The sequence below is a fragment of the Micromonospora sp. RTBAU3-60 genome (genome assembly GCF_054963695.1).
In genome coordinates, this window is the sequence record NZ_JBUEGB010000053.1 from 1 (window position 1) to 45,962 (window position 45,962).

A 45,962-nucleotide genomic window follows, 5' to 3' on the forward strand; every position below is an offset into this window, starting at 1 on the left:
CCGCGTCTCCTTCTTTCTGAGGGCCGCCCCAGCAGGGTCGGCCCTCGACTGCGTTAGCGTCCAAGGCGACGCAATCAGGAAGCTCTTGGCTGCGCTTTCCTGGCCACCGGGCCGGCAGCCGCCGGCCGCCGGCGTGCCGGGACCCGGATCAGCGGCTCTGAATGCCCTCACGCAACTGACGGAACAGCACGGCGGAATCCGCCGCGGAACGGCCCGCGAACATCGCCATCACCACGCTGCCATGGTCGGCCCAGCCGCAGACCGCGAAATCGCCGCCCTCGCCGCCGGTCGTACCGCACTTCATCACGCCGCCCAGACGGCCCGCGTCCACCTCGTGCAGGCCGCTCACCTTGCCGGTCTCGTCGGCCATCAGCCCGAAGAGGGTGTCCAGGTCCCGCCCCGGCTGCCAGAGCAACGTGGTGCCACCGAACACGAGCACCGCCCGCTTCGCGTCGGCCGGGTCGCTGTAGACGGTGCCGAAGCTCCGGTCCAGGTCGATGTCGGCGGCGAGGCCGTTGCGGAGGTAGTCCGCGGTGGTGCGGGCGCCCTCGCTGTCGTCCCGGGTCAGCCCGGCGACCTTCACCGGCGTGGTCAACGTGGTGTCCTTCTGGTCCAGCACCCGCCAGCCGCCCACGCCGAGCGCCCCCAGACCGGCCAGCCCGACGACCAGCGCCGCGCCCAGCGCGACACGGCGCCGGCGCGAGACGGGGCGCCGTTCGGGCTCCAGCGCCGGGTCCCGGCGGCTCAGCTGGATCGGCTCGTCGGTCAGGTCGACCGGCTCGGGCCCGTCGTCGACCGGACGCTCGGTGAGATGTGCGTCGGACATGTCCGCCACCGTACGCGAACAAGAGGTGGCGCACGTCGGGTCTCCAGAAGCGCTCCGTAGACTTTCAGGGTGACCGAGAGACTGGATGCCCGACGCCCCGACGCCCCGACCCTTGCCGGCCAGTACCAGCCCGGTGAGGTAGAGCAGCGACGGTACGAGCAGTGGGTAGCCGCCGGCCACTTCCGGGCGTCGGCGGAGAGCGACAAGCCCCCCTTCACGATCGTGATCCCGCCGCCGAACGTCACCGGCTCGCTGCACATGGGCCACGCGTTCGAGCACACGCTGATGGACGCCCTCACCCGGCGCAAGAAGATGCAGGGCTTCGAGGCGCTCTGGCTGCCCGGCATGGACCACGCCGGCATCGCCACCCAGAACCTGGTCGAGCGGCAGCTCGCCGGCGAGGGCCTGTCCCGCCATGACCTGGGCCGGGAGAAGTTTGTCGAGCGGGTCTGGCAGTGGAAGGCGGAGTCCGGCGGCGCCATCCTGGGCCAGATGCGGCGGCTCGGCGACGCGGTCGACTGGGACCGCGAGCGCTTCACCATGGACGAGGGCCTGTCCCGGGCCGTGCAGACCATGTTCAAGAAGCTCTTCGACGCCGGCCTGATCTACCGGGCGAACCGGATCATCAACTGGTGCCCCCGCTGCCTCACCGCGCTGTCCGACATCGAGGTGGAGCACACCGACGACGAGGGCGAGCTGATCTCGATCCGTTACAGCGACGAGGTCGTGGTGGCCACCACCCGGGCGGAGACCATGCTCGGCGACACGGCGGTCGCGGTGCACCCGGAGGACGAGCGGTACCGGCACCTGATCGGCACCGAGGTGGCGCTGCCGCTCACCGACCGGCGGATCCCGATCGTCGCCGACGAGCACGTCGACCCCAGTTTCGGCACCGGCATGGTCAAGGTGACCCCGGCGCACGACCCCAACGACTTCGAGATCGGCCAGCGGCACGACCTGCCCTCGCTGACGATCATGGATGAGCGGGGCATCATCACGGCGCCCGGCCCGTTCCAGGGGCTCGACCGGTACGAGGCCCGCCCGGCGATCGTCGCCGCGCTGCGCGAGCAGGGCCTGATCGTGGCCGAGAAGCGGCCGTACGTGCACGCGGTGGGGCACTGCTCGCGGTGCAAGACCACGGTCGAGCCGCGACTGTCGCTGCAGTGGTTCGTCAACACCGCCCCGCTGGCCAAGGCCGCCGGCGACGCGGTGCGCGACGGCCGGGTGCGGATCGAGCCGGCGGAGCTGGCCAAGCGCTACTTCGCCTGGGTCGACAACATGCACGACTGGTGCATCTCCCGGCAGCTCTGGTGGGGCCACCGGATCCCCGTCTGGTACGGCCCGGACGGCGAGATCGTCTGTGTCGGCCCCGATGAGGCGCCGCCGACCGGCGAGGGCTGGCGGCAGGACGAGGACGTCCTGGACACCTGGTTCTCCAGCGGCCTGTGGCCGTTCTCCACGCTCGGCTGGCCGGAGCAGACCCCGGACCTGGCGAAGTTCTACCCGACCAGCGTGCTGGTCACCGGGTACGACATCCTCTTCTTCTGGGTCGCCCGGATGATGATGTTCGGCCTGTACGCGATGGACGGCGTGCCGCCGTTCGACGTCGTCGCGCTGCACGGCATGGTCCGGGATGAGCACGGCAAGAAGATGTCCAAGTCGTTCGGCAACGTGGTCGACCCGCTTGACTGGATCGACCGGTTCGGTGCCGACGCCACCCGGTTCACCCTGGCCCGGGGTGCCAATCCCGGTCAGGACGTGCCGGTCAGCGAGGAGTGGTGCCAGGGCTCGCGGAACTTCTGCAACAAGCTCTGGAACGCCACCCGGTTCGCCCTGTTGAACGGCGCGAACACCGAGGGGCCGCTGCCCCCGGCGAGCGAGCTGTCGACCGTCGACCGGTGGATCCTGTCCCGCCTGGCGCACGTGACCGCCGAGGTGGACGAGCAGTTCGAGGCGTACGAGTTCGCCAAGGTCTGCGACCTGCTGTACCACTTCGCCTGGGACGACGTCTGCGACTGGTACGTGGAACTCAGCAAGCCGGTGCTCGCGGAGGGCGGGCCGGCGGCCGACGCCACCCGCCGGGTGCTCGGGCATGTGCTGGACCAACTGCTGCGCCTGCTGCACCCGGTGATCCCGTTCGTCACCGACGAGCTGTGGAGCGCGCTGACCGGCGGGGAGACGGTGCTCACCGCGGCCTGGCCGGCGGCCGACCGTACCGGAGTCGACGACGCTGCGGAGAGCGAGGTCGGCACCCTGCAGCGGGTGGTGACCGAGATCCGGCGGTTCCGCTCCGACCAAGGGCTGCGGCCGACGCAGCGGGTGGCGGCCCGGCTCGACGGCCTCGGGCCGGCGGGCCTCGCCGCGCACGAGCCGCTGATCCGCTCGCTGGTCCGGCTGGACGCCCCCGGCGACGACTTCCAGGCCAGCGCCACCCTCGCCATGCCGGGCGAGGTCAGCGTCGCGCTGGACACCCGGGGCTCGATCGACGTGGCCGCCGAGCGGGCGCGGCTCACCAAGGACCGGGCGGCCGCCGAGAAGGAGGCCGCGCAGGCGCGGGGGAAGCTGGACAACCCGGCGTTCGTCGGCAAGGCGCCCGAGCCCGTGGTCGCCAAGATCCGTGAGCGGCTCGCGGTGGCCGAGGCGGATCTGGTCCGGATCGACGCCGCGCTGGAGGCGCTGCCCTCGTGACCGACCGTACGGAATTCGCCGCGGTGGAGGCCGCGCTCAACGAGCGCGGCTTCACCCGCATGCACTTCGAGCTGGAGAAGATCGAGTCCCTGCTCGACCTGCTCGGCAGCCCGCAGCGTGCGTACCCGTCGATCCACCTGACCGGGACGAACGGCAAGACCTCCACGGCCCGGATGATCGACTCGCTGCTGCGGGCGTTCGGCCTGCACACCGGCCGCTACACCAGCCCGCACCTGGAGACCGTCCGGGAGCGGATCAGCCTGGACGGGGAGCCGGTCAGCGAGGAGCGCTTCGTCGCCACGTACCGGGAGGTGGCGCCGCTGGCCGAGCTGGTCGACCAGCGCTTCGACGAGTCGCTGACCTACTTCGATATGACCACGGCGCTGGCGTTCGCCACGTTCGCCGACGCGCCGGTCGACGTCGCGGTGGTGGAGGTGGGGCTCGGCGGCGCCGAGGACGCGACCAACGTGATCCAGGCCGGGGTGGCGGTGCTCACCCCGATCGGGCTGGACCACACCGAGTGGCTCGGCGACACCATCGAGGACATCGCGCTGCACAAGGCGGGCATCATCCACAAGGGCGCCACGGTGGTCGCGGCGGCGCAGGAGGAGGAGGCCGCCCGGCCGATCCTAGAGCGCTGCGCCGAGGTCGGCGCCACCATCGCCCGCGAGGGCTCCGAGTTCGGGGTGCTGCGCCGGGCGGTGGCGGTCGGCGGTCAGGTGCTCACCATCCAGGGCCTCGGCGGGGTGTACGAGGAGATCTTCATCCCGCTGCACGGCGCGCACCAGGCGCAGAACGCGGCCGTCGCGCTCGCCGCGGTCGAGGCGTTCCTCGGGGCGGGAGCGAAGCGGCAGCTCGACATCGAGGCCGTCCGGGAGGGCTTCGCCGCGGCCAGCTCGCCGGGGCGGCTGGAGAAGGTGCGTACCGCCCCGACGATCCTGCTCGACGGCGCGCACAATCCGCACGGGATGGCCGCCACGGTCACCGCGTTGCAGGAGGAGTTCGCGTTCAGCAAGCTGGTCGGCGTGCTCGCCGTGCTCGGCGACAAGGACGCGGCCAGCCTGCTGGAGCTGCTCGAACCGGTGCTCGACTCGATCGTCGTCGCCCGCAACAGCTCGCCCCGGGCGATGCCGGCCGACGAGCTGGCCGCGCTGGCCCGGGAGGTCTTCGGGCCGGACCGGGTGCAGGTCGCCGAGGAGATGCCGGACGCCATCGAGGCAGCCGTCGCCGAGGCCGAATCCGACGTGCCGGGCGAGCTGGCCGGGGTCGGCGTGCTGATCACGGGATCGGTGGTGACTGTGGCCGACGCCCGCCGGCTGCTCAAGCGATGAGCGGGCCGGTGGAGGAGCGCCCCAGCGCCGAAGGCCCGCCGGCCGGTGGCCCGGACGACGGCGCGCCGGTCGGCGGCCCAGGGGACGGCGCGCCGGTCGGCCCGGGGGAGCGGCGATCCGGGTTGCGGAACCCGGACAAGGCCGTCCGCGGGCTCGGCGCCGGGACGCTGGCCCTGGAGGCGCTGGTGCTGCTGCTGGCCATCCAGCCGATCCGGGTGGTCGGCGGGCACCTCAGCGGCGCCGCCGTCGGGGCGATCGTGGCGCTGGCGGTGGCCTGCGTGGTGCTGGCCGGGCAGATGAAGCGGTCGTGGGCCTGGCACGCCGGGACGGTGCTCCAGGGCTTGTTGATGCTGTCCGGGCTGCTGCACTGGTCACTGCTCGTGCTGGGGGTCATCTTCGCCCTGGTCTGGGCGTACGCGCTGCACGTCCGGCGGGTCATCCTCGGCTGAGCCGTACCAGGGGTGCGGAGGGGCCTTCGCGCGTTGGCCGGAGGCCCGCCCCTTTCAGGCGTCGGCGAGGGTGCGCCATTGGGTGAGGGCGACGCCGTGCCCGTCCGGGTCGCGGAAGGCCGCGGCCCACACCTCCAGCTTGGTGCCCCGGTTGACCACCCGCGGGGCGTACGTGAAGCGGACGCCGGATCCGCGCAGCCGCTCGTACGCGGCCTGGATGTCGTCGACCTCCAGGTTGACGTGGACCAGCCGGCGGCTGACCGGCGCGGCCCCGGTCACCTGGCGCAGCACCAGTCGGTTCGCCCCGGAGGAGAGGACGGCGTTGCCGGTGCCCCGGTCCAGCTCGTCGAAGCCGAGCCGCTGGTAGAAGTCGAGCGACCGGTCCAGGTCGGTGACGAGCAGCGTGATCCCGACCCCGCTGATCGGCGTGGCCAGCTCGGCGGGCTCGTCGCCGGTCGGCCCGAAGATGGCCTCGTCCAGCTCCTCCGGGGTCGGCGGCGCGTCCGCGGCCGGCTCGTCCAGCGGCACGTCGATCGGGTCGACCGGCACCGTGTCGAACCGCTCCTCGGCGGGCGGGCGCGGGGCCGGGGTGGCCCGGCGGGGGAGCGAGCCGCCGGTCGTCGCCTCGACGAACTGGCCCTCCAGCACCACCGGGCCGCCCGGGCGCTGGTGCACCACCACCGGCTCGCGCTGCTCCGGCGGCCCGGTGACGTCGTCGAGGAGCGGGTCCGATGCGGGCGGGAGATCGTCGCGGAAGTCGTCCTCCGGGCGGTCCACCCACGGCGGGGCCTCCTGCGCGATCAGCACCTCCTCGACCGGATCGGGGCCGGCGTACTCGGGCGGCAGGTCGGCGACCGCGGCGGCCGTCTCGGCGTGGGTGGGCACCTCGTCCCACAGCACGCGCACGTGCCGCTGGTCGTCGAGGGCGACCCGGACCGGCAGGGCCTGGCCCAGGGACGGCCACTTGGCGACCGGGACCCGCGGCTCGATGATCTTCTTGGACCGGGGCGGCAGCCCGGGCGCGTCGATCACCAGCTGGAGTTCGCAGCGGCCGAACGAGTACTGGGTCGGCGGCTCGGAGGCGCTGTGCACGTGGCCGAGGCCGACCACCCAGGTGCGCCCGCCGCCGCGTACGGTGGCGAGGGCGATCGCCAGCACGAGCAGGGCGACGCCGAGCGCCACGATGGCCCAGCTCGTCATGCCCAGCCCGAACAGCACGATGAAGGTCGCCACGGTGCCCAGCACCGCGCCGATCAGCTTGCGCACCGGCGCGATGGGTCGGTTCCCGCCATTCGCCACAGTGGACCTCCCGGGGTCTAGGGCCAGGCTAGGCCGTGTCGGCGACCGGGGGAAAGAGCGGCCGCCGCGTCGGCGCCGGGACCGGGTCGCTACGCTGACCGTACCCAGCCCGACCCGCTTCCGCGCACAGGAGGAACCCAGCGTGTCCAGCAGCAGCCCGGACGAGCGCACGCTCGTACTGATCAAGCCCGACGCGGTGCGCCGCGGTCTGGTGGGCGAGATCCTCGGCCGTTTCGAGCGCAAGGGCCTGCGGATCGACGCGCTGATCTCCCGGACGATGGACGGCGACTTCGCCGACCAGCACTACGCCGAGCACGTCGACAAGCCGTTCTACCCGCCGTTGAAGGCGTTCATGATCGGTGGCCCGCTGGTGGCCCTGGTGCTCTCCGGCGACCAGGTGATCGAGGTGGTGCGCGGGATGATCGGCAGCACGGACGGTCGCAAGGCCGCCGCCGGCACCATCCGCGGCGACTTCTCCCTCTCCAACCGGGAGAACCTGGTGCACGCCTCCGACTCGGTCGACAGTGCCAAGCGGGAGATCGCCCTCTGGTTCCCCGAGCTGGGCTGACGTCCTCGCCGACGGCCCCGTCCCGCACCGGGACCGGGGCCGTCGGGCGTGTTCAGCCGGGCACGCGGGCCAGCTTGTCGGGGTTGCCGACCAGGTAGACGCCGGTGATCCGGCCGTCGGCGGCGGCCACCGCGAGGGTGTAGCGGACCCCGGTCGGCCAGCGCAGCAGCAGCGCCGGCGCGCCGTTCAGCTCGACCCGTGACGCCGTGACGCCGGGGCGGCGGCGGCCGTAGACGCCGGCGAAGAAGCGGGCGATCCGGTCCGCGCCGCAGACCGGGTTGCGCGCCGCGCGGACCCGGCCACCCCCGTCGGACCAGGCGGTGGCGTCGGCGGCGACCAGGTCGGTCAGCCGGGCCAGGTCGCCGTCGCGGGCCGCGGCCAGGAACGCGTCCAGCAGCCGTCGCTGCTCGGTCGGCCCGGCGGTGAACCGTCGCCGGTCGTCGGCGATCCGGGCCACGGCCCGGTGGTGCAGTTGCCGGCAGTCCGCCGCCGACCGGTCCAGCAGGTCGGCGATCTCGGCGTACGGCAGGGCGAACGCGGTGTGCAGCACGTACACGGCCCGCTCCGGTGGGGTGAGCCGTTCCAGCAGGTGCAGCACCGCGGTGGAGAGCGTGTCCCGCTGCTCGACCGTGTCCAGCGGCCCGAACGGGCCACCCGCGCCGGTGGGCACCGGCTCGGGCAGCCACGGGCCGACGTACGTCTCGCGGGCCGCCTGCCGGGCGCGCAGCCGGTCCAGCGCCAGCCGGGTCACCACGCGCGACAGGTAGCGGCGCGGCTCGGCGATCGACTCCCGGTCGACGTCCAGCCAGCGCAGGTACGCCTCCTGCAGCACGTCCTCGGCGTCGTGCAGGCTGCCCAGCAGCCGGTACGCCAGGCCGAGCAGCATCGGCCGGTGCGCGGTGAGCGCACCGGCCGCCTCCGCTGCCCCGGTGGTGGTCACACCTCGAGCGGCGGCTCGTTCCGGGTGCTCACCGAGATTCGGTTCCACACGTTGATTGTGGCGATCGCGACGAGCAGGTCGGCCAGTTCCTTCTCCGACCAGACCTTCGCCGCGGCGTCCCACACCTCGTCCGGCACGCCGTGCTCGCCGAGCCGGGTGACCGCGTCGGTCAGCGCCAGCGCGGTCCGCTCCCGCTCGTCGAAGAACGGCGCGTCCCGCCACGCGGCGACGGCGAACAGCCGCCGGCTGGACTCGCCGGCGGCGAGCGCGTCCCGGCTGTGCATGTCCACGCAGAACGCGCAGCCGTTGAGCATCGACGCTCGCAGCTTCACCAGCTCCAGCACGGTGTGGTCCAGGTTCGCCTGGACGTACTTCTCCAGCCCGAGCACCGCCTGGTACGCCCCCGGCGCCACCGCCGCCATGTTGATCCGACTCATTTCGGCCTCCCTCGGTTCGGCTTTCCACGCGTACGACGGTGGGCGGGCCCGACGGTGTGACAGCCGGGGGCTGTGATCGCCGTCATGCGACCGTCACCCACCCGCCGTCACGCGCCTCGCCCGTGTTGGTCATGGGGTTGACGGCGATGTGGATCTCCAAAGGCACCGCCGACCTCATGATCAACCGGCGGGGGCGGGGAGGGCGGTTACATGGTGTCGAGGGAGGCGCGGTGGCGGGATTCGGCCTCGAACAGTTTGAGCAGCAGGGCGGCGAGCAGCGCGTACCCGAGGCCGACGCCGACTTCGGCGGCGAGCGAGGGCAGCGCGGCGGCGAAGCCCTCGCCGGCGACCAGCCGACGGGCGGCCGCTGCGGCGTGGGTGATCGGCAGCGCCTGGCCCACCGCGCGCATCCAGCCGGGCAGTCCCTCGGCGGGGACGTTGACCCCGGTGAGCAGGAGCAGCAGCGCCACCGAGACGTTGGAGACCACCCAGACGTCCCGGAACCGCAGCCCCAGCGCGCCCAGGGTGAGGCCGAAGAAGCCGCAGGACAGCGAGGCCACCGCCAGGGTCGCCAGCAGGGCCGGCAGGGCGTCCGGCGGCATCCGCAGGCCGAGCAGGAGCGAGCCCACGGTCAGCGTGCTGACCGCGATGAGCAGGCCGTTCCCGGCGTACGGGAGGACCCGGCCGAGGAAGACCGCGGTGCGGCTGCGTGGCGAGAGCAGCACGTGCCCGAGGGTGCCGAAGCGTCGCTCGTTGGCGACCGCCATGGTGCCGCCGAAGACGCAGGAGAGCGAGGCGGCGAGCACCGCGTTGCCGACGATGTAGAACCGGTCGTCGGCGACCCCGAGCTGCCGCCCCAGATAGGCGAAGAAGAGCAGCTGGAAGATCGGGCCGACCAGCAGCGAGCCGATGAACATCGCCGGGGTGGTCCAGTTGAACAGGGCCCGGTAGGCGATCACGCCGCCTGTGCCGATCAGCCGGAAGAATGCCGTCATCGTCTTCCTCTCAGGCCAGCGCGAGGGTCGCCGCGGCGCGGGCCCGTCGCTCGACGTAGGTCATCATCAGCGCGCCGGTGATCAGGCAGCCGAGGCTGATCGCCAGGCAGATGCCGAGGGACGGCCACACCGGTCCGCCGCTGGCCGCCTCGTGGACCGCCCGGGCGCCCCAGGTGGTGGGCAGCGCCGCGGCGATCGGGCCGGTCCAGCCGGGCAGCACGGTGAGCGGCACCAGCATCCCGGAGACCAGCCAGATCGGGTACTCCAGGGTGTTGGTCAGCGCGTTCGCGTTGCGCATGAGCACGAACGTGGCGGCGAGCAGCAGGCCGAACATGCCCAGCCCGAGCACGCAGCCGGGGACTGCCAGCAGGAAGAGCAGCGGGTGTGCGAAGTCCAGCGGGACGCCGTACAGCAGCCGGCCCCAGAGCAGGGTGGCGAGCATGGCGTACGTGCCGGTGACCGCGGTGGCCAGCGTGATCGGGAAGATCATCAGCGCGGGCGGGCGCGGCGCCAGCATGATCATCTCCAGCGTGCCCTGCCAGCGTTGGTTCTGGATGGCGCCGCCGGAGCCGAAGAGCACCGACGACCAGACGCCCATCAGTCCGGCGCCGACGGCGGCCTCCAGCAGCCGGCCCGGCTCGCCGCCGGCCCGGAACAGGTACACGGCCAGGGTGGCCTGCACCACCGGCACGATCAGCGCGGTGGCGATCTCGAACGGGGAGCGGCTCAGCTGTTTGGTGTGCAGCAGCGCCCCCACCCCGATCATGCGGAGCAGCTTCACGCCGCCACCGCCTCGAGCGGGCGGGACGGCGCGGCGACCCGGTTGACGATCGCCACGTACGCGTCCTCGAGGGTGGGCTGGCGGGCGCTGACCCGGCCCAGCCGGACCCCGTCCAGCGCGCGGAGCACGTCCGCCTGCACGTCCACCCCCGCGTCGGACTGCACGGTCAGCACCTGGGCCGCCCCGGCGACGGTCACGCTCGCCTCGCGTACGCCGGGCAGGGTGTGGATCGTGGCGAGCTGGGCGTCGGTCACCCCGTACGCCTCGACCTCCAGCACCTGCCGGCCGTCGGCGTGGCGCCGCAGCTCGGCCGGGGTGCCGAGGGCCTGGATGGTGCCGCTGGCGATGACCGCGATCCGGTCGCAGAGCTCGTCCGCCTCGGCCATGTAGTGCGTGGTCAGCAGCACGGTGGTGCCGGTGGCCGCCAGGTCGGCGACCGTCTGCCGCAGCTCCCGGGCGGCCACCGGGTCCACCCCGATCGACGGCTCGTCGAGGAAGAGCACCTTCGGCCGGTGCAGCAGGCCGCGGGCGATGTGCAGCCGCTGCCGCATGCCCCGGGAGTAGCCCTCCACCCGCTCGTTCTCCCGGCCGTCGAGCCGGACCAGCTCGAGCAGTTCGGCGATGCGCCGCTTCTGCTCCCGCCCCGGCACGCCGTACAGCTCGGCGAAGTAGCGCAGGTTGTCCCGGGCGGAGAGCCGCTCGTAGAGGCCCCGGTCGCCGCCGAAGACGTACCCGATCCGCCGGCGTACCTCCCGGGTCTCGGTGACCACGTCGTGGCCGCAGATCCGGGCGGTGCCGGCGGTCGGGATGAGCAGCGTGTTCAGCAGCTTGATGGTGGTGGTCTTGCCGGCGCCGTTCGGTCCGAGCAGGCCGAACAGCTCCCCGTTGCCGACCGTCAGGTCGACGCCGCGGACCGCCTCAACCTCCCGGCGCTGGGGTCGTAACCATCCCGTTCGGCTGCGGTAGGTGCGGCGCAGTCCGGCCGCCTCGATCGCGTGCTCGCTCATGCCGGTCCTCCGCTTCGCTCCGGGCCGTCATGAGGGTCGGCCGCGCTGAGCCGGATGATTCGCTCGGTTCGTTCGCTCATTCGGCGAATCTAGGAACGCCGGGGCGGGCGGGGAAACGAATTCGGCGCTCGCCGAATCCTCAGGCGGAGGCGGTCGCCGGGTCGGCGCCGATCAGGGTGACCAGGGACAGGCCGGCCGGTTCCAGTCCGTACAGCACGCGCCGGCCGACCCGGCGGCGGTGCACTACCCCGGCGGTGAGCAGCGCGGCGAGGTGCTCGGAGACGGTGCTCGGGGCGAGCCCGAGGGTGGCGGCGAGCCCGGCCGTGGTGGCCGGCCGGGTCAGTGCCCGCAGCACCTGGGCCCGGCCCCGGCCCAGGAGGATCGCCAGCCGGTCGGTTCCGGTGCCCGCTGGCGGTGCGTCGGCGGCCGGCCGGTCCGCCAGCAGGACCGCGCCCCGGGCCTGGTAGGAGACGGCGATGACCTCGGGGTGGTCGGTGGAGTGGGTCAGCGCGCCCCGGGAGAAGATCAGCGGGATCAGCAGCAGCCGCTGGTCGGATACGACGAAGCGCCGCTCGGACGGCTTGACCAGGGTCAGCACGGGCTTCTCCCAGCGCACCCGCTCGTGCAGGTCGGCCAGGAGCGCGTCCGGGCCGTCGGCGGCCAGCGCCCGCGCGCGGTGCAGCACCTCCTCGTCCAGCGCCGCGCGCATGGCCGGCCACCAGGGCGCGATCGCCGCGTCCCAGTACGTCTGGAGGCCGTCGGCGAGCCGGTCCAGCGCGGTCTGCCGCTCGGTGACGAACGGGCGCAGCCAGTCCGGCAGGTCGTCGAGGCGGTGGTAGCGGGGGATCTGCTCGGCGATCACCTCGGCCGGGGTGGCGCGCAGCGCCGCCAGCTCCTCCTCGATGGTCGGACTCGCGCTCGGCGGCACCGGGCCGAGGAAATCCGGGTACCACGGGCCGGTGCGGGAGTAGAGCTTTACCGGAGCCGTCTCAGGAAGCTTGGCGAGCACCCGGTGGGCGTGTCGGGCCCAGCTGGTGTACGGCCAGGGTGCCTCGTCCCGGTAACGGTCGAGCAGGTAGAGGCTGCACTTGGTCTCCCAGAGCGGGCTGGTCGCGATCCGGGTACGGGTCAGCGTGGGCTCGTCCAACTCGATCCGGATCACCGCGTCAGCGTAGCCGGGGCGGCGACCGCGGTGATCGAGTCGACCCGGGCCGATACTCGGGGGCGGAGCGCCGGCCCGGTCGAGTACGCTTGTCGGACACAGGCGACGACCCGGCCATCACCGGCGAGCCTCCGGAAGAACAGCCGGGTGACCGGCCCAGTAGAACCGGACGGGACCGGCCCGTCACAGCCGGCCAACGAGCGGGCGGTCGCACCTTGACCGCCAAGCGGGGTGGTACCGCGGGCCTGACCCGGGGCGCCGGTGACGGCGTACCGGAAGGGCTCGTCCTCGCAGACCCACACGACGAGTGAGCTGCTGCTGAGGAGAGCGACCCCCGATGGCCTATCCGTTGCACGACCCGACCGCCGCCGGCGTCCCGGCGAGCCCGGACCTGCCCGCGGTGGAGCGCCGGGTCCTGGAGCACTGGACGGCCGACAAGACCTTCGAGGCCTCGGTGGAAGCCCGTGACGCGGGCGAGAACGGGGCCAACGAGTACGTCTTCTACGACGGCCCGCCGTTCGCCAACGGCCTGCCGCACTACGGCCACCTGTTCACCGGCTACGTCAAGGACGTGGTGCCGCGCTACCAGACCATGCGCGGCCGCCGGGTGGAGCGGCGCTTCGGCTGGGACTGCCACGGCCTGCCGGCCGAGGTGGTGGCCGAGAAGCAGCTGGGCATCACCAGCAAGGCGGAGATCCTCGACCTGGGCGTGGCCCGGTTCAACGAGGCGTGCCGCGCCTCGGTGCTGGAGTTCACCCAGGACTGGGAGCGGTACGTCACCCGGCAGGCCCGGTGGGTGGACTTCGCCAACGACTACAAGACGCTCGACCTGGACTACATGGAGAGCGTCATGTGGGCCTTCAAGACCCTGCACGACAAGGGTCTGGTCTACGAGGGCTTCCGGGTGCTGGCGTACTGCTGGCGGTGCGAGACGCCGCTGTCGAACACCGAGACCCGGATGGACGACGTCTACAAGGACCGGCACGACCCGACCGTGTCGGTCTGGTTCGAGCTGACCCCCGACGAGGGCGCGCCGGAGCTGCTGCGCGGGCCGGTGCGGCTGGGCGTCTGGACCACCACGCCGTGGACCCTGCCGTCGAACCTGGCGCTCGCCGTCGGCCCCGACATCGAGTACGCGGTGCTGGAGCGCGACGGCGTGCGGTACGTCGTCGGCGCCGCCCGGCTGGGCGCGTACGCCAAGGAGCTGGAGGGGTACGAGCAGGTCGGCACGGTGTCCGGGCGCGACCTGGTCGGCCGCCGGTACGTCCCGCTCTACGACTTCCTGGTCGAGCAGGCCGGGCCGAACGCGTACCAGGTGCTCGGCGCGGAGTTCGTCACCACCGAGGACGGCACCGGGATCGTCCACCTGGCCCCGGCCTTCGGTGAGGACGACCAGAACGTCTGCAACGCGGCCGGCATCCCGACCATCGTCACGGTGGACGACCACACGCGGTTCACCGCGCTGGTCCCGCCCTACCAGGGCGAGCAGGTCTTCGACGTGAACAAGTCGGTGATCCGGGAGCTGAAGGAACGGGGGGTGCTGCTCCGGCAGGACACCTACACCCACTCGTACCCGCACTGCTGGCGCTGCGACACCCCGCTGGTCTACAAGGCGGTGTCGTCGTGGTTCGTGGCGGTGACCCAGTTCAAGGACCGGATGGTCGAGCTCAACCAGCAGATCAACTGGACGCCGGGGCACATCAAGGACGGCTCGTTCGGCAAGTGGCTGGCCAACGCCCGCGACTGGTCGATCAGCCGGAACCGGTTCTGGGGCTCGCCGATCCCGGTGTGGAAGTCCGACGACCCGAACTACCCGCGGGTCGACGTGTACGGGTCGCTGGCCGACCTCGAGCGGGACTTCGGCGTACGCCTGAGCGACCTGCACCGGCCGGCGGTGGACGAGCTGGTCCGCCCCAACCCGGACGACCCCACGGGGAAGTCGATGATGCGCCGGGTGCCGGAGGTGCTGGACTGCTGGTTCGAGTCCGGGTCGATGCCGTTCGCCCAGGTGCACTACCCGTTCGAGAACCGCGAGTGGTTCGAGCACCACTACCCGGGCGACTTCATCGTCGAATACATCGGACAGACCCGCGGCTGGTTCTACACCATGCACGTGCTGGCCACCGCGCTGTTCGACCGGCCGGCGTTCCGCAACTGCCTCAGCCACGGCATCCTGCTCGGCTCGGACGGGCGCAAGATGTCCAAGAGCCTGCGCAACTACCCGGACGTCTACCACGTCTTCGACTCGTACGGGTCGGACGCGATGCGCTGGATGCTGATGTCCTCGCCGGTGCTGCGCGGCGGCGACATGGCGGTCACCGAGTCGGGCATCCGGGACGCCGTGCGCCAGGTGCTGCTGCCGCTGTGGAACGTCTGGTACTTCTTCTCGCTCTACGCCAACGCCGAGGGCCACACCGCCCGACGCCGCACCGACTCGACGCACCTGCTCGACCGGTACGTGCTGGCGAAGACGAACGAGCTGGTGTCGACGGTGCAGGCGCAGCTGGACGCGTACGACATCTCCGGCGCCTGCGCCACCGTCCGGTCCTACCTGGACGCGCTCACCAACTGGTACGTGCGCCGCTCGCGGGACCGGTTCTGGTCCGGTGACGCGGAGGCGTTCGACACGCTGTGGACGGTGCTGGAGACGCTCTGCCGGGTGCTGGCACCGCTGGCGCCGCTGACCGCCGAGGAGATCTGGCGCGGCCTCACCGGCGAGCGGTCGGTGCACCTGACCGACTGGCCGGCGGCGGCGGAGTTCCCGGCCGACCACGAGCTGGTGACCGCGATGGACGCCACCCGGGCGGTCGCCTCGGCGGCACTGTCGCTGCGCAAGGCCAAGGGGCTGCGGGTGCGGCTGCCGCTGTCGCGGCTGACCGTGGCCTCGCCGCGGGCGGACCAGCTGCGGCCCTTCGCCGACCTGGTCGCCGACGAGGTGAACGTCAAGCACGTGGAGTTCACCGACGAGGTGTCCGCGTACTGCCAGCAGGTGCTGACCGTGGTGCCCCGGGCGCTCGGCCCGCGGGTGGGCAAGGCGGTCCAGCAGGTGATCAAGGCGGTCAAGGCGGGGGAGTGGGAGCTGGTCGACGGCGCCCCGGTCGCCGCCGGGATCACCCTCGACGAGGGCGAGTACGAGCTGCGCCTGGTCGCCGCCGACGTCGAGCACTCCGCGCCGCTGCCCGGCGGCGAGGGCGTGGTCGTGCTGGACACCGAGGTCACCCCGGAGTTGGCCGCCGAGGGGTTGGCCCGGGACGTGGTCCGGGTGATCCAGCAGGCCCGCCGGGACGCCGACCTGGACGTCTCGGACCGGATCGTGGTGGCGCTGTCGGCGTCCGAGGAGGTGCGCGCGGCGGTGTCCGCGTACACCGACTTCGTGGCCCGGGAGGTGCTGGCCGACACGGTCGACTTCGCCGAGGGGATCGAGGGCTTCGCCGGCGAGGTCGGCGAGGGCGAGTGGGTGACGGTCGCCGTGCGGCGGGTATGACCTCCTGATGGTGGTGGTCCGGCGGGCCGAGGTTCGCCGGGCCACCACCGGGGCGGCCGGCCACCCGATCGGGCCGGCGTGGAGCCGTCCGCTACCGTGACACCGCCTGTCCCGTACGACCGCCGGAGGACCCGTGCCGCTGCTCTACACCATCGGCAAGCTCGTCGTGGGCCCCACGCTCCGGCTGGCTTTCCGTCCGACCGTGGAGGGGCTGGAGCACATCCCGGCGACCGGCGGCGCGATTTTCGCGGGCAACCACCTCTCCGTCGCCGACGAGCTCTTCCTCGGCACCGTGGTGCCCCGCCACCTGGCCTTCTGGGCCAAGTCCGAATACTTCAAGGGCACCGGCGTGAAGGGGCGGTTCTCCAAGTTCGTGCTCACCGGCCTGGGTGCCATCCCGGTCGAGCGGGCCGGCGGGCGGGCCGCGCTCTCCGCGTTCGACGCGGCCATTCCCGCGCTGAAGGCCGGGGACCTGGTCGCCGTCTACCCGGAGGGCACCCGCTCCCCGGACGGGCGGCTCTATCGAGGGCGCACCGGGGCGGCCCGGCTGGCCGTGGCCGCCGGCGTGCCGATCATCCCGGTCGGCATGATCGGCACCGACAAGGCCCAGCCGATCGGGGCCCGGGTGCCCCGGCCGCGAAAGGCCGAGATCATCGTGCGGTTCGGCAAGCCGCTGGACTTCACCGGCCGGTCGGACGACCGGACCTCGCTGCGCGCGATGACCGACGAGATGATGAGCGAGATCCAGAAGCTCACCGGCCAGGAGTACGTGCCCCGCTACGCCCCGCCCCGCGCGCACCCGCCGGTCAGCGGCGAGCCGCCGGTCGCGTCCTGACTCCGGCCGTCACGGCGGGTCGCTGCCGCGCCGCCGCTCCTGGGCGACCACGGCGTCCAGGTCGCCGAGGCGTTCCAGCTGCTTCATGGTCCGGGCCAGCCGGGCGTTGGCCGGGATCCGGGGGCGGTTGGTGGACAGGAACGCCCAGTAGCCCGCGGTGAACGGGCACGCCGTCTCGCCGAGCCGCTGCCTCGGGTCGTAGCGGCAGTCGCCGCAGTAGTCGCTCATCCGGTTGATGTACGCGCCCCCGGAGACGTACGGCCTGGTGGTCATCCGGGCCAGGTCGGCGTACTGGCTCACGCCGACCACGTTTCCGGTCATCACCCACTCGTAGCCGTCCACGAACCGGGTGTGGAACCACTCGACCAGCTCCGCCGGGCGCCAGCCGCGCTGCAGCGCGTAGTTGCCGAGCACCATCAGCCGCGGAGTGTGGTGCACCCAGCCCCGGTCCCGGACGCCGGCGAGCACGTCGGAGAGGCAGTGCGCGTCGACCACGTCGGCGTCCAGCTCCTGCCACCAGCCCGGCAGCGACCGCCGGGCGGCCAACGCGTTGCTGTTGCGCCAACCCGGCTCGACGTACCAGTAGGTGTGCCAGATGTAGTCCCGCCAGCCCATGAGCTGCCGGATGAAGCCCTCCGCGCTGGCCAGCGGCGCGGCCTCCCCGCGGTACGCCTGCTCGGCGCCCCGGACCGCCTCCATCGGATCCAGCAGGCCGAGGTTGAACGCGGCGGACAGCATGCTGTGCGCCAGCCACGGGTCGGAAGCGAGCATGGCGTCCTCGTACCGGCCGAACGCGGCGAGGCGGTGCCGGAGGAAGTGCCGCAGCCGGGCCTTCGCCTCCTTGACGGTGGCCGGGAAGCGGCGCGGGCCGTCCCGGCCGACGAACCGGATGCCCTCCCGCTCCCAGCGGTCCAGGTCGGCCCGGACCTCCGCGTCGATGTCGTCCTCGCTGGGCATCGGCGGGGGCGGCACGTCCCGCCTGCCGTCCTTCGGTGGCGGCTCGCGCTTCTCCGGGTCCAGGCTCCACCGGCCGCCCACCGGGTCGCCGCCCGCCATGAGCACCCCGTGCCGCTCCCGGGCGAAGCGGTAGAACGCCTCCATCCGCAGCGTGCCCCGCCGGCCGTCGGCCCAGTCCGCGAAGTCCGCCATGCTGGTCACGTACCCCCGGGCCGGCAGCACGGTGACCCGGTCCAGGCCGCGGACGAACTGCAGCGCCCGCCGCGAGGTCGGGTGACACACCTCCAGCGGCTCGCGGACCCTCCTGAGCGCCTGCCCGTACGTCTCGGCGCGCAGGAAGATCGCCTGGTCGCCCAGTTCGGCGGCGCGGTGCCGCAGCGCGGAGAGGATCAGGTGGGCCTTCTGCCGGTGGTGGACGCGACGCCGGAAGACCGCCTTCGACTCGATCAGCAGGACCGGTTGCTGCCGGTCGTCGAGGAAGTGCGAACCCAACTGGTCGGCGAAGAGCCAACGCCGCGACATGTCCTGATTGTGAGTCAACCACCCGTTATGGGCGGAGTGACGCGAGGGGCTTTATGTGATCGATACCTTGCGCAGGGTGGCGCTCAGGACTGCTTCGGGGTCACCACCTGCTGGCGCAGGTCATTCAGCAGGCGGCCGCTGTCCGTCAGCGAGAGCCGGGTGAAGACGCCGGTGGTCAGGCTGCCGTGGTCGACCGAGGTGCACACCACCACCGCGTCGCCGTCCGCCCGGCCGACCGCGCAGCGCTCGTACCGGCCCCGGACACCGGTCTCCACCGCTTCGGCGTCGCCCAGCGCGTACCGCTCCCGGAGGCGGTCGATCTCGGCGTCGGCGTCCGCCTCGGGACTCAGCCGAAACCCGGTGCCGCCGAAGAGGGTCACCCGCTTGCCGTCGTTCGTGGTGTAGATCCCGGCGAAGGTGTCCTCGGCGAGCAGGTGCGCCTGGCGTACCTCGGTCTTCAGCTCCTCGGCGGCGGCCTGGCTGCGCTGGTCCTGCCGCAGCCGTAGGTCGGCCATCCGGTCCGGCAGGGTCGCGCTCGCCGGGTACTGGGCGGAGAGCGGCTGGGCCCACCAGATGGGCACGCCGCAGCAGCAGGCGACGGTGAGCAGCAGCACCCAGGGCCAGCGGCGTCGGCGGCGGACCGGGACGGCCACGTACCCCTTGGGGGGCTGGAACCCGGGCGGCGGCGCGACGGGCGGGGGCGCCGGGCGGCGGCGCTGCTTCGGTGGCCGCGGCGGCGCGGGCCGGGGTGGCGACACCGGGGCGGGCGACGGCACCGGGCGGGCGGCGACGGGCGGGGGCAGGGCGGCCGGCGGGTGCGCGATCGGTGAGTGCGCGGCGTGCCGGTGGGCGACAGGCGGGTGGGCGGCCGGCGGGTGCGGGGCGTGCGGGTGGGCGGCCGGCGGCGGGCCGGCCGGCGCCGGGTAGGGCAGCGTCGGCGGCAGCGCGGGGAAGTCGGCCGAGTGCAGGTCCCAGCCGGTGGTGTCCACCCCCTCCCAGGGATCGACCGGGACCAGGTGCTCGGGGGAGTCCACCGGCGGCAGCGGGGTGGGCTCGGCGGACTCGCCCCAGGACCGCTTGCGCGGCGGCGGGGGCGGCACCGGCGCGGACCCGCTCCACCGGGGCGCGGGCGGCTCGACGCGCGTCTCCACCCGGGTCGGGTCCGGTCGGCCCGCCACCCGGGTCGGGTCCGGCTGCTCCGCCTCCCGCGCCGGCTCGGGGCGATCCGTCTCCGCTGCGGGGTCGAGGCGGCCCGGGACCGCAGCCGAGCCGGCCGCGCGGCCCGGGACGGTAGCGGAACCGGCCGGGCGGATGGGGACGGCGGCCGAGCCGCGGGCCGGGGTGACCGGCGGCTCGGCGCCTGCCCCTTCCTGGTCGGGCGCCGCCTCGGTGCGCTCCTCGGCGGGCTCCGGCACGGCCGTCTCCGTGCCGGTGATCTGTCGGTCGACCGGCTGGGGCGGGACGGTCTCGGTGCCGGCGGTCTGGTGTTCGCCGGGCTCGGGCGCGGGGATCTCCGTGCCCGGCGTTTCGTCGTCGACCGGATCGGTCAGGGCGGGTCCGGCGGGTGCGGCAGCGGTCGCCTCGTGCGGCGTGCTCGGCGAACCGCTGCCGTCGACCTCCGCGCCGTCCGGCTCCGCGCTGTCGGTGGTCGGGGCGGTCCCGGTCGGCTCCTCGTCGGGGGTGCCGTCGTCCGGGGTCGGCGTCGTCGCCGCGTCCGAGCCGGTGGCCGGGGTGGCCGGCGGTACGGGGGCGCGGCTCGGCTCGTCGGTGCCCGGATCCCGGGCCGTGGCCGGGGTGCCCCCGTCGGCCGGACGGTCCGTGTCCGGCAGCGGCTCCGGCATCGCGGCATCTCCTCTCGCGCCGTTGCGAGGTTAGTACCGGCGTGCCACCGCCGCCGAATCCGCTCGTCGGCCCGTCACCTTGCCGATCTTGGACAGTTACCGTGCGCCGCGGCCGGAAACTGTCCAAGATCCAGAAGGGTGGCCGGCGGCCTGCTGCGGTGCGGCGCGGTGGTGGGTGGGGCACCGCGTACCCTTGGGCATCATGAGTGCCCCGTCCACGACGCCGCATCCCGTCGCGGCCAATTCCGTGTGGCCCCGGCTGGAGCCGCTGCTGCCCCAGGTGACCAAGCCCATCCAGTACGTCGGTGGCGAGCTGGGTGCCGTGGTCAAGGACTGGGACGCGGCGACCGTCCGCTGGGCGCTGATGTATCCGGACGCGTACGAGGTGGGCCTGCCCAACCAGGGCGTGCAGATCCTCTACGAGGTGCTCAACGAGCTACCCGACGTGCTCGCCGAGCGGACCTACGCGGTCTGGCCGGACCTGGAGAAGCTGATGCGCGCCCACGGCGTGCCGCAGTTCACCGTCGACGCGCACCGCTCGGTGCGCGACTTCGACGTGTTCGGCGTCTCCTTCTCCACCGAGCTGGGCTACACCAACCTGCTCACCGCGATCGACCTGGCCGGCATCCCGCTGCTCGCCGCCGACCGCACCGACGCCGACCCGGTGATCGTGGCCGGCGGGCACGCCGCGTTCAACCCGGAGCCGATCGCCGACTTCGTCGACGCCGCGGTGCTCGGCGACGGCGAGGAGGCCGTACTCGAGATCACCGGGATCGTCCGGGAGTGGAAGGCCGAGGGCTGCCCGGGCGGGCGGGACGAGCTGCTGCTGCGGCTGGCCCGCACCGAGAGCGTCTACGTGCCGCGCTTCTACGACGTGGACTACCTGCCGGACGGCCGGATCCAGCGGGTCGTGCCGAACCGCCCCGACGTGCCGTTCCGGGTGCACAAGCGCACAACCATGGACCTGGACGCCTGGCCGTACCCGAAGAAGCCGCTGGTCCCGCTCGCCGAGACGGTCCACGAGCGGTACGCGGTGGAGATCTTCCGCGGCTGCACCCGGGGCTGCCGGTTCTGCCAGGCCGGCATGATCACCCGCCCGGTGCGGGAGCGCTCGATCACCACGGTCGGCCAGATGGTGCAGCAGGGGCTGGAGTTCTCCGGCTTCCACGAGGTGGGCCTGCTGTCGCTGTCGTCGGCCGACCACTCCGAGATCGGTGACATGTGCTCCGGCCTGGCCCAGCAGTACGAGGGCACCAACGTCTCGCTGTCGCTGCCGTCGACCCGGGTGGACGCGTTCAACATCGACCTGGCGCAGGAGCTGTCCCGCAACGGCCGGCGTACCGGTCTGACCTTCGCCCCCGAGGGCGGGTCCGAGCGGATCCGCAAGGTGATCAACAAGATGGTGTCGGAGGAGGACCTCATCCGCACCGTGGTCACCGCGTACACGAACGGCTGGCGGCAGGTGAAGCTCTACTTCATGTGCGGCCTGCCCACGGAGACCGACGACGACGTGCTGCAGATCGCCCGGATGGCCCACGAGGTGATCAAGGCCGGCCGGGCGGCGACCGGGTCCAAGGACATCCGCTGCACGGTCTCCATCGGCGGGTTCGTGCCGAAGCCGCACACCCCGTTCCAGTGGGCGGCCATGGAGCGGCCGGAGGTCATCGACGCCCGGCTCAAGCTGCTCAAGCAGGCGATCAACGCGGACCGCTCGCTGGGCCGGGCGATCGGCTTCCGCTACCACGACGGCGAGCCGTCGCTGATCGAGGGCCTGCTGTCCCGGGGTGACCGCCGGGTCGGCGCGGTGATCCGCAGGGTCTGGGAGAACGGCGGCCGGTTCGACGGCTGGAGCGAGCACTTCTCGTACCAGCGCTGGGTGGACGCCGCCGCCGAGGTGCTGCCGACCTTCGGGGTGGACCTCGACTGGTACACCACCCGGGAGCGCGACGAGCTGGAGGTCCTGCCCTGGGACCACCTGGACTCGGGCCTGGACAAGGACTGGCTCTGGCAGGACTGGCAGGACGCCCTGTCCGAGTACGAGCAGGACGACTGCCGGTGGACCCCGTGCTTCGACTGCGGGGTCTGCCCGGCCATGGACACCGAGATCCAGATCGGCCCGACCGGGAAGAAGCTGCTGCCGCTGACCCCGGTCAACGGCTTGAAGGTGCCGACCAGCGCGCGGCAGTAGCGCGATCGGCGCGTCCGAAGGGCGGGAACCGCACGGTTCCCGCCCTTCGCCGTTTCCCGGACGGGGCGCCGGTTGACGGTACGGTGACGCGGGGTGGGGGTGCCTCGATTGGTCGCCACTCGATACGCTGCGTCCGACATAGACCGATCGGCGGGTCGGCAACGGGGAGGACAGCAGCATGGGTGACATCAGGCCGCCGGACACCGGTGACCTCAAGGTCAGCGTCGAGGACCTGGATGCCGCGGCGGAGTACGTCGAGCGTCTGAAGCAGTACATCGACGACACCATCAGCTACGAGATGGAACGCATCAAGGAGCGGATGAAGGGCGACAGCAACAATGCGCAGACCGTGCCGAACGGCACCCCCTTCGGCGCGTATGAGGACGCCCGCATGCAGTGGCAGGCGTTGACCCGGTCGACGGCCAACATGGAGGCTCACCTCAAGCAGCTCTCCTCGAAGCTCGCCGGGCTCAAGAAGGGCACCGAGGACATCGTGAAGGCGTTCCGCGACGTCGAGGCGCGCAACGCCGCCAACGGTAAGCAGATCGAGCGGATGCTGGAGTCCGCGGCGCAACCGCCGGCGACGGGTACGCAGCCGCCCACCTACCCGTACACGGCCTGAGGGGGAGACGGTCATGGCTGGAGGAACCTGGGAGCGGTGCGTCCGCGAGGTGACGCTGTCGGCGGACCCGGAGACGGTCGGCTCGGTGGGCGTGGGGTGGAAGAACCTCTCCACCGAGCTGGGCTACCTACGGGACGCGCTGGTCGGGCGCTCGTTCGTCGGTCCGATCGCGGCAGGCCAGGAGCGCCCGCACGTCGACGGTCTGCCCGCCATGCTCGCCGGCTGGAAGGGCAGCGGCGGTGACGCGTACCGGGAGCACCTGGGCGAGATCGGCAAGGACATCGAAGAGCTGATCACCCACGCGAGCAACGTCAGCGGGGCGCTGTCCCGGATCGAGGGCGACATCCGCACGGCGGTGGCCAGCATCCCGATCCCGTTGATGGACGACTTCGGGTGGAACGAGTGGAGCCTGCCGAACGGCACCGAGCTCGACGACGCCCGCGACGGCGAGAGCGCCTCGGGCTTCCTCGCCGCGCTGCGCAAGGACTATCAGAGCAACTCGGCCTCGTACGCCGACGGCGCGTTCCGCGACAAGGCCGACGACCTGGAAGCGACGATGAAGATCGACGGCCAGGCCAACGACAACAAGCGGGGCGGCTGGTGGGACACCAAGTCCCACCTGGACAACTGGTACAACGACAATCAGAAGGCGGCGAACTCGGCGATGTCGCCGCTGCCCACCGCGGTGGAGACCGAGCGGCCCAAGCTGGTCGTGCCGGCACCGGACGGCAGCCAGATCGACCCCAATATCGAGCGTGAGCCGCCCAAGACGGTGCCGCCCGGTGGCGGCGGCGACAAGACGGGTGTCGGCTCCGATTTCGGTGGCCGGACCCCGTCCATCGGCAGCACCGGCATCGGTACCGGTACCGGTCGCCCCTACAGCAGCGACCCCACGTCCATCTCGCCGCCGTCCACCGATACGAACTTCGGCCACAGCGACCCCGGCCGCACGGACTCCTACACGCCACCCACCACCGGTTCCAGGTACCCGGGGAGCGACCACGACTACGGCACCGGCCTGGCCGGCGCCGGCAACCCCACCACGGTCAGCCCCGGGTACGGCGGTGGTCCCGGCCTCGGCGGCGGCCCCGGGCTCGGCGGAGGCGGCGGTGGGATCAGCTCGGCCGGCGGCCCCGGCGGCGGCGGTGTCGGCGCGGCCGGCGGGATGATGGGCGGCATCCCCGGCATGGTCGGTGGCGGTAACGGCAAGGTGCCGCCGATGACCAGCGCGGCCAGCGCGCTGCGCAACGCGGCCGGCGCTGCAGGCCTGCGGGGCGGCGGCGCCGGGATGATGGGTGGCGGCATGATGGGCGGCCACGGCGCCGGTGGGCACGGCGGCACGGGCTCGGAGCACTCGTCGTGGTTGACTGAGGACGACGATCCGTGGGGCACCGGTGACGCCGCATCCCCGGGCATCCTGCGGTGAGGACGGACGGATGAGGTTGAACGTCGGCGCGCTTCGGCCGGTCGCGGCCGGCCTGCTGGCCGGGCTCATGGTGCTGGCAGCGGCCCAACCGGCGGCGGCCGGCTCGCGGCGGGAACAACAGTGGTACCTCGACACGCTGCGGATCGAGGCGGTGCACAAGGTTTCCACTGGTCGGGGCGTGGTGGTGGCGGTCGTGGATACCGGCGTCGAGGCCAACCACCCGGATCTTGCCGGGCAGGTGCTCGCGGGCGGGCGCAGTGACGGTGGGCGAGGCGACGGACGCGCGGACGAGGACGGCCATGGCACCCACATAGCGGGCATCATCGCGGCCACCGGGGCCAACCGGGACGGCGTGCTCGGCATCGCGCCCGATGCCCGGATCCTGCCGATCAAGACGCGGCAGGGTGCCGGCAACGCCGACCGGGAGGCCGTGGCCCTTGGGATCCGGCTGGCGGCGGACCGTGGCGCGAAGGTCATCAACGTCTCGTACAGCGGCGGGGGCGCCACTGCGGCGGAGACCGAAGCTGTCGCCTACGCGCTGTCGAAGGATGCCGTGGTCGTGGCGGGTGTCGGTAACGTCGCCCAGACCGGCCCCGATGTCGGGTCACCAGCGAACGTTCCCGGCGTGATCGCAGTGGTGGGGTACGACCAGCAGGGCACGTTCTGGGGCGGGTCGGCGCAGGGGCCGGAGGCAGTGGTGGCCGCACCCGCAGTTCGCATCTTCAACACCGTGAACTCCGTCGACGGCCAGCCCGGGTACGGCTGGGGTGACGGCACCTCGGACGCCACCGCGATCGTCTCCGGCATCGCGGCGCTGATCCGGTCGAAGTACCCGGACCTCGACGCGCCCAACGTGATCAACCGGATCATCCGCACCGTGCGGGACGCTGGACCGGCCGGCCGCGACCCGCAGTACGGCTTCGGGCGGATCGACCCGGCCGCCGCGCTGACCGCGGACGTGCCGGCCGTCTCCGCGAACCCGCTGCTCGAGCCGGCCGCCGCGGCCAGCCAGCCGCCTGGTCAGGCGGCCGAGGACGACAACTTCGACGTGACCAAGTACGGCGACCGGGGCGGCCCCACCGACCAGCAGGTGATGGTGATCGGCATCGGCATTGCCGTGGTGCTGGTGGTCCTGCTGGCGCTGGCGGTCTTCCTGATCTGGAACCGTCGCCGGTACCGGCGCGACGCGGCCCGCGCCGCCGCCGTCCCGGACGACCTGCTCGACGGGGTCCCGCCCGGCGGCGGATACGCCCCGCCCGTTCCGGCCGGCTACCACCCGCCGGGTGCGCCGCCCGCCCCGGGCTACCCGGCGCCGGGTAGCAACCCTGCCCCGGGTGGCTACGCCCCGCCCCCCGGCCACGTCCCGCCACCGGGACCGCCGGGGACGTACCCGCCGCCCGGGGGCGGTAACCGGTCCTGATCGCCGCCGCCGTCGGCGCGCCGGCCCTCGTCGTCGTGGCCGGCCGGGTGACCTGCGCGTCACCGGCCGGCCACCGGCGTCTGCGGCGTGGGCGGTAAGGGGTCGCCTGACCGGTTCGGACCGGCTTTCCGGACTCCTCCGGCCGCCCCGGCTGTGTACCGTCTCCGGCACTGCGCCAGGATGGGACGGACACGCAGGCAGCACCCGAGGAGTTCACGATCGCCAGAAAGCCTCAACCCGAGGGCGGCCAGGCGCCGGTCGTCCAGCGGGTCCGGATCCGGTATGCCAAGCGCGGGCCGCTGCGATTCACCTCGCACCGGGACTTCGCCCGGGCCTTCGAGCGGGCGCTGCGCCGGGCCGGCGTACCGATCGCCTTCTCCCAGGGCTTCACCCCGCACCCGAAGATCTCGTACGCCTCCGCCGCGCCGACCGGCGTCGCCAGCGAGGCCGAGTACCTGGAGATCGGCCTGCGCGAGCCGGTCGACCCGGAGCAGCTGCGGATCGCCCTGGACGCCGCGCTCTCGCCCGGGCTCGACGTGCTCGACGCGGTGGAGGCCGCCGGCGGCAGCCTGCCCGACCGGATCGAGGCGTCGCACTGGCGGATCGAGCTGCCCGAGGTCGACCCGGCCGTGTTGGAGCGGGCGGTGGCGGCCTTCACCGCCGCCGGGGAGATCCAGGTCGAGCGGATGACCAAGCAGGGCCGGCGGACCTTCGACGCGCGGGCGGCCGTCATCAGCATCGATGTGCTGCCCCCGTCCGAGACGCCTTCCGGGGCGATGGCCGTACCGTGTGCGATACTCGAAGTGGTCGTACGGCAGGTCACCCCGTCCGTACGGCCCGATGACGTCCTTTCCGGCCTCCGCGTGGTGGCCGACCTGGAGCCGCCGGTCTCGCCGAGGGTGATCCGGCTGGCACAGGGCACGCTGACCGCGCAGGGCGAGATCGTCGATCCGTTGGATGCGGATCGCGACGGGGCAGCCATCGGAGAGCGCTGACCGACGGTCAGCGCTCTGGCAGGCAGACTTCGGCGGTCGCGCACCTGCGCCCGGCGGAAACACCTTTTGCGGCGACCCTGCGTGGCAGCGCTCACCCGCGCCCGGGGTAGCCAGAACTGGAGAACGTCCATGCTCGAGAACGAGCCCGAGGGCGGCGAACGGACCGGTTCGGAACCGGCCGAGGCAACCGCCAACAGCACCGACAGCACTCCCGAGGCCAAGCCGGCGCGCAAGCGGACCAGCCGGCGCAAGGCCGCCCCGCTCAACCAGCCGGAGCAGACCGACGCGCCCGCCGAGGCGCCCACCAGTGCCGGCACCACCAGCGGGGAGGCCCCGCAGGCCGAGGTCTTCGCCCCGGTCGCCGGGGAACAGGACACCGCGCCCAAGACCACCCGGCGGCGCCGCAAGGCGACCAGTGCGAAGGCGGTCGAGGAGCCGACGGTCGCCACCGGCGTGGAGGGGACCTCCGACGAGGTCGTCCCGCCGGTCAAGGTGACCCGTAGCCGGCGGCGGAAGGCCACGCCGCCGCCCGCCGAGACGATCGAGGAGTCGGCCACCGAGGCGCCCGCCGAGGCCGCAGCCGCCGAGCCTGAGGCCGCGGCCGAGCCGCAGGCGGAGGAGGGTGGCGAGCAGGCCGAGCCCTCCGCCGCCGCCACGCCGGCCGAGGAGGAGATCGCGGAGGAGACCGAGGAAGAGGAGACCACGACCCGGGAGCGCGCCGCCGCGCCCACCCCGACCGTCGAGGGCGTGGCCGAGGTGTCGCCGGCCACCGAGGCGACCCTGGCCCGCGCCGGTGGGCCGGAGGATCGGACCGGCGAGATCGCACCGGGCGCCGCCGTACCGGGGCCCGCCGAGGAACCCGTCGAGGAGCCGGCACCGACCACCCGTCGCCGCCGGGCCGCGCTGTCCGCGCCGACCGTCCTGTTCATGGCGCCGCAGCCCGAGGAGGCACCGGTCGTCCGGCCGCCCGCGCCGGCCGTCGAGGAGCCGGCCGAGGAGCCGGTGGAGACCGGCCGGCGACGCCGGCGGGGCCGCCGCGAGGCGGAGCCGGTCGAGGTCGAGGTCGAGGCCGAGGAGGAGCCGACCGCCGAGGCCGAGGAACCCGCCGAGGCGGAGGAGGACGAGGAGGAGACGGCCGCTGGCCGTCGCCGCCGCCGTCGAGGCCGCCGCGGCCGGGGCCGGGGCAAGGGCGGCGTGGAGGACCTCGAGGAGGACGAGGCCGAGGAGGCGGTCCACGCCGAGAGCGCCGAGGCCGAGGCGGACGAAGCCGAGGAGGAGGAGGCCGAGGGCGACGGGATGACCCGGCGCCGGCGCCGCCGGCGCCGCCGGGGCGCGGGCGACGTCGAGGTCGCCGCCGAGGACGGCGTCCCCACGGTCGTCAAGATCCGCGAGCCGCGCCGGCCCGTCGACGAGGTGCAGGGCGTCTCCGGCTCGACCCGGCTGGAGGCCAAGCGGCAGCGCCGCCGGGACGGCCGGGAGCAGCGGCGTACCCGGCCGCCGATCCTCAGCGAGTCGGAGTTCCTGGCCCGCCGGGAGGCGGTCGACCGGGTGATGGCGGTCCGCCAGCGCGGCGACCGGACCCAGATCGCCGTCCTCGAGGACGGCGTGCTGGTCGAGCACTACGTCACCCGCAACTCCTCCGGCACCATGGCCGGCAACGTCTACCTGGGCAAGGTGCAGAACGTCCTGCCCAGCATGGAGGCGGCCTTCGTCGACATCGGGCGGGGTCGCAACGCGGTGCTCTACGCCGGCGAGGTCAACTGGGACACCACCGGCCTGGAGGGCCGGGCCCGCTCGATCGAGCAGGCGCTCAAGTCCGGCGACTCGGTGCTGGTGCAGGTCACCAAGGACCCGATCGGGCACAAGGGCGCCCGGCTGACCAGCCACATCGCGCTCTCCGGCCGGCACCTGGTGTATGTGCCCAACGGCAACGCCTCGGGCATCAGCCGGAAGCTGCCGGACACCGAGCGCAAGCGGCTGCGGGACATCCTCAAGAAGCTGGTGCCGGACGGCGCCGGGGTGATCGTGCGGACCGCCGCCGAGGGCGCCAGCGAGGACGAGCTGGCCCGCGACGTCAAGCGGCTCCAGGCGCAGTGGGAGGACATCCAGGCCAAGGCGGCCGAGGGCGGCGCCCCGGTGCTGCTCTACGAGGAGCCGGACCTGGTCATCCGGGTGGTCCGGGACCTGTTCAACGAGGACTTCCGCGAGCTGGTCATCGAGGGTGAGCAGTCGTACGACATGGTCGAGTCGTACCTGTCGCACGTCTCGCCGGACTTGGTCGCCCGGCTGCGCCGGCACGCCGGCACCACCGACGTCTTCGCCGAGTACCGGATCGACGAGCAGATCCTCAAGGGGCTGGACCGCAAGGTCTTCCTCCCCTCCGGCGGGTCGCTGGTGATCGACCGGACCGAGGCGATGACCGTCATCGACGTCAACACCGGCAAGTACACCGGCTCCGGGGGCAACCTGGAGGAGACGGTCACCCGCAACAACCTGGAGGCGGCCGAGGAGATCGTGCGCCAGCTGCGGCTGCGTGACCTCGGCGGCATCGTGGTCATCGACTTCATCGACATGGTCCTGGAGTCGAACCGGGAGCTGGTGCTGCGCCGGCTCACCGAGTGCCTGGGCCGGGACCGGACCAAGCACCAGGTCACCGAGATCACCTCGCTGGGCCTGGTCCAGATGACCCGCAAGCGGATCGGCGCCGGCCTGCTGGAGGCGTTCAGCGAGACCTGCGAGTGCTGCAAGGGCCGCGGCGTGATCATCCACACCGAGCCGGTGCCGGAGAAGCCGCGCGGCGGTGCGGGGGAGAAGGTCAAGGCGGTCGCCTCGGCCGTCACCACCCCGGCCATCGAGGAGAAGGGTGGGCCGTCCCGGCGCCGGGGCCGCAAGGCCGCGCCGGAGAAGACCGTCGCCGAGGTGACCGACGCCCAGGCGGACGCCGACTACCACGACACGATGGGCTACGACCTGTCCCGGTACGAGACCGAGACGCCGGCCGCCCCGGCCGTGGCGGACAGCCAGGAGGGCGATTCGGCCCGGCTGGCCGCGCCGGACGACCCGGACGCGCTCGGCGAGGGCGAGGAGGAGAGCCCCGAGACCGGCCTCGGCCGGCGGCGCTCCCGGCGGGGCGGTGCGCGGCGGCGTACCCGGCCGTGAGGCGCTGACCAGCGTGGCGTTTGACGGGGCCCCTTCTCCGGCGACAGAGCCCGGGGGAGGGGCCTCGTCGTATCCGTCGGCCCCTTCGCCGACGGCGTCGCGGGCGGGAAGTGACCCCCACCGGCACCGGCGACGCGCAGTTCCGCGGGTTGACCGGTGGCCCGGTTTGGGTGGCGGGCCTGGTATGGCGTACGCTTGCCTGCGGCGCACTTTGGTGTGCCGAGTTCCCGCGTGCCCGCGCCGCCGGTGTCACAGCTACCCGGCGAGTCGCCGTGGGAACGACCGCCAGCAGCCTCAACGACAGGGAGTCCGCCTCCGATGTACGCGATCGTCAAGACCGGCGGCAAGCAGTACAAGGTCGCCGAGGGCGACGTGATCGAGGTCGAGAAGCTCGCCGGTGTCCCCGGCGACGCGGTGAAGCTCACCGCGGTGCTCCTCGTCGACGGTGACGACCTGGTGACCGACGCGGCGCAGCTTGCCAAGGTCGCGGTGTCCGGCGAGATCGCCGCGCACACCAAGGGCCCGAAGATCCGGATCCACAAGTTCAAGAACAAGACCGGCTACCACAAGCGCCAGGGTCACCGCCAGCCGCTGACCCAGGTCAAGGTGACCGGCATCTCCAGCGGGAAGTAGGTCGTCCTCCAATGGCTCACAAAAAGGGTGCGTCCAGCTCGCGTAACGGTCGCGACTCCGCGGCCCAGCGGCTCGGCGTGAAGCGCTTCGGTGGTCAGGTCGTCAACGCCGGCGAGATCATCATCCGCCAGCGGGGCACCAAGTTCCACCCCGGTGACCTGGTCGGCCGCGGTGGCGACGACACGCTGTTCGCGCTGGCCGCCGGTGCGGTCCAGTTCGGCACCAAGCGCGGTCGCAAGACCGTCAGCATCGTGCCGCAGCAGTAGTTCGCAGGCGTTGCGGGCCGTGGACCTCGAGTCCCGGCCCGCTTCGCTTTTTCAGGTGCGGGGTGGGCCCCGCTGGAAGGATTGGCGTCGTGACGACGTTCGTTGACCGGGTCGTCCTGCATCTGCAGGCCGGCGACGGCGGGCACGGCTGTGTCTCGATCCACCGGGAGAAGTTCAAGCCCTTCGGTGGCCCGGACGGCGGCAACGGCGGGCACGGCGGCAGCGTGTCGCTGGTCGTCGACCCGCAGGTGACCACGCTGCTCGACTTCCACTTCCGGCCGCACCAGAAGGCCGAGAACGGCAAGGGCGGCGCCGGCTCGAACCGGGACGGCGCCAACGGCCGGGACCTGGTGATCAAGGTGCCGAACGGCACCGTGGTGCAGACCTCGGACGGCGAGGTGCTGGCCGACCTGGTCGGCGTGGGGACCACCTTCGAGGCGGCCCGGGGCGGCCGGGGCGGCCGGGGCAACGCCTCGCTGGCCAACGCCCGGCGCAAGGCCCCCGGTTTCGCCGAGCTGGGTGAGCCCGGCGACCGGCTGGACGTGGTGCTGGAGCTGAAGAGCGTCGCCGACGTCGGCCTGGTCGGCTTCCCGTCCGCCGGCAAGTCCTCGCTGATCTCGGTGATCTCCGCCGCCAAGCCGAAGATCGCCGACTACCCGTTCACCACCCTGGTCCCCAACCTGGGCGTGGTACGGGTGGACAACCACACCTTCACCGTCGCCGACGTGCCGGGCCTGATCCCCGGGGCGGCCACCGGCAAGGGGTTGGGTCTGGAGTTCCTCCGCCACGTCGAGCGCTGCGCCGTGCTGGTGCACGTGGTCGACACCGCGACGCTGGAGCCCGGCCGGGACCCCCTCGCGGACATCGACACCATCGAGGCCGAGCTGACCGAGTACGGCGGGCTTGCCGACCGGCCCCGGCTCGTCGCGCTCAACAAGGTCGACGTGCCGGACGGGCGGGACCTCGCCGAGATCGTCCGGCCCGACCTGGAGGCACGCGGTTTCCGGGTGTTCGAGATCTCCAGCGCCACCCGGGAGGGGCTCAAGGAGCTCACGTACGCGATGGCCGAGCTGGTCGAGCAGGCCCGCAGCGCGGCGCCGCCGGCCGAGCCCACCCGGATCGTGATCCGCCCCAAGGCGGTCGACGACGCCGGCTTCACCATCGAGGCGGAGGAGGACGGCTCGTTCACCGTCCGGGGCAACCGGCCGGAGCGCTGGGTCAAGCAGACCAACTTCGACAACGACGAGGCGGTGGGCTACCTGGCCGACCGGCTGGCCCGGCTGGGCGTCGAGGAGAAGCTGGCCAAGGCCGGCGCCCAGGCCGGCGACCTGGTCCGCATCGGCGAGCGGGAGTTCGACTGGCAGCCCACCCTCTATGCCGGGGTGGACTTCACCCCGAGCGTCCGTGGTGCCGACATCCGGCTGGAGGAGAAGCCGACCCGCGTGCCGGCCGCCGAGCGGCTGGCCGCCCGTAAGGCGCGGCGGCAGCGGCCCGCCGACGAGATCGAGGCGGCGGCGCAGGACGCGGACGACGACGAGGACTGGGCGTAGCGAGTGGTCCCTTTCCGTCCGTGATCGGGTCGTTGGCCGGAAACCTCCGCGAAAACCGGCCGACCTACCGTTCGGGGGTGCTGATCGAATCCCGCCCCGCCACGGACCCCGAGCTCGCCGCCCTGGTCACCGCGCAGCAGCGCGAGCTGCGCGAGGCCGACGGCGGCCTGGACGGCCAGGCGACCGTCACCCACGACGACGGGTGCTACCTGGTCGTGGTCGACGGCGGGCGGGCGATCGCCTGCGGAGGGATCCAGGCCCTCGACGCCGGGACCGGCGAGCTGCAGCGGATGTACGTGCGGCCCGCGTACCGGGGGCGGGGCATCGCCCGGCAGCTCCTGGCCGCCCTGGAGGAGTTGGCCTTCCGGCAGGGGCACACCACGCTGTGCCTGAAGACCGGCACGTACCTCCCGGCCGCCATCGGCCTCTACCGGTCCTGCGGCTACCAGCCCATCCCGGTGTACGGGGAGCACGGCCACCACCCGTACCGCGTCTGCTTCGCCAAGCGCCTGCCGGTGGCCGTCTGACGGCGGCCCGGCCCGGGCAGTGGTCCGCCCCGGGCGGCGGCCCGGCCGGACGGCGGCGGGGCGCCGGCCGCGCTCAGGCGCTGGTCTCGGCGTGCGCGGCGGTGACCGGCTTCGACTCGGGGCTGGCGTGCTGGCGCAGCACGATGCTCAGAAGGATCAGCACGCCCACGGCGAGGAACTCGCTCTGCCAGTTCTGCATGGACTGGAACCAGAAGTCGCTGGTGCCGAGGAACTGCCAGGCGCTGATCGGGGCGGCCCCGCTCTGCAACGCCTGCTCCTCGTTGTACTCGACCACGCCGCCGAGCAGGTGGCCGCAGAACGAGCCGGCGAAGATCAGCAGCAGGGCCAGGGACAGGCTGTTGCGGTAGATCACCAGCGGGAGGCCGCCGACCCGCACCGGCCAGGGCGAGTCGGGCGTGGCCCGGCGCGCGTCGTCCTCGGGGCGGTCGCCCTGGTCCTCCGGCTTCGACTCGGCCGACCCCTTCTGCACCAGGTACGCGGTGAGCAGCACGTACCCGCCCATCTGGAGGAACTCCGACTCCCAGTTCTCGAAGACCGCCTCGGCGAAGTGCCCGCTGCCCAGGTACGCCCACCAGCTCAGCTGGGCCGCGCCGTACTGGGCCAGCTCCTCGTTGTGGGTCTGCCAGCCGAACACGCTCTGCAACAGCAGGAAGATCAGAAACGCGCTGAGCATGGCGACCGTGAGCGCGTTCTCCCGCAACCACCGCGGCATGGCGGACCTCCTCGTCCCGGATCACTCTGGGTGGTGGTCCTCCTGCCCCGGGCGATGATCGCGCAAACCCCGCCCGCGGTGTGTCGCGCCGTCCCGATCGGGTGGCAGCGCAGGTCAGGGCCGGTCGAACGGGGTGTCCAGCCGGCCGCCGGTGCCCGCGCGGGGGGACAGCAGCAGCCCCAGGAGCAGCATGCCGAAGCCGAGGAAGAGGTGCAGCCAGTTGTCGGCGTCGTTGAACGGCACGAAGTTCGCGTCGCTCTCCCGGTCGACGCCGAAGCCGTACAGCCAGATCACCAGGTAGACCGCGCCGCCACCGGCGAGGAACAGCCGCGCCCCGCCGACCCGGCGGGCCAGCACCAGCCCGACCAGGCCGAAGACCAGATGGATCAGGTTGTGCAGGATCGACACCTGGAACAGGTTGAACAGCTTCGCCCGGGAGTGGTGGCCGGCGAAGGCCAGGTCGCCGGAGTGCCAGGTGACGCCCGGGATGAAGCCGAGCACGCCGACCAGCACGAAGACGGCGGCCACCAGGAGGGCGACCTGCTGGATCGCGGGCCGGTGCCCGGCCGGGGCCCGTTCGCGCACGTCACGTGCCATCGCTGTCACCTCCGTTGCTCCAGCCGCCGCCCGGGCGGGGCAGACCCTCCATTGTGAGATCGGGGCGGGGCGGCTCCGCAGAGAAATGACGAATCAGGCATGGACCGGGCAACGGCGGTGGCAGGCCGCGAGCCGTCGCGTGCGCGGAGGTGCGCCTGTGCCGTTTCGACGTCTTCTCGGGGGGTAGCGCTGCGGGGCGCGGGCGTGCCCAGGCGCCCGGGTGGAGGAGGCGTGATGACCAGCAGTGGGATGAGGTGGGTGCTCGGCGGGGCCGCCACGGTGACCGCGCTCGGGGTCGGCCGGATGGTGGCCCGGCGGCGGCGCCGGCACCAACCCGACCGGGAGGGGGGCTGGTACGTCGTCCACCGAGGGATCACCGTGAACCGGCCGAGAGACGCGGTGATCGGCTTCTGGACGGGTCAGGAACGGCTGGACCGCGGGCTGGCCGAGTGGGCGACCCTGGAGCGGCTCGACGACAACCGGTGGCGCTGCGTGGCCAGTGACCCGGCGGGCGGCGGCACCGAGTGGCGTGCCGAGCTCACCGTCGACGGCCCGGGCCGGCTGAGCTGGCGGGTGACGGAGGGGCCGGTCGCCGAGCGGGGCCGGGTCGAGTTGGTCCCGGCACCGCAGGGCCGGGGCACCGAGATCCGCGCCGAGCTGCGCTGGCGGTCCGGCCGGGTACGCCGGCTGCTCGGCCTGGCCAGCCGGCACGATCCCGACCTGGCCCTGCGCAGCGCGCTACGCCGGATCAAGTCGCTGATCGAGACCGGCCAGGTGCTGGACACCCGGCACGACCCGTCGGGGCGTAGCCCGAAGCAGGAGCAGGCGACGGACCGGATCCGGGAGCGGCTGACGGTGGGGGGCCGGCCGTGAAGGCGCTGTGCTGGGAGGGCGTCCGCAAGCTGGCCGTACGTGACGTGCCGGAACCGACGATCCGCGCGGCCGGCGACATCATCGTCAGGGTCCGGGCGAGCAGCGTCTGCGGCTCGGACCTGCACCTGATCAACGGCTACCTGCCGGCGATGCGGGAGGGCGACATCCTCGGCCACGAGTTCATGGGCGAAGTGGTGGAGACCGGCCCGGACGTACGCCGGATCAAGATCGGCGACCGGGTCGTGGTCGGCTCGGTGGTGGCCTGTGGCGGCTGCTGGTACTGCCGCACCGAGCAGTACTCGCTCTGTGACAACTCCAACCCGCAGCCGGTCTTCAGCGAGAAGCTGTGGGGCCACGCGCCGGCCGGCATCCTCGGCTACTCGCACGCGGCCGGCGGCTACTCGGGCAGCCATGCCGAGTACATCCGGGTGCCGTTCGGCGATGTCGGGGCGTTCACCGTCCCCGAGGGGGTGCCGGACGACTCGGTGGTGTTCGCCTCCGACGCCATGCCGACCGGCTGGATGGGGGCCGACTTCTGCGGCCTGAAGGGCGGCGAGGTGGTCGCGGTCTGGGGCGCCGGCGGGGTGGGCCAGATGGCCGCCCGGTCCGCGCAGATCCTCGGCGCCGAGCGGGTGATCGTCATCGACCGGCTGCCGGATCGGCTCTCCGCCGCAGCGCGCCGGTGGGGCGTCGAGACGATCAACTACGCGGAGACCGACGTGCTGGAAGCGCTGCGCGAGCTGACCGCCGGGCGGGGGCCGGACGCCTGCATCGAGGCGGTTGGCATGGAGTCGCACGACGTGGGGCCGATCCACGCGTACGACAAGGGGAAGCAGGCGACCCGGGTGACCACCGACCGGCCGACCTCGGTCCGGCAGGCGATCATGGCCTGCCGCAAGGGTGGCACGGTGAGCATCATCGGGGTGTACGGCGGCCTGGTCGACAAGTTCCCGCTCGGCGCGGCCATGAACAAGGCGCTGGTGCTGCGGATGGGGCAGATGCACGCCCAGCGCTACATCCCGATGCTGCTGGACCGGATCGCGGTCGGCGAGATCGATCCGGGCTACCTGGCCACCCATCCGATGTCCCTCGAGCAGGGGGCCCGGGGCTACGAGATCTTCGAGAAGAAGGAGGACGGCTGCCTGCGTACCGTCCTGCACCCGCAGGCGGCCTGAGCGTCTTTCGGGCTTCCACCACGACGGCAGCGCGGCGGCCGATTCGATCAGGTAGCGGCGGGGTACAGGAGGCGGCATGCCTGGTCAGATCGAAGAGACCCCGTTGCGTTGGGCGGCCCCGCTGCCGAAGGAGGGCTGACCGATGGTGGACCGGATCGCCGACCCGTGGGGGCCGCGCACCCCGTACGGGCCGGGGGAGCGCTGGCCGGTGCGGGTGGACACCTTCCTCGCCGACGGGCACACCGAGGCGGACGTGCAGCGCTGGGTGCCGAGCGCCTCCATCCTGCACTCCAACGGCGACGCGATGGACATCGCGGTGGTCGACGACCGGATCGTCGGCGTCCGTGGCCGGGCCGGGGACCGGATCAACCACGGCCGGGTCGACCCGAAGGACCTGTACGGCTGGCAGGCCAACCACGACCCGGACCGGCTGCGCCGGCCACTGGTCCGCGAGGGCGACCGCCTGGTGGAGACCGACTGGGACACCGCGATGGGCCGGATCGTGGCCCGCTCGAAGGAACTGCTGAACGGGCCCGGCGGCTGGGGACACTTCGGCTTCTACACGACCGGGCAGCTCTTCCTGGAGGAGTACTACACGCTCTCGGTGATCGGGAAGGCCGGGATCGGCACCCCGCACATGGACGGCAACACCCGGCTCTGCACCGCCACCGCCGCCTCGGCGCTCAAGGCGTCGTTCGGCACCGACGGGCAGCCCGGGTCGTACACCGACGTGGACCACTGCGACGCGATCGCGCTCTGGGGGCACAACGTCGCGGAGACCCAGACGGTGCTGTGGATGCGGATGCTGGACCGGCGGCGCGGGCCGAACCCGCCGGCGATGCTCGCGGTCGACCCCCGCGCCACCCCGGTGGCCCGGGAGGCCGACGTGCACCTCGCGCTGCGCACCGGCACCAACGTCGCCCTGCTCAACGGCCTGCTCCGCGAGCTGATCCAGCGCGGCTGGTACGACGAGGAGTACGTCCGGGCGCACACCCTCGGCTTCGACGAGCTGTGCCAGGTGGTCGAGGACTACCCGATCGCCAAGGTCGCCGAGATCTGCGACGTGCCGGCGCGCGACATCGAGCGGGCCGCCGAGCTGCTCGGCCACTCGGACCGGCTGCTCTCCACCGTGCTGCAGGGCTTCTACCAGTCCAACCAGGCCACCGCGGCGTCCTGCCAGGTGAACAACCTGCATCTCATCCGGGGCATGATCGGCCGACCCGGCGCCGGGATCTACCAGATGAACGGCCAACCGACCGCACAGAACAACCGGGAGTGCGGCGCCGACGGCGACCTGCCGGGCCTGCGCAACTGGGAGAACCCCGAGCACGTCGCCGAGCTGGCCCGGCTCTGGAACGTCGAGGTCGACACCATCCCGCACTGGTCGCCGCCGACCCACGCCATGCAGATCTTCCGGTACGCCGAGCAGGGCTCGATCAAGCTGCTCTGGATCTCGGCGACCAACCCGGCCGTCTCCCTGCCCGACCTGGCCCGGATCCGCCGGATCCTGGCGAAGCCGGAACTGTTCGTGGTGGTGCAGGACCTCTTCCGCACCGAGACCGCCGAGCTGGCCGACGTGGTGCTGCCGGCGGCCACCTGGGGCGAGAAGACCGGCACCTTCACCAGCGTCGACCGGACCGTGCACATCTCCGACAAGGCGGTCGACCCGCCCGGGGAGGCCCGCGCCGACCTGGACATCTTCCTCGACTACGCGCGCCGGATGGACTTCCGGGACGCCGACGGAAACCCGCTGATCAGGTGGACCGACCCCGAATCCGCCTTCCGGGCGTGGCAGGAGTGCTCGCGCGGCCGGCCCTGCGACTACACCGGGATCACCTACGAGCGGCTGCGCGCCGGCGGCATCCAGTGGCCGTGCAACGACGAGCACCCGGACGGCACCGAACGGCTCTACACCGACGGCGTCTTCAACACCGACCCGGACTACTGCGAGACGTACGGCCAGGATCTGTCGACCGGGGCGGAACTGCTGCCCGACGAGTATCGCGCCAAGGAGCCGGGCGGGCGGGCGTTCCTGCACGCGGCGCCGTACCAGCCGTCCCCCGAGGTGCCCAGCGACGCGTACCCGCTGCTGCTCACCACCGGCCGCACCGTCTACCACTTCCACACCCGCACCAAGACCGGGCGGGCCACCCAGCTGGTGCACGCGGCGCCCGAGGTCTGGGTGGAGCTCAATCCGGACGACGCCGGGAAGCTCGGCGTGGGGGAGGGGGACCTGGTCCGGGTCGAGTCGCCGCGCGGCCTGCTCCGGGCCCGGGCCCGCATCTGCGGGGTACGCCCCGGCGTGGTGTTCGTCCCCTTCCACTACGGCTACTGGGACGCGGACGGCGACGGGCACACCCGGGCGGCGAATGAGCTGACGATCACCGCCTGGGATCCGGTCTCCAAGCAGCCGATCTTCAAGGTGGCGGCGGTCCGGGTGGTGAAGGAGGCGGACTCGGGTGGCCGTCCCTCGCCCGCGCCCACGGTCGGCGGTCCCGCTCCGGTGGACCCCTCGGGTGTCCCGGCCACCGTCGGCGGACCGGCCGCCGAGGCGTCCGCGAGGGAGGAGTGACCGTGCATCTCGCGCACTATCTCGGGTTGCTGCACAAGGCCCAGGCTCGGCTCGGCGACGCCTACCTGGAGGTCGGCGAGGCCCACCGCGACGAGCCGGACGTCTTCCACCTCTGCCAGCGACTGGCCGCCCGGTGCCGCCGGCAAGCGGAGCAGCTGGCGCCGGTCGCCCGCCGGTACGCCGAGGACGCCCCGGCCGAGCCGGACCGGCTGCACTCGCAGCTCTTCTCCGGGACCCGGACCGGCGGGCTCGGGCTGCTGCGGGACCTGCAGGACCTCTACCTGATGGCGGCGGAGTGCGACATCAGCTGGACGGTGGTGGGGCAGGCCGCGTACGGGGCCCGGGACGAGGAGCTGCTGGGGGTGGTGAAGGCCGGCGAGCAGGAGACCGCGACCCAGCTCAAGTGGCTGCGTACCCGGATGAAGCAGGCTGCCCCGCAGGCGCTGGTGGTCGCCGACTAGCTGTTCCGCCCGGTGCAGTCGGGGACGCGGCTGGCGGGTGGTTGGCCGCGCAGGTAAGCGAGGACGGCGAGGACTCGCCGGTTGTCCTCCTCGGCCGGTGGCAGGTCGAGCTTGGTGAAGATGCCGGTGATGTGCTTGCCTACCGCGGCCTCGCCGACCACCAGCGTCCGCGCGATCGCCGCGTTCGACCGGCCCTCCGCCATGAGCGCCAGCACCTCACGCTCCCGCTCGCTGAGCCGCTGCAACGGATCCCGGCGCCGACGGAGCAGCTGCTGGACCACCTTCGGGTCGACGATCGTGTCGCCGGCGGCGACGCGGCGCACCGCCTCGGCGAACGTGGTGACATCGGTGATCCGGTCCTTGAGTAGGTAGCCGACCCCGGCGTCACCGCCGATGTCCAGCAGCTCCCCGGCATAGGTCAGCTCGATGTACTGGCTCAGCACGAGTACCGCGAGATCCGGGTACGCCGTGCGCAGGGCGATCGCCGCGCGCAGCCCTTCGTCGGTAAAGTCGGGTGGCATCCGTACATCGGTCAGCACCAGGTCCGGCCGGTAGGCCGAGACGGCGGAGGCGAGCGCGGCGGCATCCCCCACGGTCCTGACCACGTCGTACCCGAATCGGCTGAGCAGGCCGGCGATGCCCTCCCGGATCAGGACACCGTCCTCGGCGAGGACGACTCGGATCGGCTGGTCCGATGGCATGGCAGCTCCACGCGTAGCAGGGTCGGCCCGCCGAGCGGGCTGGTCAGCGTCAGTCTGCCGGCCACCACCGCGATCCGGTCGGCGAGGCCGGTCAGTCCACTGCCCCGGGCCGCGTCGGCACCACCGCGGCCGTCGTCGGCCACCTCGACGACCAGCCGGTCCGCCTGCATCCGGCCGCTGACCTGGATCCGGGTCGCGCCGCTGTGCTTGGCGGCGTTCGCCAACGCCTCGCAGACCACGAAGTAGGCGGCCGTCTCGACGGCGGACGGTGGGCGCGTCGGCAGCGCGACGTCCACGTCGACCGGGATCGGCGAGCGGTCGGCCAGTTCGGCGACGGCGGCGGGCAGGCCCCGGTCGGAGAGGATCCGCGGATGGATGTCCCGGATCAGGTCACGCAACTCCGCCAGGGCCAGGTTCGCCTGGTCGTGCGCCCGTTGCACCAGCGTCGGCACCTCGGCGGGGGCGGCCAGCCGGGCCAGTCCGAGGGTGATGCCGAGGGCCACCAGCCGCTGCTGCGCGCCGTCGTGCAGGTCACGCTCGATGCGGCGCCGCTCGGCGTCGAACGCGTCGACGAGCCGCGCGCGTGACCGGGTCAGGTCCCGTACCCGCCGGACGAGTTCGTTGTCGCGGGGTGCCAGCAGCGCCCGGGCGAGGGCGCCGCGCGCCGCACCGTACCCGGCGACCAGGTACGCCGCGGGCACCAGCAGAACCACGCCGATCGGCACCGCGGCCCACGCGGCGGCGGATGAGGTCAGCAGTACGGCCTTGAGCAGCTTCACCTCGCCGTCTCCGCCGAGGGCCTGCGCCCCGGGCGCGGTGAGCAGTGAACCGGGTACGCCGAGCGCGCAACCGACCACCAGCAGGTCGAGCGGCCAGAGCAGGGTGGCCAGCAGGACCGTGTAGCCCAGCTCGCGCCAGGTGGCCGGCTCGCGGTACCGCTGGCGCAGCCAGGCGCGCAGCCCGGGGCGTTCGGGCACCTGGTGCGGGTCGGCGATCGGCTCGGCGTCGACCAGCCACAGCCGGCGGCGCTCCACCGCTCCGACGGGGAGCCCGACCAGCGTGGCGGCGACCAGCAGCGGCACGCCGACCAGCGCGACGGCCGACACCACACCCAACGCGATGAGTGTGACCAGGACCGCGAGCACCACGACGCCGACCGGCAGGCCGCTCAGCAGGTACGCCGCCGCCCGCCACGGCCAGGCCGACACCACCAGGTCACGGCGGGGCAACGCCTTCCCGGTGCTCCGAACAGACATGCGGGTGACGGTACGGTCGATCGACGCCGGCCCGGAAGTCGGCCAGCCCGAGGGTGCGGGTAGAAGAAGCTCTACCCCGAGAGTCGACCGTGACCTACTGCCCCGGCCTCGGCGAACCGGTGTGCTTGCCGACATGGATGAAACAGTGCGGTTGCGGTCCGTGCGTCGGACGTACGGCACCGGGGCCGGCGCGGTCACCGCGCTCGACGACGTGACGATCGGCTTCGCCGCCGGGACCTTCACCGCGATCATGGGTCCGTCCGGCTCCGGCAAGTCGACGCTGCTGCAGTGCGCGGCCGGCCTGGACCGGCCGGACAGCGGCAGCGTCGTGGTAGCCGGTGTGGAGCTGACCGGGCTCAGCGAGAAGCGGCTGACCCTGCTACGGCGGGAGTCGATCGGGTTCGTGTTCCAGACGTTCAACCTCCTGCCGATGCTCACCGCGGCGCAGAACGTGGCATTGCCGGCGCGGTTGGCCGGACGGCGACCAGGCCGCGCCGCGATCGCCCGGGCGCTCGCCGACGTGGGGCTGGCGGGGCGGGAACGCCACCGGCCCGGTGAGCTGTCCGGGGGCCAGCAGCAGCGGGTCGCCATCGCCCGCGCGCTGGTCACCCGCCCCGCGGTGGTGTTCGCCGACGAGCCGACCGGCGCCCTGGACAGCGGCACCGGCCGGGACGTACTGGCCAAGCTGCGCGACCTCGTCGACACCCAGCGGCAGACGATCATCATGGTGACCCACGACCCGGTCGCCGCCGGGCACGCCGACCGGGTCGTGTTCCTCGCCGACGGCAGGCTCGTCGGTGAGCTGACCGCACCGACCGCCGAGACCGTCGCCGCCCGGATGACCCGGTGGGCGGTCCCCGCATGCTGAGCCTCGCCGTACGCACCCTCGTCACCCGGTGGGTCACCCTCGTCAGCACCTTCATCGCGCTCGCCGTCGGGGTCGGCCTGGTGGGCGCGACCGGCCAGGTCATCGGGGGTACGCTCACCGCGCCGCCGCGCCCCGCCCAGCGGTACGCCGCCGCGCCGGTGGTGGTCAGCCCGGTCGACGAGTTGCGGGTCACCACCGTGAACGGCCCCGCCGCCAGGCCCCTGGCCGAGCCACGCGGGTTGGCCGAGGACCTGGTCGCCCGCCTCGGCGCGCTCGGGCCGGTCGTCGTCGACCGCACGTTCTACGCCCAGCTCCCCGACGGTGGTGCCGACCAGGTCGGGCATCCGTGGTCGGCGGCGGCCGTCACGCCGTACCGGATGCTGGCCGGACGCCCACCGGCAGCGGCCGGGGAGATCGTGGTCGCCGAGCGGGCCGCCGCGGTCGGCGACCGGGTGACCGTGCTGACCGGCGCGGGCGCCCGCGCGTACACGGTGGTCGGAGTCACCGCCGTGGTGCCCTTCGAACGCGCCATCTTCTTCACCGACGCCGAAGCCGCGCGGATCTCGCCCCGAATCGACGCGCTGGTGATGTCCGCACCCGCGCCGCGCGTCCGACAGGCGATCGGTGCCGACGCGGTGCTGCACACCGGGCCGGGGCTGCGCCGGCTCGACCCCGACCTGCGCCGCGACGCCGAGGCGCTGACCGCGGCGAACGCGCTCGCCGGTACGGCCGGCGGCGTCGCGGTCTTCGTTTCGATCTTCGTCGTCGCCGGCACGTTCGCGTACGCGTTGGCCCAGCGCCGGCGGGAGCTCGCCCTGCTCCGGATGGCCGGTGCCACCCCCGGACAGGTACGCCGACTGATCTTCGCCGAGGCGACGGTCGTCGCGCTCCTGGCGTCCGCCGCAGGCTGGCAACTGGCCCGGCTCGGCGGCCCTCGGCTGGCCGGCTGGCTGGTCGAGCTCGGCCTCGCGCCGCCCTGGTTCACCGCGTCCCAGTCCCCGATTCCGCTGGTCATCGCGTTCGCACTGGGGATGGCCGCCGCGTTGATCGGAGTCTGCTCCTCCGCCTGGCAGGCCGGGCGGATCCGGCCGGTGGAGGCGATCCGCCAGGCCGCGGTCGAATCGGGGGCGATGAGCGTGGGGCGCTGGATCGGCGGACTCGGCGTGCTCGTCGGGGCCCTTGCCATGCTGCTCTGGCCGCTGCTCGACACGCCGGCCGATGCGCTGAAACGCAAGCAGTACATCCCCATGATCATGCTGCTGGTGGTGGCCTTCGCGCTGCTCGCTCCGGTGCTCGTACCGCGCGTGGCGCAGTTGTTGGCCGGGCCGCTGGCGAACCGTGGCGGCGTCACCGGGACAGTGGTGGGCCAGACCGTGCTGACCGCGGCCCGGCGCACGGCCGCGACAGCGGCACCCGTGCTGCTCACCGTCGGCCTGGCCGCCGGACTGCTCTCGGCCACCGCGACCGTGGACCGGGCCCGGGCCGTCGAGCGGCGGGCGCAGCTCGCCGGTGACTACCTGGTCCTGCCCGCCGGTACGCCGGGCCTCAACCGAGAGGTGGTCGACCGGGTACGCCAGATCCCCGGCCTGCGAACCCGGGTGGTCTACCCGACCTCGGTGTACGACGTGGAGGACGGTGAGGCGCTCATCCAACACGGTGCCCACGCGACGACCGGGGACGCCCCGCTCGACCTGCTGGCCCTCCCGGTGCTCGACGGATCCCTCGACGATCTGCGCGACGACACCATCGTGGTCGACCAGGAATGGGGCCGCCGGGTCGGCGAACCGGTACGGATCTGGCTCGGCGACGGCACTCCCGTGTCGCTACGGGTCGCGGCGGTGATCCGCGACGGCGCGGGCGGCAACGGTGCCTACCTGACCGGCCGCTACGCCGGCGCCGCGCTCGCCGAGCGCATACAGGTGCAGCTGCCGACGGACGTCGACCGGGCGGCGGCAGAGCGGGCCCTGCGAGCGGCGATCGCCGGGCTGGGGGCGACCCTGACCACGCCGGACCAGTGGTCGACCGCGACCGCCGCGCACCGCAACCGGGCCAGCGCGATCGGGCTGCGGGTGGTGCTCGGAATCGCGCTGCTCTACGCGATTCTGGCCATCACCGGCACCATGCTCATGGCGGCCCGGGACCGCGCCCGCGACCTGACCCTGCTGCGGCTGGCGGGCGCGACGGCGCGCCAGATCCTCTGGATCGTCGCCACCGAGGCCCTCCTCGTGGTGGCGTTGGGCGTGGCGCTCGCCGGCGGCGTCACCGGACTCACCCTCGGCGGCCTGTGGGTGGCACTACTGCAACTGGTCGGCCCGGCAGCGGTCGTGCTGCCCGGGCAGCCGGTCGCGGGGGTGGTGGCGGCCTCGGCACTCGTCGCGCTGCTCAGCTCGGTGCTGCCGGCCGCGCTTGGACTGACCGCTCTCGGTCGACGGCGACCCGGGCCACGGCGGCCGGCTCCCGCGCGCGGCCGGAGGTTCACTCCGCCCGGCGGACGCCGTCGATGACGAACCCGGAGGGCAACTGGGTGGGCATCCGGGCCAGGTCGAGCGCCAGGTCCTGCGGCGGGACCCGGTAGCTCATCGCGCAGGTCAGGTTGCTGACCGCCTGCTTCATCAGCTCGATGGTGAGCCACTCGCCGGGGCAGCGGTGGCCGGTGAAATGGTCACCACCGCCCTGCGGGATGAGGCTGAACGGGTCGCCCCGCCAGCCGATGAACCGCTCCGGCCGGAACTGTTCCGGCTCCGGCCACAGCTGCAGGTGGTGGTTGGTGGCGTACAGGTCGAGCAGCACCCGGCGACCCTGGGGGAACCAGTGTCCCTGCCACTCGAAGGAGCGCCGCACCCGCGCGGCCAACAGGGGGAAGAAGGGGTTAACAACTGCTCTCGATTGGGTGGTCTCTGGCGTCCTTGAGCGTGCTATGGTGATCGGGTGAATTTGAAGGAGTGGGCGGCGTCTCAGGGCATCGCGTATGTCACCGCGCGGCGGCAGTACGCGGCTGGGACGCTGCCTGTTCCTACGTACCGGCTGGGTCGACTCATCATGGTGGGTGAGCCGCTGCCTGCTGCCTCGGCTGGCGTCGAGCGGGTGGTGGTGTACGCCCGGGTCTCGTCGGCCGACCAGCGCGCTGACCTTGACCGGCAGGTCGCTCGGGTCGTCACGTGGGCGACCGGGCAGGACCTGCCGGTGTCGCAGGTGGTGACCGAGGTCGGGTCCGCGCTGGACGGGCAGCGCAAGAAGTTCCTCGCGCTGCTGCGCGACCCGGCGGTTACGACCATCGTGGTGGAGCACCGTGACAGGTTCGTCCGCTTCGGTGCCGAGTATGTCGAGGCGGCGCTGACCGCGCAGGGCCGCAAGTTGTTGGTGGTCGACCCGGCGGAGGGCGACGACGACCTGGTCCGGGACGTCACGGAGATCTTGACCTCGTTGTGTGGGCGTCTTTACGGCCGTCGGGCTGGGGCGGATCGGGCGCGCCGGGCGGTCGAGGCCGCCACCACACAGGACCCGCCGTCGTGAAGGCGTTACAGGCGTACCGGTTCGCTCTGGACCTGACGCCGTTGCAGGAGCGGGCGGTGCTGGCGCATGCGGGCGCGGCCAGGGTGGCGTACAACTGGGGCCTGGCCCGGGTGAAGGCGGTCATGGACCAGCGCGCCGCGGAACGCTCCTACGGCACGCCCGAGGAACTGCTGACTCCGGCCGTCGGGTGGAATCTCGCCGCGTTGCGCAAGGCGTGGAACCAGGCGAAGTCGGATGTGGCGCCGTGGTGGGCTGAGTGTTCCAAGGAGGCGTTCAACACCGGCTTGGACAACCTGGCGCGCGGC

Annotated in this window: 39 protein-coding genes; 24 read left to right on the forward strand and 15 right to left on the reverse strand. The window is 73.0% G+C overall.

Annotation, left to right across the window (positions count from 1 at the left end; translation table 11 throughout):
• Positions 1-148: 148 nt before the first annotated feature.
• A complete protein-coding gene (locus ACY34I_RS30950; protein WP_462758639.1) occupies positions 149-826 on the reverse strand; it encodes a hypothetical protein in 678 nt (225 codons plus the stop codon).
• 69 nt (positions 827-895) lie between these two features.
• Between ACY34I_RS30950 and ACY34I_RS30955 the strand changes: the two genes are divergently transcribed.
• Genes ACY34I_RS30955 through ACY34I_RS30965 form a run of 3 tightly spaced genes read left to right on the forward strand, consistent with a single transcriptional unit; the run spans position 896 to position 5,294 of the window.
• A complete protein-coding gene (locus ACY34I_RS30955; RefSeq protein WP_462758641.1) occupies positions 896-3,514 on the forward strand; it encodes a valine--tRNA ligase in 2,619 nt (872 codons plus the stop codon).
• Positions 3,511-4,845, forward strand: coding sequence for a bifunctional folylpolyglutamate synthase/dihydrofolate synthase (locus ACY34I_RS30960; protein WP_462758643.1), 1,335 nt, complete (start codon positions 3,511-3,513; stop codon positions 4,843-4,845). The genes ACY34I_RS30955 and ACY34I_RS30960 overlap by 4 nt, the downstream gene beginning before the upstream one ends.
• On the forward strand, positions 4,842-5,294 hold the full coding sequence (locus ACY34I_RS30965) for a DUF4233 domain-containing protein (RefSeq protein WP_462758645.1): 453 nt from the start codon (positions 4,842-4,844) through the stop codon (positions 5,292-5,294). The genes ACY34I_RS30960 and ACY34I_RS30965 overlap by 4 nt, the downstream gene beginning before the upstream one ends.
• A 54-nt stretch (positions 5,295-5,348) precedes the next feature.
• Here the strand turns inward: ACY34I_RS30965 and ACY34I_RS30970 are convergent, their stop codons facing one another.
• Positions 5,349-6,593, reverse strand: a complete 1,245-nt coding sequence (locus ACY34I_RS30970; RefSeq protein WP_462758647.1) for a VOC family protein — start codon at positions 6,591-6,593, stop codon at positions 5,349-5,351.
• Between the two features lie 142 nt (positions 6,594-6,735).
• Here ACY34I_RS30970 and ndk point away from each other — a divergent pair, with 142 nt between their 5' ends.
• A complete protein-coding gene (ndk, locus tag ACY34I_RS30975) occupies positions 6,736-7,161 on the forward strand; it encodes a nucleoside-diphosphate kinase (protein WP_148797377.1) in 426 nt (141 codons plus the stop codon).
• Between the two features lie 52 nt (positions 7,162-7,213).
• Here ndk and sigJ read toward each other — a convergent pair whose 3' ends face one another.
• From sigJ to ACY34I_RS31005, 6 genes are all read right to left on the reverse strand, one after another.
• Positions 7,214-8,101, reverse strand: a complete 888-nt coding sequence (gene sigJ / locus ACY34I_RS30980; RefSeq protein WP_462758649.1) for an RNA polymerase sigma factor SigJ — start codon at positions 8,099-8,101, stop codon at positions 7,214-7,216.
• On the reverse strand, positions 8,098-8,538 hold the full coding sequence (locus ACY34I_RS30985) for a carboxymuconolactone decarboxylase family protein (protein ID WP_462758651.1): 441 nt from the start codon (positions 8,536-8,538) through the stop codon (positions 8,098-8,100). Before ACY34I_RS30985 ends, sigJ begins: the two co-directional genes overlap by 4 nt.
• A gap of 206 nt (positions 8,539-8,744) precedes the next feature.
• On the reverse strand, positions 8,745-9,533 hold the full coding sequence (locus ACY34I_RS30990; RefSeq protein ID WP_462758653.1) for an ABC transporter permease: 789 nt from the start codon (positions 9,531-9,533) through the stop codon (positions 8,745-8,747).
• Between the two features lie 10 nt (positions 9,534-9,543).
• Entirely contained in the window at positions 9,544-10,314 is a 771-nt protein-coding gene (locus ACY34I_RS30995; RefSeq protein ID WP_462758655.1) for an ABC transporter permease, read from the reverse strand.
• Complete coding sequence (locus ACY34I_RS31000) at positions 10,311-11,321, reverse strand: ABC transporter ATP-binding protein (RefSeq protein ID WP_462758657.1); 1,011 nt, start codon at positions 11,319-11,321, stop codon at positions 10,311-10,313. Before ACY34I_RS31000 ends, ACY34I_RS30995 begins: the two co-directional genes overlap by 4 nt.
• 139 nt (positions 11,322-11,460) lie before the next feature.
• Complete coding sequence (locus ACY34I_RS31005; protein ID WP_462758659.1) at positions 11,461-12,483, reverse strand: ArsR family transcriptional regulator; 1,023 nt, start codon at positions 12,481-12,483, stop codon at positions 11,461-11,463.
• Positions 12,484-12,820: 337 nt separating this feature from the next.
• Between ACY34I_RS31005 and ileS the strand changes: the two genes are divergently transcribed.
• Positions 12,821-15,967 (forward strand): isoleucine--tRNA ligase, encoded by a 3,147-nt coding sequence (gene ileS / locus ACY34I_RS31010; RefSeq protein ID WP_462758661.1) that lies wholly within the window; start codon positions 12,821-12,823, stop codon positions 15,965-15,967.
• A gap of 133 nt (positions 15,968-16,100) precedes the next feature.
• Positions 16,101-16,802, forward strand: coding sequence for a lysophospholipid acyltransferase family protein (locus ACY34I_RS31015; RefSeq protein WP_462758663.1), 702 nt, complete (start codon positions 16,101-16,103; stop codon positions 16,800-16,802).
• Between the two features lie 9 nt (positions 16,803-16,811).
• Here the strand turns inward: ACY34I_RS31015 and ACY34I_RS31020 are convergent, their stop codons facing one another.
• Both ACY34I_RS31020 and ACY34I_RS31025 read right to left on the reverse strand, forming a co-directional pair.
• Positions 16,812-18,281, reverse strand: a complete 1,470-nt coding sequence (locus ACY34I_RS31020; RefSeq protein WP_462758665.1) for a cryptochrome/photolyase family protein — start codon at positions 18,279-18,281, stop codon at positions 16,812-16,814.
• Between the two features lie 83 nt (positions 18,282-18,364).
• Positions 18,365-20,122, reverse strand: coding sequence for a hypothetical protein (locus ACY34I_RS31025; protein WP_462758667.1), 1,758 nt, complete (start codon positions 20,120-20,122; stop codon positions 18,365-18,367).
• A gap of 202 nt (positions 20,123-20,324) precedes the next feature.
• On the opposite strand from ACY34I_RS31025, the gene ACY34I_RS31030 reads away from it, so the two are divergent.
• The 10 genes from ACY34I_RS31030 to ACY34I_RS31075 all read left to right on the forward strand — a co-directional run bounded on the left by ACY34I_RS31030 (position 20,325) and on the right by ACY34I_RS31075 (position 32,908).
• A complete protein-coding gene (locus ACY34I_RS31030; RefSeq protein WP_462758669.1) occupies positions 20,325-22,310 on the forward strand; it encodes a TIGR03960 family B12-binding radical SAM protein in 1,986 nt (661 codons plus the stop codon).
• Positions 22,311-22,488: 178 nt separating this feature from the next.
• Positions 22,489-22,932, forward strand: a complete 444-nt coding sequence (locus tag ACY34I_RS31035; protein ID WP_462758671.1) for a hypothetical protein — start codon at positions 22,489-22,491, stop codon at positions 22,930-22,932.
• A 13-nt stretch (positions 22,933-22,945) separates the two neighbouring features.
• The gene (locus tag ACY34I_RS31040) at positions 22,946-24,358 is read left to right on the forward strand and encodes a hypothetical protein (protein WP_462758673.1); all 1,413 of its coding nucleotides are present in this window, start codon (positions 22,946-22,948) and stop codon (positions 24,356-24,358) included.
• 10 nt (positions 24,359-24,368) lie between these two features.
• Complete coding sequence (gene mycP / locus ACY34I_RS31045) at positions 24,369-25,778, forward strand: type VII secretion-associated serine protease mycosin (RefSeq protein ID WP_462758675.1); 1,410 nt, start codon at positions 24,369-24,371, stop codon at positions 25,776-25,778.
• A 275-nt stretch (positions 25,779-26,053) separates the two neighbouring features.
• Positions 26,054-26,773: a TIGR03936 family radical SAM-associated protein gene (locus ACY34I_RS31050; protein ID WP_462758710.1), complete on the forward strand. Its 720-nt coding sequence runs from the start codon at positions 26,054-26,056 to the stop codon at positions 26,771-26,773.
• Positions 26,774-26,902: 129 nt separating this feature from the next.
• Entirely contained in the window at positions 26,903-29,932 is a 3,030-nt protein-coding gene (locus tag ACY34I_RS31055; RefSeq protein ID WP_462758677.1) for an Rne/Rng family ribonuclease, read from the forward strand.
• A gap of 318 nt (positions 29,933-30,250) precedes the next feature.
• The gene (gene rplU, locus ACY34I_RS31060; protein WP_073838296.1) at positions 30,251-30,565 is read left to right on the forward strand and encodes a 50S ribosomal protein L21; all 315 of its coding nucleotides are present in this window, start codon (positions 30,251-30,253) and stop codon (positions 30,563-30,565) included.
• Positions 30,566-30,576: 11 nt separating this feature from the next.
• Positions 30,577-30,831 (forward strand): 50S ribosomal protein L27, encoded by a 255-nt coding sequence (gene rpmA, locus ACY34I_RS31065; RefSeq protein ID WP_073838295.1) that lies wholly within the window; start codon positions 30,577-30,579, stop codon positions 30,829-30,831.
• 89 nt (positions 30,832-30,920) lie between these two features.
• On the forward strand, positions 30,921-32,381 hold the full coding sequence (gene obgE, locus ACY34I_RS31070) for a GTPase ObgE (protein WP_462758680.1): 1,461 nt from the start codon (positions 30,921-30,923) through the stop codon (positions 32,379-32,381).
• 77 nt (positions 32,382-32,458) lie between these two features.
• Positions 32,459-32,908: a GNAT family N-acetyltransferase gene (locus tag ACY34I_RS31075; RefSeq protein ID WP_462758682.1), complete on the forward strand. Its 450-nt coding sequence runs from the start codon at positions 32,459-32,461 to the stop codon at positions 32,906-32,908.
• A gap of 73 nt (positions 32,909-32,981) precedes the next feature.
• Here the strand turns inward: ACY34I_RS31075 and ACY34I_RS31080 are convergent, their stop codons facing one another.
• Both ACY34I_RS31080 and ACY34I_RS31085 read right to left on the reverse strand, forming a co-directional pair.
• On the reverse strand, positions 32,982-33,641 hold the full coding sequence (locus tag ACY34I_RS31080; RefSeq protein WP_462758684.1) for a DUF6766 family protein: 660 nt from the start codon (positions 33,639-33,641) through the stop codon (positions 32,982-32,984).
• Positions 33,642-33,755: 114 nt separating this feature from the next.
• Positions 33,756-34,238, reverse strand: a complete 483-nt coding sequence (locus tag ACY34I_RS31085) for a DUF4383 domain-containing protein (protein ID WP_462758686.1) — start codon at positions 34,236-34,238, stop codon at positions 33,756-33,758.
• A gap of 234 nt (positions 34,239-34,472) precedes the next feature.
• Here ACY34I_RS31085 and ACY34I_RS31090 point away from each other — a divergent pair, with 234 nt between their 5' ends.
• The 4 genes from ACY34I_RS31090 (at position 34,473) to ACY34I_RS31105 (ending at position 39,319) form a co-directional block, all read left to right on the forward strand.
• Positions 34,473-35,111, forward strand: coding sequence for an SRPBCC family protein (locus ACY34I_RS31090; protein ID WP_462758688.1), 639 nt, complete (start codon positions 34,473-34,475; stop codon positions 35,109-35,111).
• Entirely contained in the window at positions 35,108-36,286 is a 1,179-nt protein-coding gene (locus ACY34I_RS31095) for a zinc-dependent alcohol dehydrogenase (RefSeq protein ID WP_462758690.1), read from the forward strand. Before ACY34I_RS31090 ends, ACY34I_RS31095 begins: the two co-directional genes overlap by 4 nt.
• A 142-nt stretch (positions 36,287-36,428) precedes the next feature.
• Complete coding sequence (locus ACY34I_RS31100; RefSeq protein ID WP_462758692.1) at positions 36,429-38,858, forward strand: molybdopterin oxidoreductase family protein; 2,430 nt, start codon at positions 36,429-36,431, stop codon at positions 38,856-38,858.
• A 2-nt stretch (positions 38,859-38,860) separates the two neighbouring features.
• Complete coding sequence (locus tag ACY34I_RS31105) at positions 38,861-39,319, forward strand: hypothetical protein (protein WP_462758694.1); 459 nt, start codon at positions 38,861-38,863, stop codon at positions 39,317-39,319.
• Here the strand turns inward: ACY34I_RS31105 and ACY34I_RS31110 are convergent.
• Both ACY34I_RS31110 and ACY34I_RS31115 read right to left on the reverse strand, forming a co-directional pair.
• Complete coding sequence (locus ACY34I_RS31110) at positions 39,316-40,020, reverse strand: response regulator (protein WP_462758696.1); 705 nt, start codon at positions 40,018-40,020, stop codon at positions 39,316-39,318. The genes ACY34I_RS31105 and ACY34I_RS31110 overlap by 4 nt on opposite strands.
• Positions 39,969-41,276: a sensor histidine kinase gene (locus ACY34I_RS31115; protein WP_462758698.1), complete on the reverse strand. Its 1,308-nt coding sequence runs from the start codon at positions 41,274-41,276 to the stop codon at positions 39,969-39,971. Before ACY34I_RS31115 ends, ACY34I_RS31110 begins: the two co-directional genes overlap by 52 nt.
• A 133-nt stretch (positions 41,277-41,409) precedes the next feature.
• Here ACY34I_RS31115 and ACY34I_RS31120 point away from each other — a divergent pair, with 133 nt between their 5' ends.
• Together ACY34I_RS31120 and ACY34I_RS31125 are read left to right on the forward strand one after the other, a co-directional pair.
• Positions 41,410-42,144, forward strand: coding sequence for an ABC transporter ATP-binding protein (locus tag ACY34I_RS31120; protein ID WP_462758700.1), 735 nt, complete (start codon positions 41,410-41,412; stop codon positions 42,142-42,144).
• Positions 42,123-44,648, forward strand: a complete 2,526-nt coding sequence (locus tag ACY34I_RS31125) for an ABC transporter permease (RefSeq protein WP_462758702.1) — start codon at positions 42,123-42,125, stop codon at positions 44,646-44,648. Before ACY34I_RS31120 ends, ACY34I_RS31125 begins: the two co-directional genes overlap by 22 nt.
• On the opposite strand, the gene ACY34I_RS31130 is transcribed toward ACY34I_RS31125, so the two are convergent.
• Positions 44,620-44,997, reverse strand: coding sequence for a cytochrome P450 (locus ACY34I_RS31130; protein WP_462758704.1), 378 nt, complete (start codon positions 44,995-44,997; stop codon positions 44,620-44,622). The genes ACY34I_RS31125 and ACY34I_RS31130 overlap by 29 nt on opposite strands.
• Positions 44,998-45,072: 75 nt before the next feature.
• Here ACY34I_RS31130 and ACY34I_RS31135 point away from each other — a divergent pair, with 75 nt between their 5' ends.
• Together ACY34I_RS31135 and ACY34I_RS31140 are read left to right on the forward strand one after the other, a co-directional pair.
• Complete coding sequence (locus ACY34I_RS31135; protein ID WP_462758706.1) at positions 45,073-45,657, forward strand: IS607 family transposase; 585 nt, start codon at positions 45,073-45,075, stop codon at positions 45,655-45,657.
• A partial coding sequence (locus ACY34I_RS31140; RefSeq protein WP_462758708.1) for a helix-turn-helix domain-containing protein occupies positions 45,654-45,962 on the forward strand: 309 nt, incomplete at its 3' end. The genes ACY34I_RS31135 and ACY34I_RS31140, both read left to right, overlap by 4 nt.

Excerpts from the sequence above, each read along its gene's own strand:
- ACY34I_RS30950 (WP_462758639.1), bottom strand. The coding sequence starts at position 826 with ATGTCCGACGCACATCTCACCGAGCGTCCGGTCGACGACGGGCCCGAG.
- ACY34I_RS30965 (WP_462758645.1), top strand. The coding sequence starts at position 4,842 with ATGAGCGGGCCGGTGGAGGAGCGCCCCAGCGCCGAAGGCCCGCCGGCC.
- ACY34I_RS30985 (WP_462758651.1), bottom strand. The coding sequence starts at position 8,538 with ATGAGTCGGATCAACATGGCGGCGGTGGCGCCGGGGGCGTACCAGGCG.
- ACY34I_RS30990 (WP_462758653.1), bottom strand. The coding sequence starts at position 9,533 with ATGACGGCATTCTTCCGGCTGATCGGCACAGGCGGCGTGATCGCCTAC.
- ACY34I_RS31000 (WP_462758657.1), bottom strand. The coding sequence starts at position 11,321 with ATGAGCGAGCACGCGATCGAGGCGGCCGGACTGCGCCGCACCTACCGC.
- ileS (WP_462758661.1), top strand. The coding sequence starts at position 12,821 with ATGGCCTATCCGTTGCACGACCCGACCGCCGCCGGCGTCCCGGCGAGC.
- ACY34I_RS31020 (WP_462758665.1), bottom strand. The coding sequence starts at position 18,281 with ATGTCGCGGCGTTGGCTCTTCGCCGACCAGTTGGGTTCGCACTTCCTC.
- ACY34I_RS31025 (WP_462758667.1), bottom strand. The coding sequence starts at position 20,122 with ATGCCGGAGCCGCTGCCGGACACGGACCGTCCGGCCGACGGGGGCACC.
- ACY34I_RS31030 (WP_462758669.1), top strand. The coding sequence starts at position 20,325 with ATGAGTGCCCCGTCCACGACGCCGCATCCCGTCGCGGCCAATTCCGTG.
- ACY34I_RS31035 (WP_462758671.1), top strand. The coding sequence starts at position 22,489 with ATGGGTGACATCAGGCCGCCGGACACCGGTGACCTCAAGGTCAGCGTC.
- ACY34I_RS31040 (WP_462758673.1), top strand. The coding sequence starts at position 22,946 with ATGGCTGGAGGAACCTGGGAGCGGTGCGTCCGCGAGGTGACGCTGTCG.
- mycP (WP_462758675.1), top strand. The coding sequence starts at position 24,369 with ATGAGGTTGAACGTCGGCGCGCTTCGGCCGGTCGCGGCCGGCCTGCTG.
- ACY34I_RS31055 (WP_462758677.1), top strand. The coding sequence starts at position 26,903 with ATGCTCGAGAACGAGCCCGAGGGCGGCGAACGGACCGGTTCGGAACCG.
- rplU (WP_073838296.1), top strand. The coding sequence starts at position 30,251 with ATGTACGCGATCGTCAAGACCGGCGGCAAGCAGTACAAGGTCGCCGAG.
- rpmA (WP_073838295.1), top strand. The coding sequence starts at position 30,577 with ATGGCTCACAAAAAGGGTGCGTCCAGCTCGCGTAACGGTCGCGACTCC.
- ACY34I_RS31080 (WP_462758684.1), bottom strand. The coding sequence starts at position 33,641 with ATGCCGCGGTGGTTGCGGGAGAACGCGCTCACGGTCGCCATGCTCAGC.
- ACY34I_RS31085 (WP_462758686.1), bottom strand. The coding sequence starts at position 34,238 with ATGGCACGTGACGTGCGCGAACGGGCCCCGGCCGGGCACCGGCCCGCG.
- ACY34I_RS31090 (WP_462758688.1), top strand. The coding sequence starts at position 34,473 with ATGACCAGCAGTGGGATGAGGTGGGTGCTCGGCGGGGCCGCCACGGTG.
- ACY34I_RS31100 (WP_462758692.1), top strand. The coding sequence starts at position 36,429 with ATGGTGGACCGGATCGCCGACCCGTGGGGGCCGCGCACCCCGTACGGG.
- ACY34I_RS31110 (WP_462758696.1), bottom strand. The coding sequence starts at position 40,020 with ATGCCATCGGACCAGCCGATCCGAGTCGTCCTCGCCGAGGACGGTGTC.
- ACY34I_RS31115 (WP_462758698.1), bottom strand. The coding sequence starts at position 41,276 with ATGTCTGTTCGGAGCACCGGGAAGGCGTTGCCCCGCCGTGACCTGGTG.
- ACY34I_RS31120 (WP_462758700.1), top strand. The coding sequence starts at position 41,410 with ATGGATGAAACAGTGCGGTTGCGGTCCGTGCGTCGGACGTACGGCACC.